A 57144-nucleotide genomic window follows, 5' to 3' on the forward strand; every position below is an offset into this window, starting at 1 on the left:
TGCCGCCGTCCTGGCTGGCATGGCTGGTACCGCGCACGCGCAAAGCTCGGTCACCCTGTACGGCATCATGGATATGGGCTACCTGTATTCCAAGACCGAAGGCATGAAGGCCCGCAACGCGCTGGACAGCGGCCTGCAAAGCGAATCGCGCTTCGGCCTGCGTGGCTCGGAAGACCTGGGCAACGGCCTGAAGGCCAACTTCCTGCTGGAAGCCGGCATCAACGCCGACGACGGCACCTCGTCGCAGTCGGGCCTGTTCAACCGCCAGTCGTGGGTGGGCCTGTCGTCCAACACGCTGGGTGAGATCCGTCTGGGCCGCCAGTTCATCCTGGGCTCGCAATTCTTCACCAACATCGATCCGTTCGGCACGACCTTCCGCCAGGCCGGCATGGGCTCGACCTTCATCGCCGCCAACCAGGTCCGTAACAGCAACAGCGTGATGTACTTCTCGCCGACCTGGAACGGCTTCCAAGGCGCCATCGGCTACAGCTTCAACCGTTCGACCAACGAAAGCCCGGTCGCCGGCACCAACAACCGCGCCATCACCTCGGGCCTGCGCTACGCCAACGGCCCCATCGAAGTCGCCCTGACCTACGACCAGGTCGAGCCCTCGACCGGCGGCAACGTCGGCCGTTCGACCCAGTTGGGCGGTACGTATGACTTCGGCGTGGTCAAGCTGCACGCCGCCATCGCCGACCAGCGCAACGTCGCGGTCAACGTTGGCGACATCCCGGGCTGGAATGGCCGCTTCGCCAAGAAGACCCTGTCGTACATGGTCGGCGCGTCGGCTCCGGTCGGCACCGGCTCGCTGTTCGGTTCGTACCAGAAGGCCAAGGACTGGGACATCGAAGGCTTCAGCGTCGGCTACACCTACCCGCTGTCGCGTCGTACCAACGCCTACGCCTTCTTCAGCAACATGGACAACGTTGGTCACTACGGCAGCGCCGTCACGACCGGCGACAAGACCACCCGCCAATTCGGCGTCGGCCTGCGTCACATGTTCTAAGTCGGCGGTGGGAGCGCCTGGCGCGCTCCCCGCAAGCGCCCAGAACCCCCTGGGCGTACGCTGGAAAAAACCCGGACCGGAAACGGCCCGGGTTTTTCTTTTTGGGAGTGCCCTGCCCGCCCCCGCTGGGCGGGCACCCTGGCTTGCCCCGTGCCCCTTCCGTATCGAGAAATATTCTCGATATTCACGACTTCCTAATATCTTTTCGATTACGCTATCGAGTCGTCCATGCCCCTTAACTGTGCGGACCGGCGGCGATCCCGCCGGCCTCCGCCCTCCCGCATGCCTCTCGCTCGCGCCAAATCCTTTCCTCCTTCTTTTCCATTCCTCGGCCGCCTCGGCCCGGGCCTGGCCTCGCTGATGCTGGCCGCCGGCTGCAGCCTGCAGCCGCCCGCGCCGTCCGTGCCGCTGGCCACGCCAGCCGGCTGGCAGGCCCCGCTGCCCGCCGCGGCCGTCGGGCCAGCCCTGCCGCACCACTCCAGCCAGCAGCGCCTGCTGGAATGGTGGCAACAGACCGGCGATCCGGCCCTGCCAGGACTGATCGAAGCAGCGCAGGCGGCCAGCCCGACCGTGGGTACCGCGCGTTCGCGCTTCCTTCAAGCCCGGGCCACCCGCGTATCGTCCGGTGCCGCGCTGGGTCCCACGCTGGACGCCACGGCGCAGACCAGCCGCGGCTTTTCACAGATCGCGGGCGGCGTCGCCACGCAGAACCAGGCCGGCCTGCAGGCCTCGTGGGAAATCGACCTGTTCGGCGCCAACGCCGCCACGCGCGACGCCGCGCAGGCTCGCCTGGAGGGCGCGCAGGCCCAGTGGCACGACGCGCGCATCTCGGTCGCCGCCGAAGTGGCCAACGAGTTGAACAACTTTCGCAGCTGCCGCCGCGAACTCGCCATCCAGGAATCGGACGCGGCCTCGCGCGCGGAAAGCTCGCGCCTGACCGATCTCGCCATGCGCGCGGGCTTCCAGTCCACCGCCAACGCCGCGCTGGCGCGCGCCAGCAGCGCCGAGGCCGCCGCTCGCGCCCGCCAGCAGCGCGCCTTGTGCGACATCAGCGTCAAGGCACTGGTGGCCCTGACCGCGCTGGACGAACCCGCGCTGCGAGCCCGGTTGGCCACGCCGGCGCAGCCTGCGTCCGACGCCCTGTTCGCCATCGACCACCTGCCCGCCGCCGTGCTATCGCAGCGCCCCGACCTGTTCAACGCCGACCGCAACGTGGCGGCGGCCAGCGCCGAGGTCGGCAGCGCCCAAGCCAAACGCTACCCACGCCTGACCCTGGCCGGCAGCGTGGGCGCGGCCTCGTTCAGGGCACGCGGCACGAACGTCGACGTTTCGACCTGGTCCATCGGCCCGCTGTCGGTCACGCTCCCGCTGTTCGACGGCGGCCGGCGCCGCGCCGACATCGATGCCGCCCAGGCCCGCTACGACGAAGCCGTCACCCAGTACCGGGCCACGGCCCGGCAAGCCGTGCGCGAAGTGGAGGAAGCCCTGGTCAACCTGGAAAGCACGGCCGCGCGCACCACCGACGCGCGCGCCGCGGTCGAGGGATACCAGGCTTCGTTCGAAGCCACCGAGCAGCGCTATCGCGGCGGTCTGGCCAGCCTGCTGGAGCTGGAGGAGTCGCGGCGCATGCTGCTGACGGCCCGCACCACCCAGTCCGCCCTGGAGCGCGAACGCATGGCGGCCTGGATCGCGCTGTACCGCGCGGCGGGCGGCGGCTGGCGCCAGGATGCGCCCTTGCCGCCGGACACGCCGCCCGCGGCATCCACCGCGCCGGCCACCCATCCCTCCTGACGGAACCTCTCACGAAACGCGTCGCCGCGGGGTCTCCCCAGGCCCCGGCCCCATCCCAACCATGATCCCGTCCATGCCGCTACGCCCTCTCATCGCCGCCGCCGTGCTCGGCGCCATCCTGGCCGGTGCCGTCCTCGCCCCCGCCCTGCGCGCCGCCGATACCGACGCCCCTGCGGCCGTCCGGCCGGCCCTGACCGTCACCGTCGCCCAACCGCGGATGCAATCCCTGCGCGTCGCGCTCCAGGCCAACGGCAACATCATGGCCTGGCAGGAAGCCAGCCTGGGCGCCGAGATCGGCGGCCTGCGCCTGCAGGACGTCCTGGTCAACGTAGGCGATACCGTCAAGGCCGGCCAGGTACTGGCCACCTTCGCCCAGGAAACCGTGCGCGCGGACATCGCCCAGGCCCGTGCCGCGCTGGCCGAGGCCGAAGCCAGCGCCGCCGAGGCACGCGCCAATGCCGAGCGCGCCCAGTCCCTGAAGGCCTCCGGCGCGCTGAGCGAATCGCAAATCAACCAGTACGTGACCGGCGGCCAGACCGCCCAGGCGCGCGTGGAGTCCGCCCGCGCCAGCCTGGCCGCGCAGGAACTGCGCCTGAAATTCACCCAGGTCCGCGCCCCCGACAGCGGCGTCATCTCGTCGCGCACCGCCACGGTGGGCGCGGTCGTGAGCGCCGGCACCGAACTCTTCCGCATGATCCGCAAGGGCCGCCTGGAATGGCGCGGCGAAGTCACCTCCGCCGAGGTCGGCCGCGTGCGCGTGGGCGATCCCGTCACCGTCGTCGCGGCCAGCGGCGAGCGCCTGCGGGGCAAGGTCCGCACCGTCGGCCCCACCGTCGATCCGCAGACGCGCAACACCCTGGTCTACGTCGACCTGCCCGGGGCCGGCGCGCCGGACTCCTCGGCCAAGGCCGGCATGTTCGCGCGCGGGGAGTTCGAACTGGGCGCGGCGCAGGGCTTGACCGTGCCACAGCAGGCCGTCGTCATGCGCGAAGCCTTCAATTACGTTTTCGTCGTGGGGGCGGACAACCGGGTGGCCCAGCGCAAGATCCAGGCCGGCCGGCGCGACGGCGACCGCGTCGAGGTCCTGGACGGCCTCGCGCCCATCGACCGCGTTGCCGTGCGCGGCGCCGGCTTCCTGACCGACGGCGACCTGGTACGCGTGGTCGACACGCCCGCTCCCGCGGCCACCCCCGCCACCGCCGTGACGCGCTGAGAGCCCACGCGATGAACGTCTCGACCTGGTCCATACGCAACCCCATTCCGTCGGTCATGCTGTTCGTGCTGCTGACCTTCGCCGGCCTGCTGTCGTTCAGCGCCATGAAGGTGCAGAACTTCCCCGACATCGACCTGCCCATGGTCCAGGTCACGGCCGCGCTGCCCGGGGCCTCGCCCGGCCAGCTGGAGAACGACGTCGCCCGCAAGCTGGAGAACTCCATCGCCACCTTGCAGGGCCTCAAGCACGTCTACACCAAGATCCAGGACGGCAGCGTCAGCCTGACCGCCGAATTCGAACTCGAGAAGCCCCTGCAGGAAGCGGTGGACGACGTCCGCTCCGCCGTGTCCCGCGTGCGCGCCGACATGCCCGCCGACCTGCGCGACCCCATCATCAACAAGGTCGACCTGGCCGGCCAGCCCGTGCTGGCCTTCACCGTACGCGCCAGCAGCATGGACGACGAGGCCCTGTCCTGGCTGGTCGACAACGACGTCGCCCGCAAGCTGCTGAACGTGCCCGGCGTGGGCGCGGTCAACCGCGTGGGCGGCGTGACCCGCGAGATACGCATCGCGCTCGACCCCCAGCGCCTGCAGGCCCTGGGCGCTTCCGCCGCCGACATCTCGCGCCAGCTGCGCCAGGTGCAGCGCGAAAGCTCCGGCGGCCGCACCGACATCGGCGACTCCGAACAGCCCGTGCGCACCCTGGCCACCGTGGGCACCGCCGAAGAACTCGCCAACCTGCGGCTGGTCCTGAGCGACGGCCGGCCCATCCGGCTGTCCGACGTCGCCACCGTGACCGACACCATCGCCGAACGCCGCTCCGCCGCCCTGCTGGACGGCCAGCCCGTCGTCGGCTTCGAGGTGGCCCGCAGCCGCGGCGCCAGCGAACTCGACGTGGCCGCGGGCGTCCAGCGCGCGCTGGACGAACTCAAGGCCCAGCACGCCGACCTGCAGATCACCGAATCCTTCAACTTCGTCACCCCGGTCCAGGAAGAGTACGACGGCTCCATGCGCCTGCTCTACGAAGGCGCGCTACTGGCGGTGCTGGTGGTGTGGCTGTTCCTGCGCGACTGGCGCGCCACGCTGATCTCCGCCGTCGCGCTGCCGCTGTCGGTCATCCCCGCCTTCGCCGGCATGTACTTCCTGGGATTCTCGATCAACGTCATCACCCTGCTGGCCCTGTCGCTGGTCATCGGCATCCTGGTCGACGACGCCATCGTCGAGGTCGAGAACATCGTGCGCCACCTGCGCATGGGCAAGAGCCCCTACCAGGCCGCCATGGAAGCCGCCGACGAAATCGGACTGGCCGTCGTCGCCACCACCTTCACCCTGATCGCCGTCTTCCTGCCCACCGCCTTCATGAGCGGCGTCGCCGGACGCTTCTTCAAGCAGTTCGGCTGGACCGCCTCGCTGGCCGTGTTCGCCTCGCTCATCGTCGCGCGCGTGCTTACGCCCATGATGGCCGCCTACCTGCTCAAGCCCATCGTGCACGCGGGCAAGGAACCGCGCTGGCTGCAAACCTACATGCGCTGGGTCGCCGCCTGCCTGCGCCACCGCTGGCTGACCGTGCTCGGCGCCGCCGTGTTCTTCATCCTGTCGATCGGCATGATCCCCCTGCTGCCCGCCGGCTTCATGCCCGCCGACGACAACTCCCAGACCCAGGTCGTGGTCGAACTGCCGCCCGGCTCCACCCTGGCCCAGACCCTGGACACCGCCGAACTCGTGCGCCTGCGGCTGGCCAAGGTGCCGCACGTGCGCAGCGTCTACACCACCATCGGCGGCGGCACCGCTGGCGGCGACCCCTTCGCCATGGCCGGCGCGGCCGAGGTCCGCAAGGCCACCCTGACCATCCAGCTCGACCCGCGCGAAGACCGGCCCAAGAAACAAGGCATCGAAGAAGACATGCGCGCCGCCCTGGACGAGATCCCCGGCATGCGCAGCCGCGTCGGCCTGGGCGGGTCCAACAACAAATACGTGCTCGTCCTGACCGGCGACGACCCCGACGCGCTGAACCAGGTTGCCCTGGCCGTCTCCAAGGAACTGCGCACCATCCCGGGCCTGGGCAACATCTCGTCCACCGCCAGCCTTATCCGCCCCGAGATCGCCGTGCGCCCCGACTTCGCCCGCGCCGCCGACCTGGGCGTCACCAGCAGCGCCATCGCCGACACCCTGCGCATCGCCACCGTCGGCGACTACGACATCTCGCTGCCCAAGCTCAACCTGTCGCAGCGCCAGGTCCCCATCGTCGTACGCCTGGACGAAGCCGCGCGCGAAAACCTCTCCCTGCTCGGCCGCCTGTCCGTGCCCGGCACCCGCGGCCCCGTCCTGCTCGAACAGGTCGCCACCCTGGACTTCTCGGCCGGCCCGTCCGTCATCGACCGCTACGACCGCTCGCGCAACATCAACTTCGAGATCGAACTGGCCGGCATGGACCTGGGCGAAGTCGCCCAGCGCGTGGCCGACCTGCCCACCATCAAGAACCTGCCGCCCGGCGTGCGCCAGGCCACCGTGGGCGACGCCGAAGTCATGGGCGAACTGTTCCAGAGCTTCGGCCTGGCCATGCTGACCGGCGTGCTGTGCATCTACGTCGTGCTGGTGCTGCTGTTCAAACACTTCCTGCACCCCGTCACCATCCTGGCCGCCCTGCCCCTGTCACTGGGCGGCGCCTTCGTCGGCCTGCTCATCGCGCACAAGAGCTTCTCCATGCCCTCGCTGATCGGCCTGGTCATGCTGATGGGCATCGCCACCAAGAACTCCATCCTGCTCGTCGAATACGCCATCCTGGCGCGGCGGGGACACCCCGCCACCGACGTACGGCCGGCCGTGCCGGGCATGAGCCGCTGGGATGCGCTGGTGGATGCCTGCCACAAGCGGGCCCGGCCCATCATCATGACCACCATGGCGATGGGCGCCGGGATGCTGCCGATCGCGATCGGCTACGGAGCCGCCGACCCGAGCTTCCGGTCGCCGATGGCGATCGCGGTACTGGGGGGGTTGATCACGTCGACGTTTCTGAGTTTGCTGGTGATACCGGTGGTGTTCTTGTTTGTGGATGATTTTGGGCAGTGGGTGGTGCGGTTGGTTCGGCGGCCGGGTCAATTCCGACCGTAGATATCCGCGAACCGCACGATGTCGTCCTCGCCCAGGTACTCCCCGCTCTGCACCTCGATCATCACCAGGTCGATGATGCCGGGGTTCTCCAGGCGGTGCTTGTGCCCGGCGGGGATATAGGTCGACTCATTGCTGCGGACGAGAAAGGACTCCTCGTCCTTGGTGACCCGTGCGGTGCCACTCACCACGATCCAGTGCTCGCTGCGATGGTGGTGCATCTGCAGGGAAATGGACTGTCCCGGATGAACGACGATGCGCTTGATCTTGAAGCGATCGGCCTCTTCCAGGATGGTGTACGTCCCCCAGGGCCGATGGGCCGTGCGATGGATGCGGTGCACATCGCTGCCGCGCGCTTCCAGCTGGGCGATGACGCGCTTGATGTCCGGCAGCGCGTCCTTCTGCGACACCAGCAACGCATCGGCCGTGTCGACGATGACCACGTCCTTGAGGCCGATCGCGCCAACGACCCGGCCATCGGCATGGATGTAGCAGTTGTCGAGCTCGACGGCGATGACATCACCGTCCAGTTGGTTGCCGCGCGCGTCGCTCGGGAAAAGATTGCCGAACGCGGACCACGATCCGATGTCGCTCCAACCGATGTCGCAGGGCACCACCGAAGCCTTGTCCGTCTTCTCCAACACGGCGTGGTCGATCGAAATATCCGGCGCCTGGGCGAACGCCGCTTCGTTCAACGCGACCTGCCACTCGTTCCGCCCTTCCAGCACGCGAGCGGCGGCGACGCTCTCGTCGGCGGCTCGCAGCACGTCCGGAGCATGCGTGGACAGGGCTTCGCGCGCAACGTCGGCACGCACGCAGAACATGCCCGAATTCCACAGATAACGGCCGCTGTCCACGAATTCCGTCGCCCGCTCCAACGGCGGTTTTTCCACGAACCGCAGCACGTCGGAGCCCGAGGCCTCGATGTAGCCGTATCCCGTTTCAGGCGCATCCGGCTGGATGCCGAAGGTAACGATGCGCCCCTGCTGGGCCAGCTCCACGGCCCGGGCCACGGCGGCCTGGAAGGCATCCAGGTCCTGGATCATGTGATCGGCCGTCAGGAACAGCAGGACGGCCTGGGGATCGATCCGCTGCGCCACGACCGCCACCGCCGCGGCGAAGGCCGGCGCGGTGTTGCGGCCTATCGGCTCCAGGACCATGCCATGATCGAGCGCGGACAGATCCAGCTCGCGGAACTCGTCCATGGTTTTGAAAGACATGGTCTGGTTGGTGACCGTGACCAGGTGCGAAACGCCGGGAAGCGACGCGGCACGCAGGAAGGCCTTCTGAATCAGGCTCTGGCCATCGGCCAGGCGGATGAAGGGCTTGGGATGCAGCTCGCGGGATACGGGCCAAAGCCGGGTGCCTTTGCCGCCGGAGAGGATGACGGGGACGAGAGCCATTTAAGTTCGACGCCAGGGAAAGTGAAAAACGGACCAGCCCCATTTTGCTCCACATCCCACGAGTAGACAAAGAGCGACAAGCTTAGTTTACCCGTATCTGTCGTCACGGCCCCCTGGACATCGCCCCCTACTCCGGCTCCTGCCCCTTGAACACGGCAACCTTGTCGGCCAGCAGATTCTGGCTAGCAAGAATCAAGTCACGATATACGACATTGTTGAACCCCCACAGGGTAGAGTTTTCCTCCTCTTTGTGCCCGACGATGAACGGCAATGTCGTCACCACCTGCAAATCCGTCATTCTTTCCATGTATCGGTCATAGGTATTGGATTCAGGATCCCTCAAACCTTCATCCCAGGCAATCAAGCGATCGAAAACCCTGTTCGAATAGACGTTGAAAACGGTACTGACCATCTTATCCAGATGGATATAGTTCTGGCCTTCAAAATCCACAACAGCTCGAACGGAAGCCTTGCTATTCAGGTGGGCAATCAATCCGGAGAATATGTGCCAATCCCTCTGCCCGTTAAGGTAGCGCTTGGCGGACTGATAAGACGCCTCCCACCCGGAGCGAAATTCGACATCATCCTCGCAGATCGTGATCTGCTCGAGTCCCTGTTCGGCTGCCTTGCGAAACAGAAATTTATAGCTCAGCCCACATCCGACCCAACCCGTCGTATTGCGCAGACCGGGAAAATACTGGATACCATATGTGTTGTCTTTCTCAAAACCAGCGCGGCGCTGGACCGATTCGGGAAGGCCGAGGCATACCATCTCGGCATCGATCTTGAAGCCTGCACCGGCCAGGGCATAGAACGTCTCGAAATCAATGGCATCGTGAGCAAGCAGGAAACGAAAAAAGTAATAATCGAAGGACAGAGATGGCTCCAGGAGCTTCTGCCGGTTATCTTCTATCCTGACTGCTCTCGCCGCATCATTGTGGATCCAATGTCTGATGCGTTCGACCATTGCAGCTCGGTCGCCCACCGGGACGAAATCGACTATGGACTCCAGATAGCGGTGCTCGTCCATGTCTGCAGATGCCTCTGACACGACCAGCTTATTCAAACTCAGACATTCGTAGATTCGTGTCGTCTCCAGCAACGCACCTTCGTAATAGTGGATGTTGACGACCAACTTTGCTTTTGCCATCTCGGCGTACAGATCGGCGCCGAAAAGTCCATGAACCACTTTGACCCGGAAATGCTGAGAGATTTCCTCGATGTATTCGCGGCGGCGAATATTGTTGACATCGCCGTAAAAGAGAACGTCATACTCTTCCTCTGTCTCAGGAAGGAGCGGCAGGGTCGCGTCAAAGCCGATGGGGAGGTAATAGACTTGCCGATAGCTCATGCCCTTCGACTCGAGAAAAGCCAGATTCGCTCGCGAGTAATCGAATACCGCTGCAGCATTCTTCAGCATCTCGAAGTACTCTGGAGTGAACCAGCGAGAACTGACAGACTGTTCCATCTGAAAAGCCACGTAGCGAGCAGGTAGTCGAGGGAACATCTGCGGACAGATGACAAAGTGGAGCAAGTCCTCGTAGCCGTCCTTTGGCCTTTCGGTAATGATCTCCGCTTGAAAGCCCACTTTTTGCAGGGCCATCTTGATCAGTCCGGCTACATAGCTGCAATGCCGGGTCGTCAGAATCACGCACCGTCCATCCTCTTTCAATCGCAACGGAGCAGGGACACCTGTGATACCCGTGGCAACGGCAGTCTGCTTTACCCGCTGCAGGGCCTGCCGAACGCCGTGCTGGCGTACATACTGTAGAAACTTGAGGATGAGCTGCGGCCTGGCCACGACTACACGGGCTAGGCCGGCACTTCTCATCACCGAAGGGTTCGTCCGTGCTGCCCGCAGCGCGTCACCTGCCATGCGCAACGGTCGCGTCACCTTCCATGACGTGCTGCGTTCGAGTTCATTGACGCGCCCCACCACCTGTTCAAGGCGCTGCTGGGTCGACAGCAGAGCCACTCGCGCCTGCTCCAGTTCGGTTTTCCACTGCCTCCCCTGTTCCGCTTCGGCCCGGAGTGTCGTGACAAGCCGCGAACGTTCACCGGACGCATCCGAAAACGAATAGTTGGCACGCGCGTCGAACTCTCCCGTCTTGATCCCGTAGAAATAGAGATCCTTCGTGTCGTGCCCGATGGAAAACTCGAACCGGGAAAAATCAGCCTCGACCTCGAATACCTCCCGGATGTCGCTTTCCTCCAGGTTCTTGTAGTAATCCGCCCAGCCCCCTTTGTCCTGGATCAAGGGGGCGTCATGGGGATTTGTGCGACGCGTACCGTGTTCGGGACGCCCTGTCGTCGCACAACTGAACAGGAAAAGTCCACCGGGCTTGAGCATGCGGTAGATGTTCCTGAGCGTCTTCTGGTAGAACTGGTCGTGTTCGAAACACTCGGTCGAAATGATCACATCGAATGTCGCGTCCGGCATCAGCAACTCATGCCCCGCACAGATTAGGTCGACGTTCCGTCCCTCGGCAACGTCAAGCCCCAGGTAAAGGCAATCATCGAACAGAAATCGGTTATTCCCGTTGATGTCCAAAGCCCCGATATCTAGAACCAGTCTGTTGCTGAAAAAAGCAGGAAATTTCTCTTTGACTGACAAGCAAAACTGTTGCTGCTGAAGATGAGCCATGAATGGGCCTATTTAAAATCCAGATCTATTTTTTGCATCGGGATTCCCACCAATCCCGTACTAGCTGATGTCGAATGCGATCGGAAGAACAGTGCATCATTAAGCCACTGATGTTGGACGTGATCCTGCTGCGTACCGCTGGCAACGGCTACGGAAATGGAATAATCCCCAGACATCAGGATCGGCATCCTGAAATCGAATACAACCTCCAACATTCCCGCGCGATCGCAATCGACCGTACCTTGATGGCTCACGTAGGTATTGTCGCCGAACAGGGGCTGTCCCAAGCGATCTTTGACAACAAAACCGACGATAGGTCTTCCGATCGACCTCATGACCTCAGCCTCGATGCGCAGACGCACCGGCTCCCCACCGATGCACCAACTGATAGGTTGATTGTCGGTGCCCACCAACAGCACGCGGCGCACCGCTACCGCCCCGGTTCCGAACCCCATCGCTCCAGCTTCGTCGAAACGGAAAACTTCCAGATCGTTCCTGAGATTCGACGCATTAACGTAGTCCAGCCGCATGTCCTTGAAATCACCGAGCACGGGGAGCTCGATTGCTTCATTGGCTAGCTCTTCGCCACTGACCGACTGGGAGGAACGGTACAGGTCCTCTATGTACAACTCGGACACGTCCTTGGCCGAACCGAACGCAGCCACTTTGCCGCCAGACAGCCACAACGCCTTTTCGCACAAACTCTTGACCGCGGTCACGTCATGACTAACGAAGAACAGCAGCCCGCTCCGCTTGAACTCACGCAAGAACCGCATGCACTTCTGGGTGAATAACGCATCCCCCACGGCCAACGCTTCGTCGATGATGAGAATGTCCGCATCTACGTGGGCAATGACCGCAAATGCCAACCTCACATACATACCGCTCGAGTAAGTCTTGACCGGCTGCTCGATGAATTCGCCAATATCCGCAAAATCGACAATGTTCTGGTATTTGGCCCGGATTTCTTCTTCCGACATGCCATACAAAGCAGCGCATAGATAAACATTGTCTCGGCCGGAAAATTCGGGGTTGAACCCAGCCCCCAACTCGAGCAGAGCCGCCACTCTGCCGCTAACGCGAACATCGCCTTCGGTCGGGGCCAGCGTTCCACACAGAATTTGAAGCAACGTTGATTTTCCGGCTCCATTGCGTCCGATGACACCAATGGACTCACCGGCCCCCGCTTCAAAGCTGACGTTCCGGAGCGCCCAGAATTCCCGATAGAACTTCCTGTGGCGCCGCCAGATGAACTGCCACAATCGATGGGCGGGCTTCTCGTAAATGTGATAGCACTTAGAAAGGCGAGAAACGGAAAGAATGGGTTCAGAGGACATCGTTGAAACCCTTTCTCGTCCTTTGGAACCAGAGGAATCCTGCTACGTACACCAATAGAGCGAAGCCCGTGAAAATCGCCATTCCGCCCATATCAGGCATCCGCCCGCTGATCATCACCGCTCGCAGCGATTCAACAATGAAGGTAATGGGATTGAGGTACATGTATTTGTGATATATCGGCGGAATCGCAGACAGTGGGTAAAAAATGGGCGTCATGAACAGCAGGGCGGTAACCACCACCCCAACCAATTGGCCCAGATCGCGGATGAACACACCGATCGAAGAAACGAACCACGCCACGCCGGTCACGAACAATAGATACGGCAACAACAAGACCGGCAGCCACAGGAGGTGGACGCTAGGAACGCCAATCAAGACGCAATACCCAGCGAGCCAGACGAGGCAGCCAACGCAAAAGTTGAACATCGCGCTCAAGGTAATAACCAGCGGCAAGATCTGCACGGGAAAGACGACTTTCGTCACGTAGCTCGCATAGGCCACGATCAGTGACGGTGCCCTCGTGACAACGTCGGAAAAGATGTTGAAGGCCAAGAGCCCCGAAAACAGGATCAGAGCGAACTCGTAGCGATTCTCGACCCCACCCCATTTCGCATTGAATACAACAGAAAAAACGAAGGTGTACACGACAAGCATCATGAGCGGGGTTACAACCGCCCACAGCAATCCCAGCAAGGATCCTTGATATCGGGTGAGGATATCGCGACGGCAAAGCGTCAAGATGAGTTTGCGGTGTTTCACCAGGGAAGACAGCGGGCCGTCCCCACCCAAAACGCGGGTACCCATCAATCGAATACCTCGGCCTGCTGCCACGTAGCTCCCTGGGCGTCCTTGGCAGAGACAATGATGTCACCCCCGAATGGCCATTCGATCGCGATTTCTGGATCGTTCCATGCGATGGATCGCTCGAGGTTCTGGAACCAATAGTCAGTTGTCTTGTACAAAAACTCAGCACTCTCGCTGAGCACGACGAATGCATGGGCAAATCCTTCCGGAATCCAAAGTTGGCGCTTGTTTTCCGCGCTCAGATGGACGCCTACCCATTTACCAAAAGTTCCCGACGAACGACGGAGGTCGACGGCCACGTCGAAGACCTCGCCCGCTACGCAGCGGACCAATTTACCCTGTGGATGGGGCGGCAACTGGTAATGGAGGCCCCTCAATACGCCCCGCGTCGACCGAGAGTGATTGTCCTGCACAAAATCGACCCGGCGCCCAAGGGCCTGCTCAAAGGCCGCATGATTGAAACTCTCGAAGAAAAATCCACGTGCATCGGCAAAAACCTTAGGTTCGAGAATCTTGACGTCTGGAATGCTGGTACTGACGATATTCATGCTGCAATTCGCTCCTCAGCGATCGGTCGAATCTTTCAACAAGCGCTGCAAATACTGACCGTACCCATTCTTGGAAAGACTATCCGCCAATCGCGTCAATTGCTCGCTATCGATCCAGCCATGGCGCCAAGCGATTTCCTCGGGACAGGCAATCTTCAGCCCCTGTCTACGCTCCAGGGTATGAATGAATTGTCCGGCCTCCAGCAGGCTTTCGTGGGTCCCGGTATCCAGCCAGGCATGGCCTCGCCCCATAAGCTGCACCGTCATTTGTCCGCGGTCGAGATATGCCTGATTCACCGCCGTAATTTCGAGCTCCCCACGGGCACTTGGCCTGATGGACCGGGCTATCTCGACGACCGCCTGATCGTAGAAATACAGACCGGTGACAGCATAGTTGCTCCTGGGACGTTCAGGTTTTTCTTCGATGCTGACAACCTTGCCGGCAGCATCGAACTCAACGACGCCGTAGCGTTCGGGATCGTGGACGTGGTAGGCAAAGACTGTCGCGCCGGCTTCCTGGGCATCGGCGGACTGCAGCAATCCAGGCAAGTTGTGGCCATAGAAAATATTGTCCCCCAGCACAAGGGCACTATCGTCGCCGGCAAGAAATTTCTCGCCAAGCAGAAATGCCTGCGCGATGCCGTCCGGATTGGGTTGAACCGCGAACTGGAGGTTCAGTCCCCATTGACTGCCGTCCCCCAACAGTTGCTGAAACCGGGGGGTGTCTTGCGCAGTGCTGATGACTAGGACGTCCCTGATTCCAGCCAGCATCAATGTGCTCAATGGGTAATAAACCATCGGCTTGTCATAGACAGGTAGCAACTGTTTGCTGACCGCCAGTGTTGCCGGGTGCAGGCGGGTTCCGGAGCCCCCTGCCAAGATGATGCCCTTTCTCTTTCTCATGCGAGGATTTCCGCTAGCATTCTTTCCACACCAACCTCCCACTGGGGCAGAGCTAAACCGAAAGCCTGCCGCAACCGAGTCGTATCGAGCCGCGAATTCAATGGGCGGAGGGCAGAAACGGCAAACTCCGAACTTGGAATGGGAGTCACGGTTCGCGCCCGACGCGACGACCATCCATACCGTTCGGCTGCCGCAAGAACGTATTCCGCATAGCCATGCCACGACGTCTGGCCGCTAGCGGCAAGATGATAAGTGCCGCTCAGGCGAGAATCGCGCACCGCTTGCCGAATGGCATGAGCGGTCACGTCGGCGATCAATTCCGCGGATGTCGGTGCCCCATGCTGATCATCGATGATCCGGAGTTCGTCCCGCTCAGTTGCCAGCCGCAACATCGTCTTGGCAAAATTGCCTCCACGAGCCGCATAGACCCAACTGGTACGAAAGAGCAAGTACAGGCATTCGCTGTCACGAATGGCCTGTTCCCCTTCCAGTTTGGTCGTGCCGTACACGTTCAGAGGCGCTGGCGGGTCGTCTTCACGCCAAGGAGTGGCGCCACGGCCATCGAAAACATAGTCGGTGGAGTAATGGACCAACCAGGCTCCCACAAGACGGCATACCGCCGACATCGCTGCCACCGCCGTTGCATTGACTACGCGGGCCTCTGACGCCTCTTGCTCGGCTCGATCTACGGCGGTGTATGCCGCCGCATTGACGACTACATCCGGCCGGACGGCTTCGATAGTACGGGCGACCTCGAGGGGCTGGGCTAGATCTCCACCCAAAGCGTGTCTGTCCAGTGCGATCAACTCGCCGAGAACCCCCAAGGCTCGTTGCAGCTCCCAACCAACCTGACCGCTTTTCCCGAATAACAGAATTTTCACAACAACGACCTCAGTGTTCCATTCAGGAATAATGCTGTTCGATCCAGTTCCGATATTCGCCGCTCGTCACAGAGGCCACCCAGTCCTGGTTGGCCAAGTACCACTCCACCGTCTTGCGAATTCCCGACTCGAATGTTTCGTCCGGCCTCCAACCCAACTCGCGTTCAATCTTGCTCGCATCGATGGAGTACCGGCGGTCATGCCCGGGACGATCTTGCACATAGGAGATGTACTCTACATAAGAATGCCCATCGGCTCTGGGAATCATTTGATCGAGAAGCGTACAGATGGCTCGGACAATATCGATATTGGCCCTTTCATTGCCCCCGCCAATGTTGTAGACCTCTCCTACTAGGCCCTTTTCCAACACCCGCCGGATAGCCGAACAATGATCCTTCACATACAACCAGTCGCGCCGCTGGAGACCATCCCCATAGACCGGCAACGGCTTACCGTCCAAGGCATTGACGATCATTAATGGAATCAGTTTCTCGGGAAAATGATAGGGTCCGTAATTGTTGGAACAATTCGTGGTCAGCGTGGGCAGCCCATACGTGTGTTGATACGCCCGAACGAGGTGGTCGCTTCCGGCCTTGCTGGCAGAATACGGGCTGTTCGGCTCATATCGCGAGGTCTCGGTAAACGGTGGAGAGTTGGGCTCTAGAGAGCCATACACTTCATCCGTCGAAACATGGAGAAACCTGAAAGTGCCCCTGGCCTCGAGAGACAGGCCGCTCCAATATTCTCTTGCTGCCTCGAGCAAACGAAACGTTCCTACGATGTTCGTCTGAATAAAAGACTCTGGGTTTCGTATGCTTCGGTCTACATGCGACTCGGCGGCAAAGTTGATGATGGCTCGAGGCTGATGCTCGAGCAAAAGCCTCGCAACCATCTTCTGATCGCCAATATCTCCACATACGAATATGTGGCGTTCGTCCTTCAGAATCGTGCTCAGGTTCTGTTTATTGCCCGCATACGTAAGAGCATCAAGATTGACAAGCGGCTCACCCACTGTCTCCAGCCAATCGAGCACGAAATTGCTGCCGATGAAGCCGGCTCCGCCAGTTACTAGAATGGTCATGTACTCAAATCTTGTTGAAGATTGCAGCAACAAGCAGCCCCAAGTTGCCGCCTGCGGTCTGAAAATGCACTCCAGAACACAGCATTCCATGCAACCGAGGCAAGAATGATGCGTGGCGTGCGGAGGAATATGTTTTCAATACTGCTCTACAGTCGTTCGTCAAATCGGCATCCAAACGGGCAAGGGCTCTGATATTGCGGTCATTCCACTCTCGGAAACAACCGCGCCACATCATGTGCATGCGCTGCCATTTCGCACGGAACGAACGATTGCTTCCCATTTCGTTGCGATCGTGTTGTCGGTAGAGTATCGACGGCTGCGTGTCATAAATCACCCATCCGCCGCACCCGCTCACTACAAGATATGTCCACCAATCATGGAAAGGGACGCCAACATCGGCTCCCGTGCGCTGAAGAAGAGCCTTGGCTGCCTGGTTAAAAACACTAGTATTTCCACTAGCAATATTTTGGACCAACGCGTTCTCAAAGCAAGGTGGCTTCATGAACAAACGTGACAAACCTAATCCTCGACCACGAGCATCCACCAGCCCGAGCCTGGAGCAATACAGGGCCGGTACCCCTTCGGGCACTGCGGCAAGGGCATGCACTGCCCGCTGCAACTTTTCAGGCTCCCAAACATCATCCTGATCGGAATAGGCGTAGTAATCGGCCTGGATATCGGGTGAACATGCCATGCTAAGGAAGTTGGTCGCCCCTCCTTTTGCCGGTCCATCCATGAAAACCAACCGTTCCCGCCCCCACTGAACCGCATGGGCGCGAAGGATGTCGCGCGTGCCGTCTTTCGATCCATCGTCCGAGGCATAGACGACCCAATTTCGATGGATCTGCATCGCGTACGAAGCGAGTTGTTCGCTCAGATAGGCTTGCCCATTGTACGTAGCGAGAAGAATCGCTACCCGAGACACAGAGGTAACGGGGGCATCCATACCACTGACTTGCAACATCGATCTCCGATACCTTGTATTCGCGAGCGCTCCTCTTGAGCGTCAAAAAAGCCGGCGAGCTGCACCAGACAACTCCGCACCTTCGACGCGGCCTGGGATCACCGTGAAACAAAAACACCGTAGCCGGACTGCCACGGCAGCACGGAAGTCTAACCCGCCCATGCGGCCATATCTCGAGCCCCTCACTTTTCGTTAAAATGTAACTTAAAATTACAACTACCGATATGGTAGCGTGCCGATTCCTTCTTTTCAGAGATTCCACTTGCCCCCAGCCTCGAATTCGTCCCTCCTTGTCACTGGCGGTGCCGGCTACATTGGTACTCATACACTGCTCGAGCTCATCCGGGCGGGCTACCAACCCGTGGTGCTGGATGATTTCTCGAACGGGTCGCACCTTGCGCTCAAGCGTGTCGAGTCGCTGGCCGGTCACACACTGCAGGTCGTCGAAGGAAGCATCACGGACACCGGTCTGCTGGATGCAATGTTCAGCAGTGCCGCGGAGCACGGATCGCCCATCCAGGCAGTCGTGCACTTTGCGGGCCTGAAGTCTGTTGGCGAGTCCGTTGCCAAACCGCTTGATTACTACCAGACCAATGTAGCCGGTACGCTAACACTGCTACAGGCCATGGAACGCGCTCACGTTCACACAATCGTGTTCAGTTCCTCGGCCACTGTCTACGGGATTCCGCTCGCACAACCCTACACCGAGTCCCATCCAATCGCGCCCGTGAATCCGTATGGCTCCACCAAGGCCATCGTAGAGCAGATCCTGCGCGATTGGTGCGCGGCGCATCCGGCCCACCGTGCCACCTGTCTCCGATATTTCAATCCGATCGGTGCACACCCCAGCGGTATGCTGGGCGAAGCGCCTGAGGGCATACCGAATAATCTCTTTCCCTTTATCACACAGGTGGCGGTTGGTAAGCGCCCCCACTTAAACGTGTTCGGCAATGACTATCCCACGGTGGACGGCACGGGGGTTCGCGACTATATCCACGTGGTGGACCTGGCCATCGGTCACGTCAAGGCGCTCGAGCACTCAAGACGAGCTACCACGGGCTTCGTAGCGATCAATCTCGGCACGGGACGCGGCACCAGCGTTCTGGAACTACTGCATGCCTTCCAGACAGTCAGTGGGCAGGCCATCCCCTACGAGTTCCAGCCCCGCCGCCCCGGCGACATCGCCGAGTGCTGGGCCGACCCCTCCACCGCCGAAGCCCTGCTCGGCTGGAAGGCCACCCGCACCCTCGAAGACATGTGCGCCGACGGCTGGCGCTGGCAATCCCAGAACCCGAACGGCTACGAGCCCTGAGATGGATGGAAGCGCGCCGCTGCGGTTGGCGCGCGACCTCGGCCAATTCACGATCAGTCCAGCGTGATATTAGCCATCTTGACCACCGACTCGAAGCGCCGGGTGTCGGCCTTGACGGCCTGGGCGAGGTCGGCGGCCGAGGCGGGCCAGGCTTCGAAGCCGAAGGTGTCGAACTGTTTGCGCACGTCGGGCTCGGCCACGGCCTTGGCGACGCCGCTGTTGATGGCGTCGATGGCGGCCTTGGGAGTGCCCTTGGGCGCGAACAGGGCGACCCAGGTCTTGAGTTCGAAGTTGGCCGGGCCGCCGGCCTCCGAGACGGTGGGCACGCCGGAATACAGGGCCAGGCGCTTGGGCGCGGCCAGGGCCAGCAGTTTGACCTTCTTGGCCTGGTAGAGCTGGGCCACGGTGGCGGCGGTGCCGAAGGCCCAGTCGACTTCGCCGGTGGCGACGGCGGTGTAGAGCTGGGGCAGTTCCTTGAAGGGCACGTGGGTCATGTGGGTGCCGGTCTGGGTCTGGAACATGGACGCGCCGATGTGGGCGACGCTGCCCAGGCCCCAGGTGCCGTAGGTCTGGTTGCCGCCCTTGGCCTTGGCGTCGGCGATGAGGTCGGCGACGTTGTTCCAGGGCGACTTGGCCGAGACGACGATGAAGAAGTTGGTGGTGTAGACGGGCGAGGCGGGCTCGAAGTCGGCGACCGGGTCGAAGGGCAGTTTCTTGTACAGGTGCGGGTGCAGGGTCATGTGGGTGTTGTCGACCACGACCAGGGACAGGCCGTCGGGCGCGGCGCGCTTGACGTCGCCGATGGCGAGCCAGCCGTTGGCGCCCGGCTTGTTCTCGACGATGAGGGGCTGGCCCCAGGCCTTGGACAGTTTTTCGCCGACCAGGCGGGTGACGGCGTCGGGGCCGCTGCCGACCGAGTAGGGCAGGACGACCCGCACGGGCTTGGAGGGATAGGCGGGTGCCTGGGCACCGGCATGGCCGGCGCTCAGGGCCAGGGCTAGGGCGGCGGCGCCGCGCAGGATGGTTTTCATGGTGTCTCCTCGTGTTGTGCTTCGTTGGTGTGGGGATCAGGCGGTGGCGGGCGCCGGCTGGTGGCAGGACAGGGCCTCGCACGCGGCGGCGAAATGGGGGTCGCGCTGTTTCAGGTCCTCGTGGCTGACCTGGCCGGTGCGCCGCATGTAGTCGTAGGCGAACGAGACGGGGTCGAGGTGCATCTTGTCGGCGACGTTCTCGTACCAGTCCAGGCTGCGCGCGGCGGCGTTCTGGAAGCTGGACGAGGCGGGTCGGCGCTGCGTCTCGAAAGCGGCGAAGGCGGCCTGGAGGTCGCCGGGGTGGCGCACCAGCCCCTGGTGCAGGGCGATGGCGTCCTGCATGGCCATTCGCGTGCCGGAGCCCAGCGAGAAGTGCACGGTGCGCAGCGCGTCGCCCAGCAGGACGATGTTGCCGCAGGTCCAGCGTTCGTTGCGGACGATGTTGGCCTCGAACCAGAGCGAGCGGTTGGTCAGGAGTTCGTTGCCGCCCAGTTCGGGGCGGAAGACGTCGGCGCAATAGCGGCGGCTTTCGTCCTCGCTGGCTTCATGCAGGCCGGCGCGCTGCCAGGTGTCGGGGTCGACCTCGACCAGGAAGGTGCTCAGTTCGGGGCTGTACTGGTAGCTGTGGGCGATGAACACGCCGTGCGGGGTCTCGCGGAAGATGAGCGAGACCGGGTGGAAGCGCTGGCGGGTGCCGTACCAGGCGAATTTGTTGCGGCGTTTCTCGAAGCTGGGCTGGAAGTGGTCGGCGAACTGCTTGCGCACGGCGCTGTTGCCGCCGTCGGCCGCCACCACCAGGTCGACCTCGCGCGCCAGCGCGGATACGTCGTCGATCCGGCGGTTGTATTCGATCTTCACGCCTTCGCGCCGGCAGGCGTCTTCCAGCACGCGAAGCATGTCGATGCGGGCGGTGCGCGAGAAGTGGTTGCCATGGACCTGGACGTGGGTGCCGCGATGGACGATTTCCATGTAGTCGCAGCGTTCGTGGTGGGCCACGAACGCCTTGAAAAACTCGGGATCGGCTTCCTGCAGGAAGGACAGGCCGACGTCCGAGAACACGACGCCCCAGCCGTAGGTGGCGCCGGCGGGATTCTGTTCGTAGACCTGGATCTGGTGGGACGGGTCGTGCTTCTTGGCCAGCAGCGAGAAGTACAGGCCGGCGGGGCCGGCTCCGATGACGGCGATTTTCATGATGCGAGGCTCCCTGCCGCCGCGGCGGCGCCGCAGGCGGTCTGGTACGAGGACAAGGCGTCGCGCAGCACGCCGGGCACGGGAATGGCCCGGCGCTCGCCGCGGGCGACGCAGATGGGGGTCAGCTTGGCGATGAAGGCGGTCTGCCCGGCGGCCGTGGTAGCGGTGATGTCGAGCGCGTAGGTGTGCTGGCGGATAGCTTCCACGGTCACGCGCATGTCGAATTCGTCGTCCGGCCACAGCGAGGCGCGGAAGTCGAAGGACAGCGCGCGGCTGGGCGTGCCGAAACCGAGTTCGTCCTTGACGCGCTGGGGCGTGGAATCGAACAGCATGCCGTAGAACAGTTCGGCGGCGGAGATGACGTATTCGCCGAAGGTCACGGTGTAGACCACGCCGGCGGGGTCGCAGTCGCCCCATTTGACGCGGCGGCGCACGACGAAGGGCGTGGTCGAGATCACGTGTTCGGTGCTGGTCATGCCGGCCTCTCCTGCTTGGGGTCCTGGCCGCCGGCACCGGCCTCGCCCGCCAGCTTCTCGGCGATCATGCGCTTGAGCGCGGGCTTGTCCAGCTTGCCCACCTTGGTCACCGGGAAGACCTCGATCACTTCGACGCGCTCCGGGCACTTGTACTTGGCCAGGCCCTGGGCGACCAGAAAGTCCGCCAGTTCCTTGACCTGCGGCGCGGCCTGTCCGGGGCGCGGCACGATGTAGATGCAGCCTTTCTCGCCATAGACGGGATCGGGCATGGCCACCAGCCGCGCCTCGGCCACGGCCGGGTGCGCGCCCACCAGGCCCTCGACTTCCTCGCAGCCGATTTTCTCGCCGCCGCGGTTGATGTTGTCGCGCAGGCGGCCTTCGAAGGCGTAGCAGGTGACACCATCCACCACATGGGCGCTCATCATGTCGCCGGTGCGATAGAAGCCGTCCGAGGTGTAGGCCTGGGCGTTCGCCTCGGGCGCGTTGAAGAAGCCCGGCAGCGTGGCGGGGCCGCGAAAGCACAGTTCGCCCATCTGGCCGGGCGCCACCGGTTTTTCCGAGTCGGGCTCCAACAGGCGCAGTTCGTCCTGCGGGCAGCCGGAGCAGCCCTGGGTCTGGAAGCGCCGGGCCTGCGGCGCGTCGGGCGGGGATCCCAGCAGCAGTCCCTCGGTGATGCCGAACAGGTTGGAGCACGGCACGCCCAGGTGCGCCTCCAGGCGGTCGGCGCGGCTCATGGTGATGAACAGACGCAGGGCCGACAGGTCGTGCCGGGCCAGGTCAGGATAGGTCATGAGCTGCGGGGCGATGGGGCCGATGGAGACGGCGCGGGTGACCCGGTGTTCCTCGATCAGTTCCAGCATGCGGACGAGGTCCAGCTTGGGCATCAGCACGGCGGACACGCCCATGGCGAACACGGGGATCAGCACGTATACCTGGGCCGCGTTGTGCAGCAGCGGCAGCGCCCACATGAAGCGGTCGTCCTCGCGCAGCTTGTACATGCCCGCGCAGGCCAGCGCATGGCCGAGGTATTCGGCGTGGAAGCGCGGGATGATCTTGGGCATTCCCGTCGTACCGCCCGAGAGCTGAAAGCTCAGCACGTCGCCCAGCCCCGGCGGCGCCTCGGCCAGGCGCTGGCGCGCGGCCTCGAGCGGCATGCCGGCGATCAGGTCGCTCAGGGCCAGGCCGCCCTCGCCCGCCGGCCCGCGGGCGACGATCAGATGGCGCAGCGTGTCGCTGCCCTCGGCCATCTTGCGGGCGAAGGCGGTCAGGTCGAAGCTGGGATGGAAATCGGCCTGCACGAAATAGGCCCGCGCCGCCGACTGCCGGATCAGTTGGCCGATCTCCAGCTCGCGATGCTGGGGCAGCGAGCAGACGGGCACGATGCCGGCCTTGTAGCAGGCCGCCAGCGCCAGCACGGTTTCCAGCGTGGTCCCCATCTGGAAGATGGCGCGGTCGCCGGGCGCAAGGCCCGTCTCCAGCAGCGCCGCCCCCAGCCGTTCCGATTGTTCGTCCAGCTCCTGGAAGCTCAGGCTGCCTTCGTCGGTGATGAACGCCGCCTTGCCGGGCAAGCGCCGCGCGGTGGCGCGCAAGGCATCGCCCACCGATGACCGCATCCACGCGCCACTGTCCAGGTAGGATGCGGCGCGCTCGGCCGGATGGTAGATGACCCCTTCTATCGGGTGCCGTATGTCTTGCATGATGGTCTCCTCCGCCTGGACTTCAGGCGGCCTCTGGAACGATGCGGGCGCAATCCCGGTCCAGCGTTTCGATGCGGCCCTGCACGCCGCCGGTGAACAGGCCATACCAGATGGCGGGCTTGAGCCCCAGCGCCTTGCGGCGGAACTCGATGGGGCCGTCGCTTTCGATGCGGTCGTAGTCGCCCAGGGTGTCGACGCGGCAGTCGCCGCGGCCGCGCGCATCGTCTACGAGGGCGGCGAACTCGCGCACGCGGGGCACGAAGATGCGCACCGCCGGAGATACCTGCGCCTGGCCGGGCCGCACGTGTTCTGCGACCAGCCGGGCCTTGCGCGACCAGATCTCGGCGATGTCCGACACGCGCCGCTGTCCGGCCCGGGCCTCGTCCTCGGCTTCGAGCGCGGCCTGCAGCGTCAGGTGGCCGTCCAGGGCATCCACCTGGGTCAACGGGCGAAGCTTGCGGGTGAACTCGATGAAGTAGCCATTCGGATCGCGCACGTAGATCGACTCGATCACTTCGTGCGTGGTTTCGACCGACACCTGCAGGCCGGCGTCCTCCAGCTTCTTCTTCCAGGCCCGCAGTTCGTCCTGCCCTTCGACCAGCCATGCGGTGTGGGTGGCGTCGAACACGTGGTCGTCGGGCACGGGCGCCATGGGCGGCCGATCGCGCATGGCCACGGGCGGCTCCGAGCCCAGGTAATAGAAGAAGGCGATGGTGCTGCCGTTTCCACTGTCGAAGAAGAAATGCAGGAAGTCCGGATGCGTGGCCGGCCCCCAGCCGCGCGCCGAGATCACATGGATCAGGGGCAGGCCCAGAATGTCCCGGTAGAACGCCACGGTCTCGCGCAGCTTCCAGGTGGGCCGCGCCGTGTGATCGACGCCCCGCAACGCGAGCCCGTGGGCGGACAGCGCCCCGGGCGCGGCGTCGGTCGTCTTGCCTGCCGGCGTGGCGCTGGCGTTCAGGCTGGTGCTCATGTCGTTTCCCCTTGCATATGGATGGTGGTCAGCGCGCGAAGCGCTCGCGCAGCCAGGCGGCCAGTTGGCGGCCGGCCTCGTAGCGGCCCGGCTCCTCGCCCTCGGCCAGCGCGCGGCCATGGTGGTCGCCGCGCACCCGCAGGTGGCGCTTGTCGGCCGTGGCCAGGGCATCGTGGATGGCGCGCACGTCGCCCGGGAAGCAGGCCTGGTCGCCCGTGTATTCGATGATCAGGGTGGGCTGGACGATGGCGTCCGCGGCGGCCGCCAGGCTGGCGTTGGACGACAGGCCGGACCAGGTCGACAGCCAGCTCTCGGGCGTGCAGAAGCGCGCGAAACCGACGGCGCCGTAGTTCGAGGCATAGGGATCGCGGCCCCACAGCGAACCGGAATGCCGGTCCGACGGATCCAGGCTGAGGTCCAGGCAGCGCAGGTCGGCATCCGTGCGCCAGACCGTCATCACGGGTGTATGGGCGGCCACGCGGCGCTCGGCCTGGGAAGCGTCCTCGCGGCCCTTGAGCGCCTTGCGCGCGCCCAGCCGCTGCGCGATCGACTGCCGCGCCAGCGCGTCCAGCCGCTCGACCCGGTCGCGCTGCGCCTGCCGGTAGCGCGCGACGAACCCGGGCACATAGCGCGCCTGGCCGCCGGGGCGGTAGCCGTTGTCGGGATTCAGCGGATCCAGGGTCGGGTCGACCGACAGCGCGTCCCCTTCGTCCAGTACCGAGGGATCGATGCAATTCATCAGCAGCGCGCCCTGCCCCGGATGCGGTCCCACCAGCACCAGGCCCTGGACCTGGGGCATGTCGAGCCCGGCCAGGCCGGAAGGCTTGCCGCCCGGCGTGCGGGCGATGCGCTCGGCGGCCGGCAGCGACGACTGCTGGGCGTAGAAGGAATACAGGCCCGCGCCGCCCGAATTGCCCAGCAGCACGATGTGCTCGAACCCCTGCCCGCGCAGGAAGGCCAGGCCGGCCGCCACGTCGTGCAGCGCGGTCTCGTGCTCCAGGCGCAGGTCGTTGCCGACCGAACGCGCGCCTTGCGACCAGGCCGCATAGCCGGCGCCGACGATGTCGGGAATGAGGTAGTGGCAGGCCATGAATTCGCGCGGGTGCATCACGCACACGACGGTCCGGGGCCGGGGGCCCGCCGGCAGGTAGAGCGAGCCCGTGGTGGCGGCGTCGTCATCGGTGCGCAGGACGACGTTGCGGGTGGAGGCGCCGGCCGGAAGATCGCGGGGGTTCCAGTCGGTGTTCAAGAAGCCTGCGGTGACGTGCTGGGGGGCGTTGGCGCCGGTGCTCACGATGGGTCTCCTGATGACGCGGACGGCTGATGCAACCGTCTTTTGTCACATTCGACTATTTTTTGACTTAACTGTCAATATACGTAGAAATTCCGACAGAAGTGTCAAAAAAACTCGCCGACGCGCCCCTTTTCCCTGGGAAGACGGGGTTTCGACATGCCATAATCGGCTCCTGGGCCGGCACCCGTTCCTGCCCCATATCCTGGAAAGTCCCTATCCGTGAACGAGCTTCCCACCAAGGCAACGATGAAAGGGGAAGTCCTGCGCGGCGCCATCCTGGACGCCGCGGCCAAGCTCTTCATCGAACGCGGCACGGGCGGCACCAGCATGCAGGACATCGCCGAATCGCTGGGCCTGAGCCGTACCGCCGTCTACTACTATTTCAAGAACAAGGACGCGATCCTGCGGGCGCTGACCGAGGAAATCCTGACCTCGGCCCGGGAACTGGCCAACGCCGCCGTCTCCCGCCAGGACCGCGATCCAGCCGAGGCGCTGCGGGAGCTGGTCACCGACTACGCCAATCTCATCCTGTCGCGCCCGGCCGAGTTCCGCGTGGCCGACCGCAACGAGTCGGACCTCACGCAGCGCCAGCGCGCCTCGATGCATACGGCGCGCCGCAGCGTGCTGGCGGACTTCAGCGGCATCATCGAGCGCGGCATCCAGCTCGGCCATTTCCGCATGGCCGACCCGCATGTCGCGGCCTTCGGGCTGATCGGCATGTGCAACTGGACCGCGTGGTGGTTCAAGCCCAGCGGGCGCCTGGGCCAGCAGGAAGTGGCCGAGGCCATCGCCGACATGGCCATCCATGCCCTGCGGCGCGACGAATCGCGCCGGGCGCGGGTGCCCGACGTCAAGGAATCCCTGCGGCTGCTGCGCGAGGACCTGGCCTACCTGGAGAAGCTGGTGGTGCCCGAGGATGACGCCTCGGCCGGCCAGCGCAAATAACTGTCCGCCAGTTCGCGGAACACCCCGGCGCCCGCATCGACGCCAGTCTCCTCGGCCAGCAGCCTTCCGACCTCGCCCGCCAGCTCCCGTGCCAGGCGGGCGTCCAGGAACAGCAGGCGCGAACGGCGCGCCAGGACGTCCTCGACCGTGCGCGCGTATTCGTGGCGCGCGGCAAAGCGCACCATGGCCTCGGTCAGTCCGCCCCCCAGTTCGCGATCCGCGCCCGGCAGGGCAAGCACTGCATCCCGTTCGCTGCCATATCCCCACAGGCCCGGCGCATCGCCGATGCTGTGCCTGCCCGGCTCGGCCCCCACCAGGGGATGGTCGGCCGTCGCGCAGGGGCCGGCGGATTTCAACAGGCCGGCATCCAGGCAGGCATCCACCGTGTCCTGGGCCATGGCCCGGTACGTGGTCCATTTGCCGCCGGCCACGGTGACCAGCCCGTCGTCCTCGACCCGCACCACGTGCTCACGGCTGACATCCTTGGTGCTGGCGTGTCCCGCCGGGCGCACCAGCGGACGCAGGCCCGCCCAGGCACTGGAGACGTCGCGGACACCTGGCGCGCGCTCCAGGTAGCGGCCGGCCTCGCCCAGCAGGAAGTCCACTTCCTCGGCCAGCGGGCGCGGCTCCAGTTCCTGGCTGGGCCGGGGCGTATCGGTGGTACCGATAACGGTCCTGCCCATCCAGGGCAACGCGAACAGCACCCGGCCGTCGGGCGTGCGGGGCACCAGCAGCGCTCGGTCGCCGGGCAGGAAGTCGCGCGATACGACCACGTGCGCGCCCTGGCTGAACAGGAGGGTGTCCTGGGCGGCCTGCGTTCGCGCGTCCAGGCGGCGCACGGCGTCAACCCAGATACCGGCGGCATTCACCACGCAGGCCGCGCGCAAGGCATACGAACGGCCAGTTTCGCGGTCTTCGCAGCGCACGCCGGCCACCCTGCCCTGCTCGCGGATCAGGCCGACGGCGGCGCAATGGTTGACCAGCAGCGCGCCGGCGCGCGCCGCGGTACGCGCCAGCGCGATGGCCAGCCGGGCGTCGTCGAACTGGCCATCCCAGTATTCGATGCCGCCGCGCAGCCCCTGCGTCCGCAGCCCGGGCTGGCGGGCCGTGATGGCCCGCCTGTCCAGCCAGCGCGTGCGCCCCAGGCCGGCCTTGCCGGCCAGCACGTCGTACAGGACCAGGCCCGTTCCGTAGTACGGCCTTTCCCAGAACCGATAGGCGGGAACGACGAAGGGCAGCGGCTGTGCCAGGTGCGGCGCGTTGCGCAGCAGGATCTGCCGTTCGCGCAGGGCCTCGCGCACCAGCGGAAAATTGCGCTGCTCCAGGTAGCGCACGCCGCCATGCACGAGCTTGGTCGCGCGCGAAGACGTTCCCTTGGCGAAGTCGTGGGCCTCGACCAGCACCACGCGCAGGCCCCGCGTGGCCGCATCCAGCGCCACGCCCAGGCCGGTGGCGCCGCCGCCGATCACCGCCACGTCGTAATCCCCGGGTTCGGCCAGCCGGGCCAGCAATCCGGCCCGGTCGGTGCGCAGCGGCGCCTGCGTGGACGCGGTCAAGTCCGGGCCCAGGCGCGCGAACGCGCGACGGCCTCGCGCCAGCGTTCGACCTTGGCGCGGCGGGCCGTCTCGGACATCGAGGGCTCGAAGCGCCGGTCCAGCGCCCATTGCGCGGCGATCTCGGCCCCGTCGGCCCAGAACCCCGTGGCCAAGCCGGCCAGGTAGGCCGCGCCCAACGCCGTGGTCTCGGTAACCTGGGGCCGCACCACCGGCACGCCCAGGAAATCGGCCTGCATCTGCATCAGCAAGTCGTTGCCGCAGGCGCCGCCGTCCACTCTCAGTTCCCGGATGGCCAGGCTGGAATCTCCCATCATCGCGGTCAGCGCGTCGGTGGCCTGCAATGCGATCGACTCCAGCGCCGCGCGGGCGATGTGGCCGCGGGTCGTGCCACGCGTCAGGCCGATCAGCGTGCCGCGCGCGTAGGCGTCCCAGTCTGGCGCCCCCAGCCCGGTAAAGGCCGGCACCAGATAGACGTCGCCCGAATCGGCCACGCTGGCGGCCAGCGGCTCGACCTCGGGTGCGCTGGCGATCATCTTCAGGCCGTCACGCAGCCACTGGATGGTGGCGCCCGCCATGAAGACCGACGCTTCCAGGCAGTAGGCCGTGCGCGTCGTCGGCTCGGCCGCGGCCGGCCCCTGCCAGCCGACCGTGGCCACCAGCTTGTTCTGGCTGGGCATGGGCTGGGTACCCGTGTTCATCAGCATGAAGCAGCCGGTGCCATAGGTGTTCTTGACCATGCCGGGCTCGAAGCAGGCCTGCCCGAACGTGGCCGCCTGCTGGTCGCCCGCCACGCCCGCGATCGGCACGGCCGCGCCGAACAGGTCGGGGTCGGTCTCGCCCAGCACCGCGCACGACGGCACCACGGCGGGCAGCACGCTGGCGGGGATGTCGAACAGATCCAGCAGTTCCTCGTCCCAGGCCATGCGATGGATGTCGAACAGCAGCGTGCGCGAGGCATTGCTGGCATCGGTCCCGTGCACGCGGCCATTGGTCAGCTTCCAGATCAGCCAGGCATCGACGGTGCCGAACGCCAGTTCGCCATTGCGCGCGCGCTGCCGCGCCCCGGGCACATGGTCCAGCAGCCATTGCAGCTTGGTGGCGGAAAAATAGGAGTCCAGCACCAGCCCGGTCTTGCGCTGGATGAGCGCCTCATGCCCTTCGCGGCGCAGCTGGTCGCAGCGCTCGGCCGTGCGGCGGTCCTGCCAGACGATGGCGCGGGACACGGGCTTGCCGGTGACGCGGTCCCACAGCACCGTGGTCTCGCGCTGGTTGGTGATGCCGATCGCGATGGCGGGCGCGCGCGAATAGCCGTTGCCCACCAGCGAGGTGGGCGCCCGTGCCAGGCAGGCCCGCGCCACGGCCAACTGCGACTCCCAGATGTCTTCGGGATCGTGTTCGACCCAACCCGGGCGGGGAAACAACTGGGGGAATTCCTTCTGGGCGACGGCGACGATCTGCCCGGCATGGTCGATCAGCAGGGCGCGCGAGCTGGTCGTGCCCTGGTCCAGCGAAAGGATGTAGCGCATACGGAGGAGACCTGGTGAAACCTGCGTTGCGTGGACGCGTCGGTCAAGACGCAGGCAGATGGTAGCGCGAGCGCCGCCCGCACGCACCTGACCCCGACCGGGCCACGCACCGGCTATCCAGGCGTAGCTACGCCGTCGACGCGGAATCGCCCGCCCGCGCGGCCGCGGGCGGGCGCAGCAGCATCGCGCACAGGACCGCGGCCACCGCGCCGCACGCGGCGCCCAGGGCGAAGGCCATCTGGTAGCCGCCGTTCAGCGCGGCAACCTGGGCGGCGCCCCGCTCCAGCAGGAAGTTCGTCCGCGCCGCCGCCAGGCTGGCCAGCACGGCCAGGCCCAGCGCGCCCCCCATCATGAACGAGGTATTCACCACGCCCGAGGCCAGGCCGGCATCGCGGGGATCCACGTCGTTCATGGCCGCCAGCAGCATGGGGTTGAATGCGACGCCCGCGCCCAGGCCGAGCAGCGACATGGCCGGCAGCACGTCGATCAGGAAGTCGCCCTGGATCGGTGCCCGCGCGAACAGCGCCAGTCCGACCGACGCCACCGCCAGCCCGCAGGCCAGCGGCGCGCGGATGCCGAAGCGCATCACCAGCCGGGCCGACAGGCCGAGCGAGAACACCGCCATGATGACGTTGGCCGGCAGGAAGGCCAGCCCCACCTGCATGGGGCTGTAGCCCAGCACCACCTGCAGGTACAGCGCGGAAATGAAGAAGGCGGCGAACATGGCGGCGGCCCACAGCACGCCCGCCGCGTTGGCCGTGGCCACGTTGCGCAGCCGGAACAGCCCCAGGGGCATCAGCGGCGCGCGCACCCGCGACTCGATGGCCAGGAAGGCCGCCAGCAGCACGGCGGCGGCGCCCAGCAGGCCCAGCGTATGGAACGAGGTCCAGCCGCGTTCGTTGCCGTTGACCACGGCATACACGGCCAGCATCAGCGAGGCGGTGATCGCCGCCGCGCCGGCCATGTCCAGCCGCTCGCCCGGCTGCCCGCCCTTGGCCGGCAGCAGCGCCATGCACAATCCATAGACGGCCGCGCCTATGGGCAGGTTGACCAGGAAGATCCAATGCCAGCTGAGCACGCTGGTCAGGAAGCCGCCCAGCAGCACGCCTATGCTGCCGCCTCCCGCGCACACGAAGCCGTAGACGCCCATGGCCTTGGCGCGATCTTCCTGCTCGGGAAACAGCATCATGATCAGTGACAGCGACACCGCCGAAACCACCGCGCCGCCCAGGCCCTGCACCGCGCGCGCCGTCACCAGCATGGCCTGGGACTGGGCCAGCCCGCAGGCCAGCGAGGCCACGGTGAACAGCGCGATGCCGGCCACGAACAGCCGCCGGTGCCCGTACAGATCGCCCAGCCGCCCGCCCAGCAGCAGGAAGCCGCCGAAGGTCAGCATGTAGGCGTTGACCACCCAGACCAGCGCGGTCTCGGAAAATTTCAGGTCGTCGCGGATCGAGGGCAGCGCCACGTTGACGATGGTCGTGTCGAGCACGATCATCAGCACGCCCAGGCACAGCACCATCAAGGCCAGCCAGCGTTTGCGGCGGTCGAGGTCGGCATTCACGGATGAGCTCCTCATGCCGGCGCGCGGCATGGCAGGATGGAAGGAACGGAAACAGTAAATGTGTACAGCGTACACAAAATAACAGGAAGACAGGCCCGGCGTCCATCGCCGCATCCTCCCGACCTGTTTCTTATTGTCGAACCGCCGGCATCGCGCTTAGCGGATGACCATGTTGTCCCGATGCATGAGCTCGGGCTCTTCCATGCTGCCCAGCAGCGCCTCGATCCGGCTCGAGGGCTGGCGCATGATGCGGCGGGTGGCGCCGGAGGAATAATTGATCAGACCACGCGCCAGCTCCCTCCCGGAAGCGTCCACGCAGGCCACGACGTCGCCGCGCTCGAACTCGCCCTCGACCGCCGTCACGCCTATGGACAGCAGGCTCTTGTGGTCGCGTGTCAGCGCCAGGGCGGCGCCCTCGTCGACGGTGACGCGGCCGCGCAGTTGCAGATGATCGGCGATCCACTGCTTGCGCGCCGACAACAGTGGCAGCGAGGCGCGCAACTCGGTCCCTATGCAGGTTCCCCCGGCCAGCCGCACCAGCACGTCGGGCTCACGACCCGACGCGATCACGGTATGCGCGCCGCTGCCCGCCGCCCGCTTGGCGGCCAGGATCTTGGTCAGCATCCCGCCCTTGCCCAGGCTGCTGCCCGCGCCGCCGGCCATGGACTCCAGCTCCGGTTCGCCCGCGCGCGCATGCGACACGAACTTCGCGTCGGGATTCCGGCGCGGATCGGCCGAATACAGGCCGGCCTGGTCGGTCAGGATGACCAGCGCATCGGCCTCGATGAGGTTGGTCACCAGCGCGCCCAGGGTATCGTTGTCGCCGAACTTGATCTCGTCGGTGACCACCGTGTCGTTTTCATTGATGATGGGCACGACACCCAGTCGCAGCAGCGTGAACAGCGTCGACCGCGCGTTCAGGTAGCGCGTGCGGTCCGACAGGTCTTCATGGGTAAGCAGGATCTGCGCGGTATGCAGCGCATGTTCGGCGAACACGCTTTCGTAGGCCTGCGCCAGGCCCATCTGGCCGACCGCGGCGGCCGCCTGCAATTCGGGCACCAGCGTGGGCCGCTTGTCCCAGCCCAGGCGCAGCATGCCTTCCGCGATGGCGCCGCTGGACACGAGGACGACCTCCTTGCCCAGCGCGCGCAGGTGCGCGATCTGCCCGGCCCAGCGCAGCAGCGCGCTCCGGTCCAGGCCCCGTCCCTCGTCGGTGACCAGCGAGGAGCCTACTTTGATCACGAGCCGCCGGGCGGCGGCGATCACGGAAGTGCTATTCATCGTGGAACTCAATCGCCGTCGCCACCACCATCGCCGCCCTCGCCGCCGGCATCGCCACCGTCGGTATCAGGGGCATCCTCGGGGGTCTGGGCGCCCGCGTCACCGCCATCGGCCGGCACGCGGCGCGGACGGCGCCGGACCGGCGCCGGCTTGGGCGCCGGTGCCTGGGCCTCGACGAAGCGCAGGTCCTCGTCGAAGGCCTGCTCGGCCTCGCGCTGCTCGTCCAGCCAGTTCTGGACGGCCCAGGCCAGTTCCTGGGTGCCATCGCCGGCCAGCGCGGAAATGCAGAACACCGGGCCGTCCCAGTCGAACTCCAGGCAGAACGCCTCTTTCAGTCCCTGCGGGTCGTCCACCATGTCGACCTTGTTGAGCACCAGCCAGCGCGGTTTCTCGTACAGGGCGGGGTCATAGCGGCGCAACTCCTCGACGATGGCGCGCGCCTCGTGCACGGGGTCCACCGTGGGATCCATGGGCGCCACGTCCACCAGATGCAGCAGCAGGCGCGTGCGCGACAGGTGGCGCAGGAACTGGTGCCCCAGCCCGGCGCCCTCGGACGCGCCCTCGATCAGCCCGGGAATGTCGGCGATCACGAAGCTGCGCTCGGCGTCGGTGCGCACCACGCCCAGGTTCGGATGCAGGGTGGTGAACGGGTAGTCGGCCACCTTGGGCCGGGCATTCGACAGCTTGCGGATCAGCGTGGACTTGCCGGCGTTGGGCATGCCCAGCAGGCCGACGTCGGCCAGCACCTTCAGCTCCAGCCGCAGCTTGCGCTGTTCGCCCGGACGCCCGTGGGTGAACTGCCGCGGCGCGCGGTTGGTGCTGGACTTGAAATGCAGGTTGCCCAGCCCGCCATTGCCGCCGGCGGCCAGCACGACCTTCTGGCCATGGGTGGCCAGGTCGAACAGCAGCTCGTTGGTCTCGGCGTCGTACACCATGGTGCCTACCGGCATGCGCAGCGTGATGTCGCTGCCGCCGGCGCCGTAGCGGTCGGAACCGCTACCCTGCTCGCCGTTCTGGGCGCGATGCAGGCGGGCGTAGCGGTAGTCGATCAGCGTATTGATGTTGCGGTCGGCCACGGCATACACACTGCCGCCCCGCCCGCCATCCCCGCCATCGGGTCCGCCGAAGGGAATGAATTTCTCGCGGCGAAAGCTCGCCACGCCATTGCCGCCCTTGCCGGCAATCACTTCGATGGTGGCTTCGTCGACGAATTTCATAAAGGGAAGCCCACCCCCTTGCGGCCTACGGCTGTTCCCCCGTCAAGAGAGGGTAGCGCTGGCGAACCGGCGGGACCGGATCCACGGCACCCGGAAATGGGACGCCGGCACGTTCGGGCGGGACTTGAGAGTCCTTGCAAGCAGAACTTGCGATGATAATAAAAAACGCCTCCACGCGTAACATCGCGCGGCGGCGCTATTTTGGCGAAGCGCGAAAGCCCTCGCCACTGCCTATTCGAACTCCCCCACGCAGCCGCCCCCCAGATCCAGGGCACAGCGGATCTGGCTCCGCCAGTCCGCCAGTGCCGCCCCCTGGGGGGCGCGCGTCAGCGCGTAGGGGGGGGTCTATTACACAGGGTCGATCGAGACGGTATGCTTGCGCAGGGCGCCCTTGACCGCGAATTGCACGCGGCCGTCGACCAGCGCGAACAGGGTGTGGTCCTTGCCCACGCCGACGTTGACGCCGGGGTGGAAACGGGTGCCGCGCTGGCGCACGATGATCGAGCCAGCCGGGATCAATTCACCGCCGTAGGCCTTGACGCCCAGGCGTTTCGCTTCTGAGTCGCGGCCGTTCCGTGTGGAACCGCCGCCCTTTTTCTGTGCCATGTTTGCACTCCTGCTTGTTCGTTACCGATTCTTGCCTACATTCCGGTGCCCGGCCGCGCCGGGCCCCCATCAGGCGGAAATGGTGCCGATCTGGATTTCGGTGTAGTTTTGACGGTGGCCTTGGCGCTTCTGGTAATGCTTGCGCCGACGCATCTTGAAGATGCGGACCTTGTCATGGCGACCGTGTGCAAGAACCTTGGCCGTGACCACGGCACCGGACAGAAGAGGCGCGCCGATCTTGAGTTGATCGCCTTCGCCCACTGCCAGGACCTGGTCCAGCGTGATCTCTTGCCCAATGTCTGCCGGTATCTGTTCTATTTTCAGCTTTTCGCCAGCGGCAACGCGATACTGCTTTCCGCCGGTTTTTATGACCGCGTACATGGGATGACCTCTTGGGTTGTTCAAAGCTCGAGCCCCAATAGGGGTCGAACCATAGACTATAACCGGAGTTGTGCCAGAGCGTCAATCCCGGCCTCGTCCCGCGCACAGCCCCGGTATAATTTCGTTGCCACGGCGCTTTCGGGCGCCGCCGCCCGCTCGCGGGCCTCCCAGTCACGCCATGCCGCCGGTTGTTGCATCTCGGCTTTTGTTGCACACCTGGCCGGCAACGGCCAGTCTACCCACGGATTCCCCTTGAGCCTGCCGACCCTGTTCGCCCCCATCGCCGACGACATGCAGCGCGTCGACGCCGTTATCCGGGCACGACTCGACTCCGACGTCCCGCTCATCCGCACCATTGCCGACTACATCATCGGCGCGGGCGGCAAGAGGATGCGTCCCGCCCTGCTGCTGATGGTCGCCCGGGCGCTGGGATACGAGGGGCAACAGCATCATTTGCTGGCCGCGGTGGTGGAATTCATCCATACGGCCACGCTGCTTCACGACGACGTGGTCGACGAATCGGCGCTGCGGCGGGGCAGGGCCACGGCCAACGCGGTATTCGGCAACGCCGCCAGCGTGCTGGTGGGCGACTTCCTGCATTCCCGCTCGTTCCAGATGATGGTCGAGACCGGCTCGGTGCGCGTCATGCAGATCCTGGCCGACGCCACCAACGTCATCGCCGAGGGCGAGGTGCTGCAACTGCTGAACGTGCACGATCCGCTGGTGACCGAGGAACGCTACCTGCAGGTGGTGCGCTACAAGACCGCCCGCCTGTTCGAGGCCTCGGCCCAGCTGGCCGCGGTCCTGGCGGGCGCCACACCCGAGCAGGAAGCCGCGGCGGCGGAATACGGCCGCCGCGCCGGCACGGCGTTCCAGCTGATCGACGACGTGCTCGACTATAGCGGCGAGGCCGAGGCACTGGGCAAGAACCTGGGCGACGACCTGCGCGAAGGCAAACCCACGCTGCCGCTGATCCGCCTGCTGGACGTGGGCACGCCGGCGCAGCAGATGCTGGTGCGCACCGCCATCGAGAACGGCGAAGGCGATTTCGTCGCGGTCGCCACCGCCATCCGGGAATCGGACGCCCTGGACTACACCCGCGCCCGGGCCCGGATCGAGGCGGATGCGGCGGTCGCGGCGATATCCACCTACCCCGTTTCCGCTTTCCGAGATTCTCTGCTAGAATTCTGCGCTTTCGCGATCAACCGAGATCGCTGAAAAGAAAGACAGCCTGCCGGGCAAGTTGTACAAGCCCGTATCCGGCAGGCCGGACCGACAAGTCGGGGCGTAGCTCAGCCTGGTAGAGTACTGCGTTCGGGACGCAGGAGTCGGAGGTTCGAATCCTCTCGCCCCGACCATTGATCTGGTCGACAAGCCTGTAGCCAGGCACGCAAAACGCACAGCCGAGGCTGTGCGTTTTTGTTTTTTGCCCGTGCCGCGAATCCGCTGCTACTGCATGCTGCGGCCCGCCATGGCGTCGGCATAGCGCTCCCAGTGGCGCACGCGATAGGCCAGGTCCGACGCCTTGGCGCCGGCCGGGCCGCCGCCCGAGCACAGTACGCCGTTGCGCAGCACGTGCTGGATCGTATTGGGCAGCAAGGGACGCCATTCGTCGTGGACCGGGCGCTGCCAGCCGGCGCCGGGCCGGTACAGGGCCACGGTGCGCCATTCGCGCGTGCCGCAGCGGACCGATTCGTACGAAATGTTCTCGGCTCCCAGGTCGCTGACCGCGCGCAGCGTATAGCGCACGATCAGGCCCGGGGCGATCTGGATGGAGCGCGGATCCACGCCGAAACGGAAACGCTCGTTGCGCGACAGGTTTTCCACCGGCAGCACGTCGGCCTCGGTGGGCACCGGCGGCAACTCCGACTTCAGGGCTTCCCATCCGGCATCGGGCAGGGTGCGCTGGGCATCGATATCGTCCAGCAGGTAGTTGCCATCGCCGCGCGGCTGGCTGCCGCAGGCGGCGAGTAACAAGGCCAGGCATCCGGCGCCGGCCCAGGCGGCGGCGCGCAGGGCCCGGCGGGCGGGACGCATCGGGCGCGCCCCGGCGAACTGACTAGGCATAAGTGTTTTCCATATACAGGTTGCACCCGACACGATACCCGAACCCCGCGCAGGGGGTCGCGGGGGTTCAGACCTCGGGCGCTTCCTTGGACAGCGGTGCCGGTTCACCCTGGCCGCGTCGGTGCGAACCGATGTGCTGGCGCAGGTACCGGGTCTCGTGGTTCCGGCGGAAAAGCACGACCGCAAGCTCGTTCAGGGCCAGCGTATACACGTCGCGCTTGAATTCGATGACCGACTCCAGCGGGACCCAGTAGGAACTCCAGCGCCACGCGTCGAATTCAGGATGCGACGAGGCCCGCAGGCAGACGTCGCAATCGCGCCCCTGCATGCGAAGCAGGAACCAGATCTGCTTCTGACCTTTGTAGTGCCCGCGCCATTCGCGTCTGACGAAGTGGTCGGGCACGTTATAGCGCAACCAGTCGCGTGTTCTACCCAATATGCGGACATGCTCGGGCCGCAGGCCCACTTCTTCATGGAGCTCGCGGAACATCGCCTGGACAGGGCTCTCACCGTGCTTGATGCCGCCCTGCGGAAACTGCCAGGAATGTTCGTTGACGCGCTTGCCCCAGAAGACCTCGTTCTTCTGGTTGACGAGGATGATGCCGACGTTGGGACGGTAACCTTCACGATCCAGCATGAGCCACCCCAGCGATTCTCATACAATTGAGTCAATTATAGGCCCAGGGGGGCCAAACTCGTATCCATCCACGTGAGCACCGCAATGCGCGCATCGCAGTTCCATATCGGCACCCTCAAGGAAGCACCGTCCGACGCCGAGATCGTCAGCCACCAGCTCATGACCCGCGCGGGCATGATCCGCAAGCTGGCCGGCGGCATCTACACCTACATGCCCATCGGCCTGCGGGTCATTCGCAAGATCGAGGCCATCATCCGCGAGGAAATGAACCGCGCCGGCGCGCTCGAGCTGCTGATGCCGGTCGTGCAGCCGGCCGAGCTGTGGATGGAATCGGGCCGCTGGGAGCAGTACGGCCCCGAGCTGCTGCGCATGAAGGACCGCCACAACCGCGATTTCGTGCTGCAGCCGACCTCGGAGGAAGTCATCACCGACATCGCCCGCAACGAGATCCACAGCTGGCGCCAGCTACCCAAGAACTTCTACCACATCCAGACCAAGTTCCGCGACGAGCGCCGGCCGCGCTTCGGCGTCATGCGGGGCCGCGAGTTCACGATGAAGGACGCCTATTCCTTCGATCGCGACGAGGCCGCCGCCCAGAAGAGCTACGACGCCATGTACGACGCGTACATGCGCATCTTCGCCCGCATGGGCCTGACCTTCCGCGCCGTGGCGGCCGACACCGGCTCCATCGGCGGGACGCGCAGCCATGAATTCCAGGTCATCGCCGACACCGGCGAGGACCTCATCGTCTACAACCCGGCCACCCAGTACGCCGCCAACATCGAGCTGGCCGAGGCGCCCTGCCTGGTCGCCCAGCGCGCGGCGCCCGGCCGGGCACTGGAGAAGATGCCCACCCCCGGTGCCACCAAGTGCGAGGCCGTGGCCGAACTGCTGGGCCTGCCGCTGGCCAGCCACGTGAAGTCCCTCGCCCTGGCGGTCGAGCCGGAAGAAGCCGGCAAGCCGGCCCAGATCTGGCTGCTGCTGCTGCGTGCCGACCACGAATTGAACGAGATCAAGGCCGGCAAGATTCCCGGCCTGGACCACGGCTACCGGTTCGCCACCGATGCCGAGATCGTCGAGCACTTCGGCTGCGTGCCCGGCTTCATCGGGCCCGTGGGCACCGCCAAGCCGGTCAAGGTGGTGGCCGACCGCACCGTGGCCAACCTGCACGACTTCGTCACGGGCGCCAACCAGGCCGACCACCACTACGTGGGCGTGAACTGGGGACGCGACCTGCCCGAGCCCGACCTGGTGGCCGACCTGCGCAACGTCGTCGACGGCGACCCGTCGGCCGACGGCAGCGGCCCGCTGGCGATCCAGCGCGGGATCGAGGTCGGCCACGTGTTCTTCCTGGGCACCAAGTATTCCGAGGCGCTCAAGGCCACCTACCTGGACGAGACCGGCAAACCCGCGCTGCTGCAGATGGGCTGCTACGGCATCGGCGTCACGCGCCTGCTGGGCGCCGCGATCGAACAGCACCACGACGGGCGCGGCATCATCTGGCCGCGCGCGCTGGCGCCGTTCGAAGTGGTCGTCTGCCCGGTGGGCTGGGGCAAGAGCGAAGCGGTGCGCGAGGCCGCGACCAAGCTCTACGAAGGCCTGAAGGAAGCAGGCGTCGACGCGATCCTGGACGACCGCGACGAGCGCCCGGGCGTGATGTTCGCCGACTGGGAACTGATCGGCGTGCCGGTCCGCGTCACCATCGGCGACCGCGGCCTGAAGGACGGGCAGGTCGAACTGCAGGGACGCGGCGACGAAGCAGCCGCCAAGATCCCCGTGGGCGAAGCGCTGGCCGCCACCCTGGCCCGGCTGGCCTAGGCTACTCCAGCCGGATGTTGCGCGTCCGGATGAGCTCGGCCCATTTGTCGCGCTCGTGCGTGATGAAGGCCGAGAACTGGGCGCGCGACATGGGCGGGGACACCAGCCCCGATTCCTGCATGTAGCGCCGCACTGTCGGCGCTCGCAGGGCCTGTGCCACGTCGCGATGGATCCTGTCCTGGATCGCCGCCGGCGTCGCGGACGGCACGAAGAACCCGAACCAGCTGCCGGACACCACGCCCGGCACGCCCGCCTGCACCACGGTGGGCAGGTCCGGCGCATCGGCCAGGCGCTCGTCGGCGGCCACGGCCAGCGCACGCAGCTTGCCCTGCTTCGCCAGGGCAAGCGAGGCGGGGAAATGGAACATGGCGTCGACGTGGCCCGCCAGCAGGTCGGTCAGGGCCGGCCCCGCGCCCTTGTAGGGTACGTGCAGGATGGAGATGCCCGCGCGGGAGGCGAGCAGTTCGGCGGTCAGGTGCGGGCTCGAGCCGTTCCCGGTCGAGGCGAACTTCACTTCGCCGGGCCGCGCCTTCGCGTAGGCGACCAACTCGGCCACCGACTGGACCGGCAGCCCCGGCCGCACGTACAGCACGTTGGGCGCGGTACCGCCCATCGCCACGGCGGACAGCGCGTCCGCCTCGTAGGGCAGCGATTTCATCAAGATCTGGTTGGTGACCAGGCCCGTGCTGGTGAACAGCAGGGTGTGGCCATCGGGCTGGGCGCGCGCCACCTGCGCGGTGCCTATGGTCGTGCCCCCGCCGCCCCGGTTTTCGACGACCACGCTCTGCTTCCAGGCCTGGCCCAGCTCAGCCGCCAACTGCCTGACCAGTCCGTCGGTCAGGCCGCCCGGCGGATAGGGCACGATTACCTGCACCGTGCGCGATGGAAATCCCGCCGCGGATGGCTCGGCGGCCCAGGCGCTTCCTCCCGCCCAAGCGGCCGCCGCCATGCAGAACACACCTCCGACCCTGCGCCCCACCCTTTCCAGAACGATCATCGAACGTCTCCTTGGCCATGTGGTCATCGGCGCCGCTGGCGGGCGCCTGTATATGATTGATGAAATCAACCATATAGTTGATAGTATCCACAAAGGAGGACATCCACAATCCCGGTACGGGCGGCGACTACTCCGGCCTGCTGGGGTGAGCGGCAGCGCCCTGCTCCACCGCCCACTGGACCACCTGCGCGGCCAGCGCGTCGGTGGCCAGGCCGAAGGCCGCCACGACGGCGGGCACCTCGGTGCCGCCGGCCGGCTGCGCGACCTCGAAGCTGCGCGAGGCCACCACGCGCCGCGTCGAGGTCGAGATCAGGCGCGCATCCAGGCTGACGACCGCATGGGGCACCGTGCCCCGGTATTCGCTCTGGAAGGCCCGCAGGTCGCTGTCCAGTTCCAGGTCCGCGCGCACGTTGCTGTCCGTGGTCGAGATCGAGGCGACGCGGCCGTCCAGCCGGAAGGCCTGGGCCAGGCGGGTGCGCACCAATGTCGGCGGCGCGTCGGTCCAGCGCGCCCCGCCATAGGTGCTGATCTGGTCGCCCTGGACGATGACGGCGATGCGCGCGCTGTCCAGAATGGCGTTGGCATGGGGGCTGCGTAGGCGCAGCGACCAGGCCTGGGCCTGCCCCCCCGGGGAAGCCGCCGCCTGCGCGGCCGGCAGCCGGTAGATGTCGACCGTCTTCTGTTCCGGCAGCAGCGTGCACGCCGAAGCCAGCACCGCCAGCGACATGCCCGCCCAACGGATGATTGCGCCCGCGCGTCTCATGGGGTGAACTCCTTGGGTTGTTCGCGGCCCAGCAGGTAATCGGCCGGATTGTCCTCGAGGCGGCGGGTGATGGCCCGCAGCGATGCCATCGTCGCCTGCATCTCGCGCAGCGCGCCGCCCAGTTCGCTCAGGCTTTGCGCGCCGCTGCCCAGCGCGCCGCGATTTTCCTGCACCAGCCGGTCGATGCTGTCGCTGGCGCGCGCCAGCGAGGTCATGGCCTGCTGGGCGCTTTGCATGGTCTCCTTGCCGTGCGAGCCCACCAGTTCGTCGGTGTGCGTCATCAGCGAATTGGCCTTGGCCAGCGCCTCGGACGTCTGCCGGCCGATCTCGCCCAGTTGCCCGCTCAGCTTCGCGAACCCTTCCCGCTGCGCGGCCAGCTCGGCCGTGCTTTCCTCCAGGTGCTCCAGGATGCGGCTGATCTGCCGGGCATTCTGGGGCGACATGATCTGGCGCGCGCTGGCGACCATTTCGTTGATGTTCAGCATCAGGTCCTCGCCGCCCGCCAGCAGCTGGGTGATCGGCGACGGCAGGGCCACGATGACCGGCACCTCGTCGCCCTTGGGCAGGAGGCGCGGGCTTTCCGGCGTGCCGCTGCCGAGCTGGATCACCGAGGTGCCCGTCACGCCGGTCAGGCGCAGGCGCGCCACCGTGTCCTCCTTGACCGGCACGTCGCTGGCAATCCGGATCCGCGCCACCACCTTGCGCGGATCCACGGGATCGAGCCGCAGCCGCGCCACGTCGCCCACCTTGATGCCGCTGTACATGACGGCGCTGCCCTCGGACAGCCCGTTGACCGCTTCATTGAACACGATATCGAACTGCGCCACGCTGGCGTCCGAATGGCTCTTGGCCAGCCACAGCGCGAACAGCAGCGCCCCCGTCACCGCGATGACGAGGAACAGGCCGATCACGACATGATGCGCCCGGGTTTCCATCTACTCCTCCTTGCGCGACCGTTCGGCCGCCCGCGAGGCCGCGCGTCCGCGCGGCCCCTGGAAATACTCCTGTATCCACGGATCGTCGACCCGCTCCACCACCTCCAGCCGGTCCACCACCAGCACCTTGCGCTGCGACAGCACCGCCACCCGGTCGCAGATGGCGTAGAGCGTGTCCAGATCGTGCGTGACCAGGAACACGGTCAGCCCCAGCGCATCGCGCAAGGTGCGGATCAGGTCGTCGAAGGCGGCCGCGCCGATCGGATCCAGTCCCGCCGTGGGCTCGTCCAGGAACAGCAGGTCGGGATCCAGGGCCAGGGCGCGCGCCAGCGCCGCCCGCTTGACCATGCCGCCCGACAGCGAGGCCGGGGACTTGGCGCCAGCCTCGACCGGCAGCCCCGCCAGCGCCAGCTTGAGCCGCGCCAGCCGCTCGGCCTCGGGCCGGGCCAGGCCCGCGTGCTCGATCAGCGGCAGCGCGGCGTTCTCGGTCACCGACAGCGAGGAGAACAGCGCGCCGCGCTGGAACAGCACGCCCATCCGGCGCTCCTGGCGCGAGCGCATCTCGGGGGACAGCTCGTCCAGCACCTGGCCGAACACCTGCACGCTGCCTGCGGTCGGCCGCCGCAGCCCCACGATGGAACGCAGCAGCACCGACTTGCCCGAGCCCGACCCGCCCACCACGCCCAGGATCTCGCCCCGGCGGATGTCCAGGTCCAGGTCCTCGTGCACGGTCTGGGATCCGAAGCGGTTGACCAGCCCGCGCACGCGCACGATGGGTTCGTCGGCCGTCACCATCCCATCTCCATGAAGAACAACGCCGCCAGCGCGTCGATCAGGATCACCATGAAGATCGCTTGCACGACGCTGGAGGTGGTGTGCTCGCCCACGGACTGGGCGCTGCCGCTGACCTTGAAGCCTTCCAGGCAGCCGATCACGGCGATGATGAAGGCCAGGATGGGCGCCTTGACGATGCCCACGTAGAAATGCCGCACATCCAGGCTCTCGCGCAGGGTGGACAGGAATAGCGACGGCGGGATGTCCAGGCTCCAGGCGCAGACCACCATGCCGCCCGCGATGCCGGTCAGCATGGACATGAAGGTCAGGAGCGGCAGCGACACCAGCATGGCCAGCACGCGCGGCAACACCAGCATGTTGATGGGGTCCAGGCCCAGCGCGCGGATGGCGTCGATTTCCTCGTTGGCCTTCATCGAGCCGATCTGCGCGGTGAAGGCGCTGGCGGTCCGGCCCGCCATCAGGATGGCGGTCAGCAGCACGGCGAATTCGCGCAGGAAGGCGAAGCCGACCAGGTTGATGGTGTAGAGCGTGGCGCCGAAGTCGCGCAGCACCGTGGCGCCCAGGAAGGCCACGACGGCGCCGACCAGGAAGGTCAGCAGGGCGACGATGGGGACCGCGTTCAGCCCGATCTGCTCGATCTGGGCGACGGTGGCCGTGATCCGCCACGAGCGCGGACGCAACAGCGAACGGCCCAGGCCTTCGAGTGTCAGGCCGATGAACCCGCACAGGCCCACGGCGTGCTTCCAGAACTGCTCGGCAGCCTCGCCCACATGACACAGCAGTTCGGCCACCGGAGAAGGCGGCTCGGGCGGCTTGCATTGCTGGACCGCGCCCTGGGCGCGGATGATGGTGTCGAGCAGCGCGCGGCGCGAGGCGTCCACCTGGGGCCCGGTGGCCAGGAGCCCGGGCAGGCGCTCGGCGCCCAGCAGGTCGACCAGCAGCGAGGCCCCCGCGGTGTCCAGGGCGCCCAGCCGGCCGAGGTCCAGCGCGCGCACCTGGGCGCCCGCATCGAACCGGGCCACCTCGCGGCGCAGGGCCTCGAAGCCCGCCAGCGTCCAGTCGCCTTCGACCGACAGGCGCCCGGCCCCGGTTGCGGCATCCCACACTAGACGGCCTGGCTGCGGTGCTACGCTCATCGTTCCTGGAGACGGGGCCACGGAACCGCGATTGTCGGGGCTTTACTTGAGTCCAGGCAAGCCCTTCATGCCGCGCAGCGCCTTCATGCCGCCCATGGCGCGCATCATCTTGGCCATGCCGCCCTTCTTCATCTGCTTCATCATGGACTGCATCTGCTCGAACTGCGACAGCATGCGGTTGACCTCCTGCACCTGCACGCCGGCGCCGGTGGCGATGCGGCGCTTGCGCGAGGCCTTGATCAGTTCGGGCTTGGCACGCTCGAGCTCGGTCATGGAGTTCAGGATGCCCTCCATGCGGCGGATCTGCTTGCCGGCCTGCTTGCTGTCGATTTGCGAGGCTGCCTGCGAGAACTGCGCCGGCAGCTTCTCCAGCAGCGAGCCCATGTCGCCCAGGTTCTTCATCTGCGCGATCTGGGCGCGGAAATCGTTCAGGTCGAACTTGTCGCCCGACTTGAGCTTGGCGGCGAGCTTCTGCGCCTCGTCGACGTCGATCGCGCGCTGGGCTTCTTCCACCAGCGACAGGATGTCGCCCATGCCCAGCACCCGCTGCGCCATGCGCTCGGGATGGAAGGGCTCGAGGCCGGACAGCTTCTCGGACACGCCGACGAACTTGAGCGGCTTGCCGGTCACGTGGCGCACCGACAGCGCCGCGCCGCCGCGCGCATCGCCGTCTAGCTTGGTCAGGACCACGCCGGTCAGCGGCAGGGCGTCGTTGAAGGCCTTGGCGACGTTGACCGCGTCCTGGCCCAGCATCGCGTCGACCACGAACAGGGTCTCGATCGGGTCGAGCAGGGCGTGCAGCGCGCGGATCTCGTTCATCAGCGCCTCGTCGATGCCCAGGCGGCCGGCCGTATCGACGATCAGCACGTCGTAGTGGTGCTTGCGGGCATGGTCGAGCGCGTTGCGGGCGATGGCCTCGGGCGCCTGGTCGGTGGACGAGGGCAGGAAATCGACGCCGGCCTGCGCCGCCACGGTCTTCAACTGCTCGATGGCGGCGGGACGGTAGACGTCGGCGCTGACCACCAGCACCTTCTTCTTGCCCGTCTTGCGGCCGGCCTGGACATGGCCGCCCTCGGCCAGCCAGCGGGCCAGCTTGCCCGTGGTGGTGGTCTTGCCCGACCCTTGCAGGCCCGCCATCAGGATCACGGCCGGCGGCTGCTGGGCCAGCGACAGCTCGCTGGCGTGGGGCCCGAGGTCGCCGCCCATGAGGGCGGTCAACTCCTTGTGGACCACCCCGACCAGGGCCTGGCCCGGCGTCAGGCTGCCCGTGACGTCCTCGCCCAGCGCCTTTTCCTTGACCCGCGCGACGAACTCGCGCACGACCGGCAGGGACACGTCGGCTTCCAGCAGCGCCAGACGGACTTCGCGCAGCATTTCCTGCGTATTCGCCTCGGTCAGGCGCGCTTCCCCCTTCAGGGTCTTGACGACGCGCGACAGGCGAGCGGTAAGGTTATCGAGCATGAATGGGATTCGCTTACACTTCCATGGATATGGGAATTGTATTGCACGCACTGGCCGCGGCCGGTTACGCCTTGTTGACGGTACTCGCGTGGCGAGCCGTCTCGTCGCACCCTGAACCCCGGACCGGCTCCGCCGAGCGCCTGGGGCTGGCGCTGGTGCTGATCGTGCACGGCCTCGCGGTCCAGCAGGCCATGCTGGGGGACGGCAACCTGAAACTGGGCTTCGCCCTGGGCATCTCGGCCGCGCTGTGGCTGGGCCTGGTCGTCTTCTGGGCCGAAAGCCTGTGGGTCGCGATCGGCGGCCTGCGGCTCTGGCTGATGCCGCTGGGCGTGATCGGCACCGTGCTGCCCGTGATCTTTCCCGAGGGCCGCGTCATCGCCCACGCCGACAGCGGCTGGCTGCGCGTGCACCTGGCCATCGCGCTGGCCGCCTACAGCATGATCACCATCGCCGCCCTGCACGCGCTGCTGATGGCCTCGGCCGACCGGCGCCTGCACGATATCTCGGCCAGCAATCCGCCCCAGCCCCGGCATTCGGCCCGGGTCTACGCCCGCCTGTTCGACGCCGTGCCGCCCCTGCTGGTGCTCGAGCGCCTGCTGTTCCGGCTGATCTGGATCGGCTTCGTGCTGCTGACCCTGGCCGTCATCAGCGGCATCGTCATTTCCGAGTCGCTGTCCGGCACCGCCCTGCCGCTGGACCACAAGACCGTCTTCACGCTGCTCTCGTGGCTGACCTTCGGCCTGCTGCTGCTGGGCCGCCAGGTCTGGGGCTGGCGCGGCCGCATCGCGCTGCGCTGGACGCTGGTCGGCTTCGCCTTCCTGCTGCTGGCCTACACCGGCACCCGGTTCGTGCTCGAATTCATCCTGCACCGCTAGCCGCGCAACCGAAACCAGGACCCCCAACCACCATGGGCAAGCTACTTTTCTGGGTGTTCGTCATCGTGGCCGCGCTGCTCGTGGCCCGCATCGCCGCCCGCAGCGCCGTCAAGGGCCACCGCCGCGAATCGCGCCGCGCCGATGCCAGCCGCTTCCCGGCCGACGGCATGGTGCGCTGCGCCCACTGCGGCATCCACCTGCCGCCGTCCGAAGCCGTGCGGCGCAAGGGCTATAACTATTGCAGCCTGGCCCATTCGCTGAAGGGCCCCGGCAAATGAACACCGCCGCCCGGCTGGACGACCGGGGCTGGATCGACCACCCCGCCGTGCGCCGCGTCCCCTCCCCCAACACCGACGAACGGCCGGCCGGCACGGACGTCTCGCTGCTGGTCCTGCACAACATCAGCCTGCCGCCCGGCGAATTCGGCGGCCCCTACGTCGAAGCCCTGTTCACCAATACCCTCGACTGCGACGCCCATCCCTGGTTCGACTGCCTGCGCGGCCTGAAGGTCTCGGCCCACTTCCTGATCGACCGCGGCGGCGCCATCGTCCAGTTCGCCAGCACCGACCGGCGGGCCTGGCACGCCGGCGTCTCGTGCTACGCCGGCCGCGAGCGCTGCAACGACTTCTCCATCGGCATCGAACTCGAAGGCTGCGACACCCTGCCCTTCACCGACGCCCAGTACCGCGCCCTGGCCTGGCTGACCCCCGCCCTGCGCGCCCGCCACCCCCTGCAAGCCGTCCGCGGCCACGAACACATCGCGCCCGGCCGCAAGACCGACCCCGGCCCCGCCTTCGACTGGGCCCGCTACGGCCGCGAAACCGGCTGGACCGCCCTCCCCCTCCTGTAGAATCTCGCCCTCGCCAACCCCGGCCCGTTCAGGCTCAGGCCACGCCCGCTCTGTTTCACGCGCTGCAAATGCCGCATTTCACGCCTGCTTCGTGCACCTTTCCGCGTGAAACACGCATGGTTGCTAGCTGTCTAATAAATAGAGCCCGAATTGCCTATGCGAGCGCCGGATTCTCTCCGCCAGCAACATTTTGACACTTGCCGTACAATCAGCACCCCCCTAGAATTAGTGCCTTGCCGGTCACACACCACTAGATGTAGTGCCCGCGCTGCAAGGGAGGGGGAAAACATGGCTTATCCATACCAGCCCGGACGTGCGGCGGCGCATGCCGCTCCGCGTTTCGTCGTTAGGCCCCAAGCCGCGCTCCGGCGCGGCCTGACGCCCTTGTAATCCAGAATATTTCGCTGCAAATCCCAGAACACCGAGTACCGGCGCGGCCCCCCGCGCCTTCATGCATCCAGGAGGCCTTATGCAACTCTCGACTCCCTCGGCCCAATCGACCGCTGCGCCGCTAGCTTCCAAGCCCGCACAGACCGAAGCCGACCAGACCGCGTATTCCGACCATAAGGTCATCCGGCGCAACGGCGCCGTGGTCGGATTCGAACCCGGCAAGATTTCCATCGCGCTGACCAAGGCCTTCCTGGCCGTCAACGGCGGCCAGGGCGCTGCTTCCGCGCGTGTGCGCGAGCTCGTCGAAGGCCTGACCAAACAGGTCGTCCACGCGCTGATCCGCCGCCAGCCCAGCGGCGGCACCGTCCATATCGAAGACATCCAGGACCAGGTCGAACTGGCGCTGATGCGCTCCGGCGAGCATGACGTCGCGCGCGCCTACGTGCTGTACCGTGAAAAACGCGCCCAGCAGCGCGCGCTGATGCACACCTCGTCCGACCAGGCCGTCGTGCACGTCACCGAGAACGGCCTGCGCATCCCCCTCGACCCCCAGCACCTGCAGGCCATCATCCAGGCCGCGTGCTCGGGCCTGGAAGAATTCGCCTCGGCCGAGGGCATCTTCAAGGAAACCGTCAAGAACCTGTACGACGGCGTCTCCACCGACGAGATCTTCAAGTCCGCCATCCTGGCCGCGCGCTCGCAGCTGGAAAAGGATCCGGCCTACAGCACCGTCACGGCACGTCTCTTGCTGCACACCATCCGCAAGGAAGTGCTGGGCGAGGAGGTCGAACAGGCTGCCATGGCCACGCGTTACGCCGAATATTTCCCGCAGTTCATCGCTCGCGGCATCGAGGGCGGCCTGCTTGACGCCAAGCTGGCCACCTTCGACCTCGCGCGCCTGGGCGCGGCGCTGAAGGATACGCGCGACCTGCAGTTCACCTACCTGGGCCTGCAGACCCTGTACGACCGCTACTTCCTGCACATCAAGGGCACCCGCATCGAACTGCCGCAGGCCTTCTTCATGCGCGTCGCGATGGGCCTGGCCCTGGAAGAAACCGACCGCGAAGCCCGCGCCATCGAGTTCTACAACATCCTGTCGTCGTTCGACTTCATGAGCTCGACGCCGACCCTGTTCAACGCCGGCACGCTGCACTCGCAGCTGTCGTCGTGCTACCTGACCACGGTGGCCGACAGCCTGGAAAGCATCTACGACGCCATCAAGGAAAACGCGCTGCTGGCCAAGTACGCCGGCGGCCTGGGCAACGACTGGACGCCCGTGCGCGCGCTGCGCAGCCACATCAAGGGCACCAACGGTGAAAGCCAGGGCGTCGTCCCCTTCCTGAAAGTGGTCAACGACACCGCCGTGGCGGTCAACCAGGGCGGCAAGCGCAAGGGCGCCGTGTGCACGTACCTCGAAACGTGGCACCTGGACATCGAGGAGTTCCTCGAACTGCGCAAGAACACCGGCGACGAGCGCCGCCGCACCCACGACATGAACACGGCCAACTGGATCCCCGACCTGTTCATGAAGCGCGTCATGGACAACGCCGAATGGACGCTGTTCTCGCCGTCCGACTGCCCCGACCTGCACGACAAGGTCGGCAAGGAATTCGAGCAGGCCTACCTGGGCTATGAAGCCAAGGTCGCCAGCGGCGAACTGAAGCTGTTCAAGAAGATCCCCGCCATGTCGCTGTGGCGCAAGATGCTGTCGATGCTGTTCGAGACCGGCCATCCGTGGATCACGTTCAAGGATCCTTGCAACATCCGCTCGCCCCAGCAGCACGTCGGCGTCGTCCACAGCTCCAACCTGTGCACCGAGATCACGCTGAACACCAACGAGTCCGAGATCGCGGTCTGCAACCTGGGCTCGGTCAACCTCGTCGCGCACCTGAAGACCAACGCCGACGGCACGGTCGAGCTCGACCACGACAAGCTGCGCAGCACGGTCCACGTCGCCATGCGCATGCTCGACAACGTGATCGACATCAACTATTACGCCGTCGACAAGGCCCGCAACTCCAACCTGCGCCATCGCCCGGTCGGCATGGGCATCATGGGCTTCCAGGACGCGCTGCACATCATGCGCGTGCCCTACGCCTCGGATGCCGCCATCGAATTCGCCGACCGCTCGATGGAAGCGGTGTGCTACTACGCCTACCTCGCGTCGACCGAACTGGCCGAAGAACGCGGCCGCTACTCGTCGTTCGAAGGCTCGCTGTGGGACCGCGGCATTCTTCCGCAGGACTCCATCAAGCTGCTGCGCGAAGAGCGCGGCGGCTACGTCGACATCGATGAAAGCGCGTCGATGGACTGGAATGCGTTGCGCGAGCGCATCAAACTGCACGGCATGCGCAATTCCAACTGCATCGCTATTGCCCCGACGGCGACGATTTCCAATATCATTGGCGTATCTGCGTGCATTGAACCGACTTATCAGAACTTGTACGTCAAATCGAATCTCTCCGGCGAATTCACGATCGTCAACGATTACTTGGTGCGTGATCTCAAGAAGCTCGGGCTGTGGGACGAGGTGATGATCGCGGATCTGAAGTACTTCGATGGCAGTCTCGCCAAGATCGACCGGGTGCCTCCCGAGCTGCGCAAGCTGTATGCGACGGCCTTCGAGGTAGAGCCCCGCTGGCTCGTGGAATGCGCGGCACGTCGCCAGAAGTGGATCGACCAGTCGCAATCGCTCAATATCTATATGGCGGGCGCGTCGGGCAAGAAGCTGGACGAGACCTACAAGCTGGCCTGGCAGCGCGGCCTGAAGACCACCTACTACCTGCGCACCCTGGGTGCGACCAGCGCTGAAAAATCGACCGGACGCGGCGGCGAATTGAACGCCGTGCCCACGGCATCGTCCAATGCGGGAATGTCCGCGTCGGGCACCAACCTTCCGGAACCGGAAATCGTCGGGGCGGTATGCACCATGAAGCCGGGTGACCCTGGCTTCGAAGAATGCGAAGCCTGCCAATAACCCCCGCTGAACACCGGAGTCGATCTATGTTGTCTTGGGACGAAGAAGTATCCACCCCCTCCGCCACGCCGGCCATGCAGCCGGCGGGCACCGCCGCGCCGCGCGAACGCGCCGGCGCGTTCGACGAGGTCGCGCTGGCCTCGGACGCTGCCGCGTCCGGCGGCGCCTCCACGAGCCGCGTCAACATCGCGGACAAGCGCATCATCAACGGCCAGACGGACGTCAACCAGCTGGTCCCGTTCAAGTACAAGTGGGCTTGGGAAAAATACCTGGCCACCTGCGCCAACCACTGGATGCCGCAGGAAATCAACATGTCGCGCGACATCGCGCTGTGGAAGAACCCCGAAGGCCTGACCGAGGACGAGCGCCGCATCATCAAGCGCAACCTGGGGTTCTTCGTCACGGCCGACTCGCTCGCCGCGAACAACATCGTGCTGGGCACGTATCGCCACATCACCGCCCCGGAGTGCCGGCAGTTCCTGCTGCGCCAGGCCTTCGAGGAAGCGATCCACACCCATGCCTACCAGTACATCGTCGAAAGCCTGGACCTGGACGAGTCGGAAATCTTCAATGCCTACAATGAAGTTCCGTCCATCCGCGCCAAGGACGAGTTCCTGATCCCCTTCATCGACGCCATCGCCGACCCGAACTTCAAGACGGGCACGCCGGAGGCCGACCAGACCCTGCTGAAGTCGCTGATCGTCTTCGCATGCCTGATGGAAGGCCTGTTCTTCTACGTCGGCTTCACCCAGATCCTGGCACTGGGCCGGCAGAACAAGATGACCGGCGCGGCCGAGCAGTACATGTACATCCTGCGGGACGAGTCCATGCACTGCAATTTCGGCATCGACCTCATCAACACGATCAAGCTCGAGAACCCGCATCTGTGGACGCCGGAATTCCGCGAGGAAATCCGCGGCCTCTTCCGCAAGGCGGTCGAACTCGAATACGCTTACGCCGAAGACACCATGCCGCGTGGCGTGCTGGGCCTGAATGCGCCGATGTTCAAGTCGTATCTGCGCTTCATCGCCAACCGCCGCTGCCAGCAGATCGGCATCGAGCCGCTGTTCCCGCAGGAAGAGAACCCCTTCCCGTGGATGGCGGAAATGATCGACTTGAAGAAAGAACGCAATTTCTTTGAAACGCGTGTGATCGAGTATCAGACCGGCGGGGCGCTGAGCTGGGACTAGACCGCACGTAGACAGGATCAGGCGCCCTCGGGCGCCCGGCAGGGCCCGGATGAGTTCAGACGCGGCGGTTGGGGCAGGCCCCCTCGCCCAGCGCACCATCCGGCCCCTGCGCATGTTGCTTTGTCGAAGACAAAGCATAGGCGGCCGGGCAAACGGGGGGGTCATCCGGCAGGCGGGAAACCGTCTGCCAAGTCATTCGACATGGGTCGCACCGGGTGCGGGGTATGTCGAATGGCTGTGTAAAGCATTCATTAGCGCAAACTGATTCCGCTGTTGAGGTTTCGTTCACCAGCAGGGCTTGCGCCGATGAATAGCCCGTGAGGATGGTCCGAGCGGGTTCGTGTTCTGGGTCCCTGAACGTCTCGTAAAGGAGCAGACCATGGCGACAGCCAAAAAGGCCGCGAAGAAAGCGGTAGCCAAGAAAGCCCCGGCTAAGAAAGCCCCGGCCAAGAAGGCGGCAGTGAAGAAGGTTGCGGCGAAGAAGGCTCCGGCCAAGAAAGCCGCGGTGAAGAAGGTTGCGGCCAAGAAGGCCCCGGCCAAGAAAGCCGCAGTGAAGAAGGTTGCAGCCAAGAAGGCTCCGGCCAAAAAGGCTCCGGCCAAGAAAGCCGCAGTGAAGAAGGTTGCGGCCAAGAAGGCCCCGGCCAAGAAAGCCGCAGTGAAGAAGGTTGCAGCCAAGAAGGCCCCGGCCAAGAAAGCTGCCGCCAAGAAGCCTGCTGCGAAAAAGGCCCCGGCCAAGAAGGCTGCCGCTGCCAAGAAGCCTGCGGCGAAGAAGCCTGCGGCCAAGAAGGCGGCTCCCAAGAAGCCTGCTGCCAAAAAGCCTGCCCCTGCGCCCTCGACCGCGGCTGCGCCGGGCGCGAAAACGGCGCTCAACCCTGCCGCTGCTTGGCCCTTCCCTACGGGCAGCCGCCCGTAAGCCCTAATCGGAGCGCCTTGCGCTCTGGTTCAAACCCCGCCAAGGTGCAAGCTTTGGCGGGGTTTTTTGTGGCCCCCCCCTACGCCCTTCGGGCGCCCCCCAGGGGGCGATGCGGGTGGACCGGCGGAGCCGGATCCACCGCATCCTGGGTCTAGTACCGCTGTCTTGAGTTGTGGCGCCGGTGCTTCGCTGGCTGCCAGCGGTAGCAACCGTGCTTCTATCCAAGATAGTTTCCCTAGACCCAGGAAACCGCGGATCTGGCTTTGCCAGTCCGCCGGTTTCGCCCCCTGGGGGGCGCCCGAAGGGCGTAGGGGGGAGCTATAATCTTTTGCTTACAGCCTGCTGAATAGCAGTACGGTACCCGGAGTCCTCATGGTTGGCGATATCGCCCGTTTTCTGCTCAACGTCGTTTTCACCCTTTACGGGGCCGTGCTGCTGCTGCGGCTGTGGCTGCAGTTCGTGCGGATGCCGCCGTACAACCCGGTTTCGCGCACCGTGTTCCAGGTTACCGACTGGGTGGTGATTCCGCTGCGGCGGGTGCTGGGGGGGCGGGGTGGCGTGGATTGGGCCAGCCTGGTGGCGGCCTGGTTGACGGCACTGGTCTATCTCACGGCCATCATGCTGGTGGCGGGCGGCAATCCGCTTTCCATGCTACCCGAGGGGCTGTGGATCGCGTTGATGCTGATGCTGAAGTGGTCCATCAACCTGGTGATGTGGGTCACGCTGCTGATGGTGATCCTGTCGTGGGTCAATCCCGGCGCGCCGGCGATGCCGGTCCTTCAGGCGCTGACGGCGCCGCTGCTCGATCCGATCCGGCGCGTGCTGCCTTCGTTGGGAAGCCTGGACTTGTCGCCGCTGGTCCTGTTCTTGCTGACGCAGATCGCGCTGATGGTGCTGTCGCGCATCGGCCTGCCCATCTTCGGGCTGTGATGCCCGGCGGACGCAGGGCAGGCAGCGCCTGCCCTGCCTGCCTTACAGGTGCGTGACGCGGGTGGCGCCGGTGCCGCTCAGCACACGCACGCGATCCCCGACATAGAACATCTCGTCGGCTTCCTGCACGATGGAGCGCATTTCTCCATTCTGGAAGCGGACGGTAATCTCCAGCCCCTCGCGCTTGGACATGCCGCCTTCCACGGCCTGCCCGGCGATGCCGCCGGCGATCGCGCCCAGTACCGACGTGATGATCTGGCCACGGCCCCCGCCTATGCTGCTGCCGGCCACGCCGCCGACGATGGCGCCGCCGGCCGTGCCCACGCCGGTCTGGCCGCGGTCGATCGTGACGCGCCGCACCGACTCCACCGTCCCCATGCGCACTACCTGCTCGCGCTGCGCCTGGTTGCGGTCATAGACCGACGCCGAGTTGCTGCCCGTCGCGCATCCGGCCAGGAGCGCCAGCGCGGACAACGCGGCGGCCACGGCCAGAACGCGCCCGCGTCCGGCAGCCAGGGAAAGAGACGAATTGTTTGGATTCATAGAGCCATCCTGATGGAAAAGCGGAGAAACGCCGCAGCGCCCTCTTTTTGGTATGAAACAAAGGTCTTGGACTGGATTTATACCCTGTCGGTTCGCCCCCCGGCCCGTGGGCGCCCGCCCCGGACCGGCCAGGTTGTTTCAAACCATGACCGCGATGGGCCGCGTCAGCCCTGGGGCAACGAAAGTCCGTAGCTGCGTTCCAGGCGCGACGAAATCTCTTCGCGGCTGATCTGATGGTTCTGCGGGCCGCGGCAGGCGATCTTGATCGCGCCCATCAGACTGGCCAGCTTGCAGCAATCTTCCCAGCGCCAGCCCACCGTCAGCCCGTACAGCAGGCCGGCGCGGTAGGCGTCGCCGCAGCCGGTGGGATCCACCACGGCCTCGGCCTTGACCGGGTCGATCTGGATCTCGTGGCCGCCGGTCAGCAGCGTCGAGCCCTTCTCGCCCCGGGTCACGATGGCCGCCTGCAGGCCGGCGGCAATGTCGGCCATGCTGCGGCCCGTGCGCTGCTCGACCACATGGGCCTCATAGTCGTTGACCGTCAGCACCTGCGCGAGCGCCAGCATTTCCTCCAGGTCCTCGCCGCTGAACAGCGGCATGGCCTGGCCCAGGTCGAAGATGAAGGGAATGCCTTGCGCGTGCAGCCGCCGGGCATGCGCGAACATGCCGTCCTTGGCGTCGGGCGCGACGATGCCCCAGACGCCGGGCGCCCCGGTCAGGTCGTTGGTGGCCGCCGCCGACATGGCGCCGGGGTGGAAAGCGGTGATCTGGTTGTCCGCCAGGTCGGTCGTGATGAAACACTGCGCGGTGAAGGTGTCGGGAACGACCTTGACCCAGTCGACGTTGGTGCCTTGCTCGCGCATGCGGCGCAGGTAGTCGCCCGCGTCCTCGCCCACGGTGGCCACCGGCACGGGCGTGCCGCCCAGCAGCCGCATGTTGTAGGCGATGTTGCCCGCGCAACCGCCATACTCCTTGCGCATGGACGGCACCAGGAAGGAGACGCTGAGTGCGTGGACCTGCTCCGGCAGGATGTGTTCCTGGAATTTGCCTTCGAACACCATGATCGTATCGAACGCAACGGAGCCGCAGATGATGACGGGAGCGGTTTCGGGATGGGCCATGGCGGTCACGGATAGAAGATGGCGACGCGATAGCCGGTGGCGTGGGCGTCGAGGGTTTCGATGGGAATCCGCAGGACCCGCTCCTGGAGCGGCCCCAGGGGCTGGGCGAAGTCGCGGGGCGACAGGTAGACCGACGGCAGCAGGACCCGGCGTGCGGCTACCGCGTCGGACAGGTCCATCAGCGACAGTTCGATGGCGGGCCACGACTGCGGGAACGTGGCGCGGTTGCGCAGCACCATCCGCAGCGCCAGTTGGCGCGTGGGCAGGACGACTTCCGAGGATTCGCCCGGAGCCGACTCGGCCACGTCGGCGATGGGCGGCGCGAACCCGGGCGACTCGGGCGACCAGGGCTCGACGGACGACGATTCGATGACCAGCAGTTCCGGGGCGCGGGGATAGCCCACGGTGCACTGCCAATGCTGGCACAGCCGCTCCATGCCGGGGCGGAGCATGGGCACACGGGTCGCGATCTCGGCGCGGAAGATCCAGGCCGCCTGCGCCAGCAGGACCAGCAGCGCGATCAGCGCGGCCAGGCCCCACAGCCACTGGGCACGCCGACGGCGCTGCCGGATCTCTTCGTCTAGGAAATCGGGCGCATCTGCGCCGCGCGGCTCCTGCGCGCGTGGACGGGAGTCGCCCACGATGGGGGCGTGGGCGTCATCGGCGGCGGGTTCCTGCCCGGGCTCCATGCCCGGCTCGGCCGGGACTTCATCCGGCATGCCGACCGGCGCAGCGCGACGAGACCGCAATACCGAAGGCAGGGTGCCGTCGGCCGTTTCGTCCGACGCTTGCGGCACGGCATCGACCGCGATCGAAGCGGGCTCGGCCCCGGACGGCGAGGCCTCGCGGATGGGCGGATCGACGGGCTCGTTGCCAGCACCGGCCGGCAACGCGGAGAACGGCGGCACGGGTTCCGGCGCGAAAGACGGCTCGTCGTCGTCCGGCGCGGGAGCGACCAGCCCTTCCCCGCGCCGGCGCAGCACGTGCGGCTCGGCCGGCACCTCGGGCGGGGAGACCGGCCCGGCGGCCACCGGGCGCGGCGCGCCCCCGGCCGGGTCCAGCTCGATCAGGCTCTGGCTGCTATCGAAGACTTCGTTGCAGACCCCGCAGCGCACCCAGCCGCCGCGCAGCTTGATCTGGTCGGGAGCCACCCGGAACGCCGTGGCGCACTGGGGGCAGCGAGTGGCGAGCGTCATGCCTGGCGTCCGTCAGGCGGGACGCTGCCCGTGCAGGCAGACCCAGCCGTCCAGCGCGCGCCAGACCTTCATCTCGATCCACGGGGCGTACGCCTGCGCGACTTCGTCGGCCTGCCGCTCGAGCACGCCCGACAGAATCAGGTCGCCGCCCGGCAGCACGCGGTCGCACAGCATGGGCGCGAGCACCTTGAGCGGATTGGACAGGATGTTGGCGACCACCACGTCGGCGCGCCAGCCCTGGCGCACGTCGGGCAGTCCGGTCAGGACCTCGACTTCGTTGGCCTGGGCGTTGGCCTGGGCGGACTGGACCGCCTGCGGGTCGATGTCGATGCCCACGGTTTCGCCGGCACCGAGCTTGCGCGCGGCGATCGCCAGGATGCCCGATCCGCAGCCGTAGTCCAGCACGCTGCGGCCGGCCTGCAGGTTGGCGGCCAGCCAGGCCAGGCACAGATGGGTGGTGGGATGGCTGCCGGTACCGAAGGCCAGGCCCGGGTCCAGGCGGATGGAGATGGTGCCCGGGCGGTCCGGCACCTCGTGCCAGGTCGGCACGATCCAGATCCGGGCATCGACCTCGATGGGCTCGAACTGCGACTGGGTCAGGCGGACCCAGTCGGCATCCGGCACGTCGCGCAATTGCCAGGCGGGAAGCTCGTCGATACCGCAGGCCGCGCAGGCAACCGCCAGCAACTGGGCCGGGTCCTCGCCGTCGGGCAGCAGCGCCACGACGCGATTGCGCGACCAGGCCTGGGTTTCCGGCTCGAGGCCGGGCTCGCCGAACAAGGGCCGCTCGGCCTCGGTGCCGAAATCGGCATCCTCG

At 65.9% G+C, this 57144-nt stretch carries 49 protein-coding genes and 1 tRNA gene (2 of these 50 cut by a window edge); 16 read left to right on the plus strand and 34 right to left on the minus strand.

Translation table 11 applies throughout. From position 1 onward, the window contains the following. The 4 genes from WKR98_RS27555 to WKR98_RS27570 form a co-directional block, all read left to right on the plus strand. Nucleotides 1-1006, plus strand: the 3' portion of a protein-coding gene (locus WKR98_RS27555) for a porin (protein ID WP_124691116.1). Its footprint begins 20 nt before the window's first position; only the last 1006 of its 1026 coding nucleotides appear in the window; its start codon lies beyond the left edge, outside the window; its stop codon occupies nt 1004-1006. A gap of 360 nt (nt 1007-1366) precedes the next feature. Next, nucleotides 1367-2797, plus strand: coding sequence for an efflux transporter outer membrane subunit (locus WKR98_RS27560; protein ID WP_341435302.1), 1431 nt, complete (start codon nt 1367-1369; stop codon nt 2795-2797). A 73-nt stretch (nt 2798-2870) separates the two neighbouring features. Further along, nucleotides 2871-4010 (plus strand): efflux RND transporter periplasmic adaptor subunit, encoded by a 1140-nt coding sequence (locus WKR98_RS27565; protein WP_341435239.1) that lies wholly within the window; start codon nt 2871-2873, stop codon nt 4008-4010. Between the two features lie 11 nt (nt 4011-4021). Next, entirely contained in the window at nt 4022-7120 is a 3099-nt protein-coding gene (locus WKR98_RS27570; protein WP_341435240.1) for an efflux RND transporter permease subunit, read from the plus strand. Here WKR98_RS27570 and WKR98_RS27575 read toward each other — a convergent pair. From WKR98_RS27575 to WKR98_RS27615, 9 genes are all read right to left on the minus strand, one after another. Beyond that, nucleotides 7105-8520, minus strand: a complete 1416-nt coding sequence (locus WKR98_RS27575) for a mannose-1-phosphate guanylyltransferase/mannose-6-phosphate isomerase (RefSeq protein WP_341435241.1) — start codon at nt 8518-8520, stop codon at nt 7105-7107. The two genes, WKR98_RS27570 and WKR98_RS27575, sit on opposite strands and share 16 nt — an antisense overlap. A gap of 127 nt (nt 8521-8647) precedes the next feature. Continuing rightward, complete coding sequence (locus WKR98_RS27580; protein ID WP_341435242.1) at nt 8648-11164, minus strand: methyltransferase domain-containing protein; 2517 nt, start codon at nt 11162-11164, stop codon at nt 8648-8650. A gap of 8 nt (nt 11165-11172) precedes the next feature. Next, nucleotides 11173-12501 carry an ABC transporter ATP-binding protein gene (locus WKR98_RS27585; RefSeq protein WP_341435243.1) on the minus strand — a complete coding sequence of 443 codons (1329 nt, stop codon included), beginning with the start codon at nt 12499-12501 and terminating at the stop codon, nt 11173-11175. Next, a complete protein-coding gene (locus WKR98_RS27590) occupies nt 12491-13306 on the minus strand; it encodes an ABC transporter permease (RefSeq protein WP_341435244.1) in 816 nt (271 codons plus the stop codon). Before WKR98_RS27590 ends, WKR98_RS27585 begins: the two co-directional genes overlap by 11 nt. Next, nucleotides 13306-13854, minus strand: a complete 549-nt coding sequence (gene rfbC / locus WKR98_RS27595) for a dTDP-4-dehydrorhamnose 3,5-epimerase (RefSeq protein WP_341435245.1) — start codon at nt 13852-13854, stop codon at nt 13306-13308. Before rfbC ends, WKR98_RS27590 begins: the two co-directional genes overlap by 1 nt. A 15-nt stretch (nt 13855-13869) precedes the next feature. Beyond that, on the minus strand, nt 13870-14757 hold the full coding sequence (gene rfbA / locus WKR98_RS27600; protein ID WP_341435246.1) for a glucose-1-phosphate thymidylyltransferase RfbA: 888 nt from the start codon (nt 14755-14757) through the stop codon (nt 13870-13872). Then, nucleotides 14754-15638 (minus strand): dTDP-4-dehydrorhamnose reductase, encoded by an 885-nt coding sequence (rfbD, locus tag WKR98_RS27605; RefSeq protein ID WP_341435247.1) that lies wholly within the window; start codon nt 15636-15638, stop codon nt 14754-14756. Before rfbD ends, rfbA begins: the two co-directional genes overlap by 4 nt. Nucleotides 15639-15660: 22 nt before the next feature. Next, nucleotides 15661-16719 carry a dTDP-glucose 4,6-dehydratase gene (gene rfbB, locus WKR98_RS27610; RefSeq protein ID WP_341435248.1) on the minus strand — a complete coding sequence of 353 codons (1059 nt, stop codon included), beginning with the start codon at nt 16717-16719 and terminating at the stop codon, nt 15661-15663. A gap of 4 nt (nt 16720-16723) precedes the next feature. Beyond that, a complete protein-coding gene (locus WKR98_RS27615) occupies nt 16724-17683 on the minus strand; it encodes a glycosyltransferase family 2 protein (protein WP_341435249.1) in 960 nt (319 codons plus the stop codon). Nucleotides 17684-17915: 232 nt separating this feature from the next. Between WKR98_RS27615 and galE the strand changes: the two genes are divergently transcribed. Beyond that, entirely contained in the window at nt 17916-18995 is a 1080-nt protein-coding gene (gene galE, locus WKR98_RS27620) for a UDP-glucose 4-epimerase GalE (protein ID WP_341435250.1), read from the plus strand. A gap of 53 nt (nt 18996-19048) precedes the next feature. Here the strand turns inward: galE and WKR98_RS27625 are convergent, their stop codons facing one another. The 6 genes from WKR98_RS27625 to WKR98_RS27650 are packed head-to-tail and all read right to left on the minus strand — an operon-like array spanning nt 19049 to nt 25657. Next, the gene (locus tag WKR98_RS27625; RefSeq protein WP_341435251.1) at nt 19049-20026 is read right to left on the minus strand and encodes a Bug family tripartite tricarboxylate transporter substrate binding protein; all 978 of its coding nucleotides are present in this window, start codon (nt 20024-20026) and stop codon (nt 19049-19051) included. 36 nt (nt 20027-20062) lie between these two features. Continuing rightward, nucleotides 20063-21217: an FAD-dependent monooxygenase gene (locus tag WKR98_RS27630; RefSeq protein ID WP_124691132.1), complete on the minus strand. Its 1155-nt coding sequence runs from the start codon at nt 21215-21217 to the stop codon at nt 20063-20065. Beyond that, nucleotides 21214-21693, minus strand: a complete 480-nt coding sequence (locus WKR98_RS27635; RefSeq protein WP_124691133.1) for an acyl-CoA thioesterase — start codon at nt 21691-21693, stop codon at nt 21214-21216. The genes WKR98_RS27630 and WKR98_RS27635 overlap by 4 nt, the downstream gene beginning before the upstream one ends. Next, entirely contained in the window at nt 21690-23390 is a 1701-nt protein-coding gene (locus WKR98_RS27640; RefSeq protein ID WP_124691134.1) for an AMP-binding protein, read from the minus strand. Before WKR98_RS27640 ends, WKR98_RS27635 begins: the two co-directional genes overlap by 4 nt. A 22-nt stretch (nt 23391-23412) precedes the next feature. Continuing rightward, nucleotides 23413-24363: a VOC family protein gene (locus WKR98_RS27645; RefSeq protein WP_341435252.1), complete on the minus strand. Its 951-nt coding sequence runs from the start codon at nt 24361-24363 to the stop codon at nt 23413-23415. A 28-nt stretch (nt 24364-24391) separates the two neighbouring features. Continuing rightward, nucleotides 24392-25657, minus strand: coding sequence for an alpha/beta hydrolase (locus tag WKR98_RS27650; protein ID WP_124691136.1), 1266 nt, complete (start codon nt 25655-25657; stop codon nt 24392-24394). 219 nt (nt 25658-25876) lie between these two features. On the opposite strand from WKR98_RS27650, the gene WKR98_RS27655 reads away from it, so the two are divergent. Further along, entirely contained in the window at nt 25877-26602 is a 726-nt protein-coding gene (locus tag WKR98_RS27655; RefSeq protein WP_087841661.1) for a TetR/AcrR family transcriptional regulator, read from the plus strand. Here the strand turns inward: WKR98_RS27655 and WKR98_RS27660 are convergent. The 7 genes from WKR98_RS27660 to rplU form a co-directional block, all read right to left on the minus strand. Continuing rightward, the gene (locus tag WKR98_RS27660; protein ID WP_341435253.1) at nt 26545-28158 is read right to left on the minus strand and encodes a glycerol-3-phosphate dehydrogenase/oxidase; all 1614 of its coding nucleotides are present in this window, start codon (nt 28156-28158) and stop codon (nt 26545-26547) included. The two genes, WKR98_RS27655 and WKR98_RS27660, sit on opposite strands and share 58 nt — an antisense overlap. After that, nucleotides 28155-29684 (minus strand): glycerol kinase GlpK, encoded by a 1530-nt coding sequence (gene glpK, locus WKR98_RS27665; protein ID WP_341435254.1) that lies wholly within the window; start codon nt 29682-29684, stop codon nt 28155-28157. Before glpK ends, WKR98_RS27660 begins: the two co-directional genes overlap by 4 nt. Before the next feature lie 127 nt (nt 29685-29811). Further along, entirely contained in the window at nt 29812-31263 is a 1452-nt protein-coding gene (locus tag WKR98_RS27670; RefSeq protein WP_445936170.1) for an MFS transporter, read from the minus strand. A gap of 141 nt (nt 31264-31404) precedes the next feature. Beyond that, entirely contained in the window at nt 31405-32529 is a 1125-nt protein-coding gene (proB, locus tag WKR98_RS27675) for a glutamate 5-kinase (protein ID WP_341435256.1), read from the minus strand. Between the two features lie 8 nt (nt 32530-32537). Next, the gene (obgE, locus tag WKR98_RS27680; protein WP_124691147.1) at nt 32538-33746 is read right to left on the minus strand and encodes a GTPase ObgE; all 1209 of its coding nucleotides are present in this window, start codon (nt 33744-33746) and stop codon (nt 32538-32540) included. A 348-nt stretch (nt 33747-34094) separates the two neighbouring features. Then, complete coding sequence (gene rpmA / locus WKR98_RS27685; protein ID WP_087841667.1) at nt 34095-34352, minus strand: 50S ribosomal protein L27; 258 nt, start codon at nt 34350-34352, stop codon at nt 34095-34097. Between the two features lie 69 nt (nt 34353-34421). Beyond that, nucleotides 34422-34733, minus strand: coding sequence for a 50S ribosomal protein L21 (gene rplU, locus WKR98_RS27690; protein ID WP_087841668.1), 312 nt, complete (start codon nt 34731-34733; stop codon nt 34422-34424). Nucleotides 34734-34985: 252 nt separating this feature from the next. On the opposite strand from rplU, the gene ispB reads away from it, so the two are divergent. Both ispB and WKR98_RS27700 read left to right on the plus strand, forming a co-directional pair. Beyond that, nucleotides 34986-35951 (plus strand): octaprenyl diphosphate synthase, encoded by a 966-nt coding sequence (ispB, locus tag WKR98_RS27695; RefSeq protein ID WP_124691148.1) that lies wholly within the window; start codon nt 34986-34988, stop codon nt 35949-35951. A 63-nt stretch (nt 35952-36014) separates the two neighbouring features. Then, nucleotides 36015-36091: transfer RNA gene (locus WKR98_RS27700), tRNA-Pro, on the plus strand. 91 nt (nt 36092-36182) lie between these two features. On the opposite strand, the gene WKR98_RS27705 is transcribed toward WKR98_RS27700, so the two are convergent. Continuing rightward, nucleotides 36183-36800: a CNP1-like family protein gene (locus WKR98_RS27705; RefSeq protein ID WP_124691149.1), complete on the minus strand. Its 618-nt coding sequence runs from the start codon at nt 36798-36800 to the stop codon at nt 36183-36185. 67 nt (nt 36801-36867) lie between these two features. Next, a complete protein-coding gene (locus WKR98_RS27710; protein ID WP_124691150.1) occupies nt 36868-37437 on the minus strand; it encodes an RNA pyrophosphohydrolase in 570 nt (189 codons plus the stop codon). A gap of 84 nt (nt 37438-37521) precedes the next feature. Between WKR98_RS27710 and WKR98_RS27715 the strand changes: the two genes are divergently transcribed. After that, complete coding sequence (locus tag WKR98_RS27715) at nt 37522-39255, plus strand: proline--tRNA ligase (RefSeq protein WP_124691151.1); 1734 nt, start codon at nt 37522-37524, stop codon at nt 39253-39255. Nucleotide 39256: 1 nt separating this feature from the next. Here the strand turns inward: WKR98_RS27715 and WKR98_RS27720 are convergent, their stop codons facing one another. The 6 genes from WKR98_RS27720 to ffh all read right to left on the minus strand — a co-directional run bounded on the left by WKR98_RS27720 (nt 39257) and on the right by ffh (nt 45342). Then, on the minus strand, nt 39257-40252 hold the full coding sequence (locus WKR98_RS27720; RefSeq protein ID WP_341435257.1) for a Bug family tripartite tricarboxylate transporter substrate binding protein: 996 nt from the start codon (nt 40250-40252) through the stop codon (nt 39257-39259). Between the two features lie 127 nt (nt 40253-40379). Further along, nucleotides 40380-41015: an ABC-type transport auxiliary lipoprotein family protein gene (locus WKR98_RS27725; RefSeq protein WP_341435258.1), complete on the minus strand. Its 636-nt coding sequence runs from the start codon at nt 41013-41015 to the stop codon at nt 40380-40382. Continuing rightward, entirely contained in the window at nt 41012-41950 is a 939-nt protein-coding gene (locus tag WKR98_RS27730) for an MlaD family protein (protein ID WP_124691154.1), read from the minus strand. Before WKR98_RS27730 ends, WKR98_RS27725 begins: the two co-directional genes overlap by 4 nt. Continuing rightward, nucleotides 41951-42745 carry an ABC transporter ATP-binding protein gene (locus WKR98_RS27735; RefSeq protein WP_341435259.1) on the minus strand — a complete coding sequence of 265 codons (795 nt, stop codon included), beginning with the start codon at nt 42743-42745 and terminating at the stop codon, nt 41951-41953. It abuts the gene before it with no gap. After that, nucleotides 42739-43881, minus strand: a complete 1143-nt coding sequence (locus WKR98_RS27740) for an ABC transporter permease (protein ID WP_124691155.1) — start codon at nt 43879-43881, stop codon at nt 42739-42741. The genes WKR98_RS27735 and WKR98_RS27740 overlap by 7 nt, the downstream gene beginning before the upstream one ends. Before the next feature lie 42 nt (nt 43882-43923). Beyond that, entirely contained in the window at nt 43924-45342 is a 1419-nt protein-coding gene (ffh, locus tag WKR98_RS27745) for a signal recognition particle protein (protein WP_124691156.1), read from the minus strand. 23 nt (nt 45343-45365) lie between these two features. Here ffh and WKR98_RS27750 point away from each other — a divergent pair, with 23 nt between their 5' ends. The 7 genes from WKR98_RS27750 to WKR98_RS27780 all read left to right on the plus strand — a co-directional run bounded on the left by WKR98_RS27750 (nt 45366) and on the right by WKR98_RS27780 (nt 53467). Beyond that, the gene (locus WKR98_RS27750) at nt 45366-46217 is read left to right on the plus strand and encodes a cytochrome C assembly family protein (RefSeq protein ID WP_341435260.1); all 852 of its coding nucleotides are present in this window, start codon (nt 45366-45368) and stop codon (nt 46215-46217) included. A 32-nt stretch (nt 46218-46249) separates the two neighbouring features. After that, a complete protein-coding gene (locus tag WKR98_RS27755; protein ID WP_124691158.1) occupies nt 46250-46495 on the plus strand; it encodes a PP0621 family protein in 246 nt (81 codons plus the stop codon). Further along, nucleotides 46492-47067: a 1,6-anhydro-N-acetylmuramyl-L-alanine amidase AmpD gene (gene ampD / locus WKR98_RS27760; protein ID WP_124691159.1), complete on the plus strand. Its 576-nt coding sequence runs from the start codon at nt 46492-46494 to the stop codon at nt 47065-47067. The genes WKR98_RS27755 and ampD overlap by 4 nt, the downstream gene beginning before the upstream one ends. A 469-nt stretch (nt 47068-47536) precedes the next feature. Then, nucleotides 47537-50434, plus strand: coding sequence for a ribonucleoside-diphosphate reductase subunit alpha (locus WKR98_RS27765; protein ID WP_124691160.1), 2898 nt, complete (start codon nt 47537-47539; stop codon nt 50432-50434). A 26-nt stretch (nt 50435-50460) separates the two neighbouring features. Then, nucleotides 50461-51624, plus strand: coding sequence for a ribonucleotide-diphosphate reductase subunit beta (locus tag WKR98_RS27770; RefSeq protein WP_124691161.1), 1164 nt, complete (start codon nt 50461-50463; stop codon nt 51622-51624). Between the two features lie 379 nt (nt 51625-52003). After that, nucleotides 52004-52537 carry a histone H1-like DNA-binding protein gene (locus tag WKR98_RS27775; protein WP_124691162.1) on the plus strand — a complete coding sequence of 178 codons (534 nt, stop codon included), beginning with the start codon at nt 52004-52006 and terminating at the stop codon, nt 52535-52537. A gap of 372 nt (nt 52538-52909) precedes the next feature. Next, on the plus strand, nt 52910-53467 hold the full coding sequence (locus WKR98_RS27780; RefSeq protein ID WP_124691163.1) for a YggT family protein: 558 nt from the start codon (nt 52910-52912) through the stop codon (nt 53465-53467). Nucleotides 53468-53509: 42 nt separating this feature from the next. On the opposite strand, the gene WKR98_RS27785 is transcribed toward WKR98_RS27780, so the two are convergent. The 4 genes from WKR98_RS27785 to prmA all read right to left on the minus strand — a co-directional run. Further along, the gene (locus WKR98_RS27785; RefSeq protein WP_124691164.1) at nt 53510-54010 is read right to left on the minus strand and encodes a glycine zipper 2TM domain-containing protein; all 501 of its coding nucleotides are present in this window, start codon (nt 54008-54010) and stop codon (nt 53510-53512) included. A gap of 164 nt (nt 54011-54174) precedes the next feature. After that, a complete protein-coding gene (locus WKR98_RS27790) occupies nt 54175-55131 on the minus strand; it encodes a carbohydrate kinase family protein (RefSeq protein WP_341435261.1) in 957 nt (318 codons plus the stop codon). Nucleotides 55132-55136: 5 nt separating this feature from the next. After that, nucleotides 55137-56327, minus strand: a complete 1191-nt coding sequence (locus tag WKR98_RS27795) for a DUF3426 domain-containing protein (RefSeq protein ID WP_341435262.1) — start codon at nt 56325-56327, stop codon at nt 55137-55139. A 12-nt stretch (nt 56328-56339) separates the two neighbouring features. Further along, nucleotides 56340-57144, minus strand: partial view of a 50S ribosomal protein L11 methyltransferase gene (gene prmA / locus WKR98_RS27800; RefSeq protein ID WP_124691167.1) — the 3' portion only. The gene runs 89 nt beyond the window's last position; the window shows 805 of its 894 coding nt (coding positions 90-894); its start codon lies off the right edge, out of view; the stop codon is at nt 56340-56342.

The sequence above is a fragment of the Pigmentiphaga sp. YJ18 genome (assembly GCF_038066655.1).
In the GTDB taxonomy this organism is placed as follows: Bacteria; Pseudomonadota; Gammaproteobacteria; order Burkholderiales; family Burkholderiaceae_B; genus Pigmentiphaga.

What these genes read in the sequence shown, in the direction of transcription:
- WKR98_RS27560 (WP_341435302.1), top strand. Translation starts at nt 1,367, where the DNA reads ATGCTGGCCGCCGGCTGCAGCCTGCAGCCGCCCGCGCCGTCCGTGCCG.
- WKR98_RS27565 (WP_341435239.1), top strand. Translation starts at nt 2,871, where the DNA reads ATGCCGCTACGCCCTCTCATCGCCGCCGCCGTGCTCGGCGCCATCCTG.
- WKR98_RS27570 (WP_341435240.1), top strand. Translation starts at nt 4,022, where the DNA reads ATGAACGTCTCGACCTGGTCCATACGCAACCCCATTCCGTCGGTCATG.
- WKR98_RS27575 (WP_341435241.1), bottom strand. Translation starts at nt 8,520, where the DNA reads ATGGCTCTCGTCCCCGTCATCCTCTCCGGCGGCAAAGGCACCCGGCTT.
- WKR98_RS27580 (WP_341435242.1), bottom strand. Translation starts at nt 11,164, where the DNA reads ATGGCTCATCTTCAGCAGCAACAGTTTTGCTTGTCAGTCAAAGAGAAA.
- WKR98_RS27585 (WP_341435243.1), bottom strand. Translation starts at nt 12,501, where the DNA reads ATGTCCTCTGAACCCATTCTTTCCGTTTCTCGCCTTTCTAAGTGCTAT.
- WKR98_RS27590 (WP_341435244.1), bottom strand. Translation starts at nt 13,306, where the DNA reads ATGGGTACCCGCGTTTTGGGTGGGGACGGCCCGCTGTCTTCCCTGGTG.
- rfbC (WP_341435245.1), bottom strand. Translation starts at nt 13,854, where the DNA reads ATGAATATCGTCAGTACCAGCATTCCAGACGTCAAGATTCTCGAACCT.
- rfbA (WP_341435246.1), bottom strand. Translation starts at nt 14,757, where the DNA reads ATGAGAAAGAGAAAGGGCATCATCTTGGCAGGGGGCTCCGGAACCCGC.
- rfbB (WP_341435248.1), bottom strand. Translation starts at nt 16,719, where the DNA reads ATGACCATTCTAGTAACTGGCGGAGCCGGCTTCATCGGCAGCAATTTC.
- WKR98_RS27615 (WP_341435249.1), bottom strand. Translation starts at nt 17,683, where the DNA reads ATGTTGCAAGTCAGTGGTATGGATGCCCCCGTTACCTCTGTGTCTCGG.
- WKR98_RS27625 (WP_341435251.1), bottom strand. Translation starts at nt 20,026, where the DNA reads ATGAAAACCATCCTGCGCGGCGCCGCCGCCCTAGCCCTGGCCCTGAGC.
- WKR98_RS27630 (WP_124691132.1), bottom strand. Translation starts at nt 21,217, where the DNA reads ATGAAAATCGCCGTCATCGGAGCCGGCCCCGCCGGCCTGTACTTCTCG.
- WKR98_RS27635 (WP_124691133.1), bottom strand. Translation starts at nt 21,693, where the DNA reads ATGACCAGCACCGAACACGTGATCTCGACCACGCCCTTCGTCGTGCGC.
- WKR98_RS27640 (WP_124691134.1), bottom strand. Translation starts at nt 23,390, where the DNA reads ATGCAAGACATACGGCACCCGATAGAAGGGGTCATCTACCATCCGGCC.
- WKR98_RS27645 (WP_341435252.1), bottom strand. Translation starts at nt 24,363, where the DNA reads ATGAGCACCAGCCTGAACGCCAGCGCCACGCCGGCAGGCAAGACGACC.
- glpK (WP_341435254.1), bottom strand. Translation starts at nt 29,684, where the DNA reads ATGCGCTACATCCTTTCGCTGGACCAGGGCACGACCAGCTCGCGCGCC.
- WKR98_RS27670 (WP_445936170.1), bottom strand. Translation starts at nt 31,263, where the DNA reads ATGAGGAGCTCATCCGTGAATGCCGACCTCGACCGCCGCAAACGCTGG.
- proB (WP_341435256.1), bottom strand. Translation starts at nt 32,529, where the DNA reads ATGAATAGCACTTCCGTGATCGCCGCCGCCCGGCGGCTCGTGATCAAA.
- obgE (WP_124691147.1), bottom strand. Translation starts at nt 33,746, where the DNA reads ATGAAATTCGTCGACGAAGCCACCATCGAAGTGATTGCCGGCAAGGGC.
- rpmA (WP_087841667.1), bottom strand. Translation starts at nt 34,352, where the DNA reads ATGGCACAGAAAAAGGGCGGCGGTTCCACACGGAACGGCCGCGACTCA.
- rplU (WP_087841668.1), bottom strand. Translation starts at nt 34,733, where the DNA reads ATGTACGCGGTCATAAAAACCGGCGGAAAGCAGTATCGCGTTGCCGCT.
- WKR98_RS27705 (WP_124691149.1), bottom strand. Translation starts at nt 36,800, where the DNA reads ATGCCTAGTCAGTTCGCCGGGGCGCGCCCGATGCGTCCCGCCCGCCGG.
- WKR98_RS27710 (WP_124691150.1), bottom strand. Translation starts at nt 37,437, where the DNA reads ATGCTGGATCGTGAAGGTTACCGTCCCAACGTCGGCATCATCCTCGTC.
- WKR98_RS27715 (WP_124691151.1), top strand. Translation starts at nt 37,522, where the DNA reads ATGCGCGCATCGCAGTTCCATATCGGCACCCTCAAGGAAGCACCGTCC.
- WKR98_RS27720 (WP_341435257.1), bottom strand. Translation starts at nt 40,252, where the DNA reads ATGATCGTTCTGGAAAGGGTGGGGCGCAGGGTCGGAGGTGTGTTCTGC.
- WKR98_RS27725 (WP_341435258.1), bottom strand. Translation starts at nt 41,015, where the DNA reads ATGAGACGCGCGGGCGCAATCATCCGTTGGGCGGGCATGTCGCTGGCG.
- WKR98_RS27730 (WP_124691154.1), bottom strand. Translation starts at nt 41,950, where the DNA reads ATGGAAACCCGGGCGCATCATGTCGTGATCGGCCTGTTCCTCGTCATC.
- WKR98_RS27735 (WP_341435259.1), bottom strand. Translation starts at nt 42,745, where the DNA reads ATGGTGACGGCCGACGAACCCATCGTGCGCGTGCGCGGGCTGGTCAAC.
- WKR98_RS27740 (WP_124691155.1), bottom strand. Translation starts at nt 43,881, where the DNA reads ATGAGCGTAGCACCGCAGCCAGGCCGTCTAGTGTGGGATGCCGCAACC.
- ffh (WP_124691156.1), bottom strand. Translation starts at nt 45,342, where the DNA reads ATGCTCGATAACCTTACCGCTCGCCTGTCGCGCGTCGTCAAGACCCTG.
- WKR98_RS27750 (WP_341435260.1), top strand. Translation starts at nt 45,366, where the DNA reads ATGGATATGGGAATTGTATTGCACGCACTGGCCGCGGCCGGTTACGCC.
- WKR98_RS27755 (WP_124691158.1), top strand. Translation starts at nt 46,250, where the DNA reads ATGGGCAAGCTACTTTTCTGGGTGTTCGTCATCGTGGCCGCGCTGCTC.
- ampD (WP_124691159.1), top strand. Translation starts at nt 46,492, where the DNA reads ATGAACACCGCCGCCCGGCTGGACGACCGGGGCTGGATCGACCACCCC.
- WKR98_RS27765 (WP_124691160.1), top strand. Translation starts at nt 47,537, where the DNA reads ATGCAACTCTCGACTCCCTCGGCCCAATCGACCGCTGCGCCGCTAGCT.
- WKR98_RS27770 (WP_124691161.1), top strand. Translation starts at nt 50,461, where the DNA reads ATGTTGTCTTGGGACGAAGAAGTATCCACCCCCTCCGCCACGCCGGCC.
- WKR98_RS27775 (WP_124691162.1), top strand. Translation starts at nt 52,004, where the DNA reads ATGGCGACAGCCAAAAAGGCCGCGAAGAAAGCGGTAGCCAAGAAAGCC.
- WKR98_RS27780 (WP_124691163.1), top strand. Translation starts at nt 52,910, where the DNA reads ATGGTTGGCGATATCGCCCGTTTTCTGCTCAACGTCGTTTTCACCCTT.
- WKR98_RS27785 (WP_124691164.1), bottom strand. Translation starts at nt 54,010, where the DNA reads ATGAATCCAAACAATTCGTCTCTTTCCCTGGCTGCCGGACGCGGGCGC.
- WKR98_RS27790 (WP_341435261.1), bottom strand. Translation starts at nt 55,131, where the DNA reads ATGGCCCATCCCGAAACCGCTCCCGTCATCATCTGCGGCTCCGTTGCG.
- WKR98_RS27795 (WP_341435262.1), bottom strand. Translation starts at nt 56,327, where the DNA reads ATGACGCTCGCCACTCGCTGCCCCCAGTGCGCCACGGCGTTCCGGGTG.